This is a genomic window from Deinococcus malanensis, assembly GCF_014647655.1.
Classification (GTDB): Bacteria; Deinococcota; Deinococci; order Deinococcales; family Deinococcaceae; genus Deinococcus; species Deinococcus malanensis.
In genome coordinates this window covers 53,805-110,500 of record NZ_BMPP01000009.1, presented here as the reverse complement: position 1 = coordinate 110,500, position 56,696 = coordinate 53,805, and the positions used below count along the sequence as shown (strand labels likewise).

The window sequence follows — 56,696 nt, the reverse complement described above, 5'->3', positions numbered from 1 at the left end:
ATATTGTGCTGGCAGGAGCGGCGGGAAATTTTCCGGCACCGGTAGATGGCATTTCACCCAACGGCTTTAAAACCGTGGTGGACATCGACCTGCTGGGCACCTACAACACCATCAAAGCCTGCGCGCCGCACCTGCGAGCGCCCGGCGGCAACGTCCTGAGCATCAGTGCCTATGGCGTGCCAGTACCTCTGCAGGCGCACGTGGTGGCAGCCAAGGCCGGCGTGGACGCCCTGACCGAGACTCTGGCGGTGGAATGGGGCCTGCGCGGCATCCGCGTCAACGCAATTATTCCCGGTCCCATCGACGGCACTGAAGGGATGGCGCGCCTGGCTCCGGACGAGAAGACGCGTCAGAAGTTCATCGCGACCGTGCCACTGGGGCGTTTCGGATTGCCGCAGGACATTGCCAACGCAGCTCTGTTTCTGGTCAGCGACGCAGCCAGCTACGTAACCGGGGTAATCCTGCCGGTGGACGGCGGCCAGAACATGCTGGGTGGTGCGCCGCAGTACATGATGTACCAGCAGATGGGCCTAGCACAGCCGAAGCCCGAGAACACGCAATAAAAAAGCCGCCTCTCGGGCGGTGATAGACAAAAGATAGCGCTCTATGCGGTATGCGTCAAGGAGATGCGGAGCAAGATCACGAATTTATGGGCATGACGGGTATGGAATGAAGCACCGCGAATAGGGGTTGCCCTGAGCGACAGAACATGCGAAAGGGACGGTGCTTATGGGCCGCGAGCGATCTCACTTTACTGCCGCTGATCAACCCCCGGTCAACCTCTATTCGCGGTCAGTCACTTCTCAGGTTTGATCCAGCACGAGCAGTGGGGTTCCTCCACATTGCCGTTTAGCGGATGAGACTCATGTCGAGGGCGGCAGAAGTTTTGTAATTGTTCACACGATAGCCAGTGAGGTCACCCGCGAACACAAAGAGGTTGTAGAGGCCACTCGTCCGGTGGTCTGGCAATTCTAGCGTGTCAAAGAATTCGAAGTCGATTTCTGTACGCATAACAGCGCCATCGCCCTGTGTGGGACCAGTATTCACAATCCTAGAGAGCTCGTTGTCATGGTGGTTGTACGGCGGGAACAGTACATAAGTAGGCACAGCTCCCTGGGGAAACGGCGGATCAACTGTCATGACTAACGTCACCCGCTTGGTTTCCCCTGCCCGACCGCTCACGGAGGAAGGTTCAAAGCGCGCCTTGACAGTCAAGGGCAGGATAGTGAGGGTGATGGGCGCGCTCGCAACCACGAGGTAGGCAGGCAAGACCTGAATGAACGACCCAATACGCTTCCTTGACCAGTCGGAACCCTCTGCAACTCATTTCCATGGTGGCGCGCCCCCTACACTGCGTTATGCCTGACTCCTCCGATGACCATAGATCTGCCGAGCTCCTGGATGTGGCTGAAAACGCTTCATTTAATTCAGCCCGCAGGCACGTTGGTGCGGCAGGATTTATTCAGCGGAACGTGCTGGAACAGATCATCAGCGCGGGCAAGGAGCAGGTGAGTGTGACCCGTTCGCTGCAACAGGTCATTGCCGTCACCCTGACCCAATTGCGAGAACTCTCTGGAGGAGCGACTTCTCAGGAAGCACAGAAGCACATCGCGACCCTCCAGGGCATCATCATTTCTAGCCAGGAGCAGATCAAAACGGCCACCGAGCTACGCCAGGCAATTCAGCGCACACTTGAAGACGTACGGGGAACTCCACTCGAAGATGTCAGCGGTACGCTCCTGAACACCCTGAGTACCGTCGTCCGGCGGCAGATAGAGCAGCTTCAGGAACTCATTGCGACGGCGGTCAGTGAGGCCGATACGGCCGGACAGGTTGCCGAGCTCCAGCAGGTCAGTGCAGAGGCGCAGATCCGCCACACACAGGTGGAACATGAGCAGGAAGAACGAGAATTGGCCCAACTGGAAATTCTGGGGGGACAAGCACTGGAGCGGGTGCGAGAACTGGAAGAAAGTGGTCGAACTCATGAAGCCCAACGAGTTGAATTGGAAGAAAAGGCAGAAGATGCCGGTCTGCAGATTTCAGCCCTTGAAAGCGAGGAACGAGAGAATCGCGCGCAACTGGCCCTCCTGGAGAAGGAAGAAGTAGCCTCAATGAAAGCCCGGCAGGCGCTGGAAGCCCAGGTGGAGCGCAGTAGGGCACAGATGGATAGTCCCCTGGGCGCCTACAAGAGCGTGGTCTTCGGTGGATTGCATCGGATGGGCGGCAAGCAGCACATCGAGCGGTTCAACACCACCCTTGGTGCTCGCCTGACGCATCTACCGCGCCGTTTGCGGTCGTTCTGCCGTCGGCCGTTTTACCTGGAAACAGTCATCTGGCTCTTTATTCACCGCTACAACGCGTCATTATCCTGCATCCACCACCCAGGCCAGGAAAATGCAGCTTTTCCTGGCCTGCGCCAATCAAGCACCCAGACACAGCGCACTTTGGTCCGGCGTTCAGGGCCGCAGCCACGGCATCTGCAGGGCCGGCGGGAGGGTGGTTGATCAGGCGGCGCCGGTCACCAATGCTGCTTCCAGCGCTGCTCTGAAAGGAGCGCGGGCCAGCTGGCAGACGACGGCGTCCTTCATCAGAGAAGCGGCATGGTGTGGGTCATCGCTCAGCCCCCAGTTCAAAACGCCCGTAACACATTGAGCGACCTCACAACGCTGTGAGGCTTCGGATGCATGCTCCTGGATCCGGTCCTAAGTGCGATTCGTGAACCCGGCAGCGCTTACAGGCGCGTCAGGACCGGACATCCTCCGTCTGCCTGGAGACGTCAGGAGTTCTGGATGATGGTCCGTACACCAGTGTTCTGACCAGCCATTCCATGGGCCCTGTTCCGAAGTGACGCAGCCACCACGCACTGATGGGAAGCTGTAGCAGCCCAAGGGTAAGCGCCAGCGCCACGGACAGGGCGGCTCCAACCTGGCCGGACAGTCCTCCGGCGTACGGATAGAACAGCGTGGTCATCACCAGGCTCTGGGCCAGGTAGTTGCTCATGGCGACGCGGCCACTGGCGGCAAAGGCTCGCAACGGCCCCAGACGCCCGGCAACGGTCAGCAGGCCGATCAGACCCACGTATCCCAGGGCGCCGGCCAGGCCACCGGACATACGGACGGGAATGGCCAGGGCACCGGCCGCTTGGTCCCCCCGTGTGTTCAGATAGGCCAGCGCCAGCCCCAGCAGCAGGCCCAGCGGTATGCCCACGACAGCCAGCCGGCGCAGCAGCAGCACATGCTCGTGCGGGCGCAGCAACAGCCCGGTTCGCTGCGCCGCGGCACCCAGAAAAAACAGACACAGCAGCCAGGGGCCGTTGTACCAATTCCCATCGATCACGTTTGGCCAGAACTCTGTGGCACGCTCAGCCACCAGGGCCGCGTAGGAATGGCCCGCCGAGAGATCCGGCAGCCCGGCGAAGCGCGGACGCTCGGGACGTAAAAACGCTGCTAACGCGCTTGTCAGCCAGACCCACTGTCCCCAGGCTCCCAGCGCCACTCCCAGGGTCAGCAGCGCCCGTGCGGTCAGGCGTGCGGTGAACAGCAAAAAGCCGGCCAGCAGCGCGTAATTGCTGATGATATCGCCGTGCCACACCAGCACGAAATGCAGCGCACCAATCAGCAGCAGCAGCAGATGACGGCGCACGAAAATTCCGGCCCCCTGGCGCGCCAGCAGCCCGGCTGCGCCCCAGCCGAACAGCATGGCGAAGATGCTGATAAAGCGGCCGTTGGCCAGCACGTCGGTCACCACCTGCACCACGTTGTCGAGTCCATGCTGCTGCCACTCCAGGAACCCCGCGAAGTCCTGCATGTTCACGACCAGAATGCCCGTCAAAGCCATCCCACGCAGCACGTCCGGCAAAGCGGAGCGCTCCCGGACCGGACCATGTTCGGCGGGTACAGGCGCCACATCGGCCGGCAGGGAAGCGGTGGGGTCTGGCGCGGTCATGTCCCCAGGCTAGCGCAGGGGAGGGAAGGCGACGACCGACAATAAAAAAGCCGCCTCTCGGGCGGTGATAAAAAAAAGACCGTGATATGCACCCCGTGTCAACCGTTTGCGCCGGAAGGCCGGAAACCTGCTGTAGGCCAGCATAAATTGGCTGAGCAGTTTTCTGCGGATGTATACGCCATTCAGGCTCACACGACAGCCCGGGTGGCCGGGCGCTACGCTACAGGTATGTTCGGACGCCGCGTGCCGCCTCACATCGTCTTTGCCCTGAGTCTGCTGCTTGCGGTGCTGTGCGCGTGGTGGGCAGTCATGGCCTGGCGGTCGGGCAGCCTGATATGGGCTGGCGTGGCGGGTGTGCTGGCGGTCTGGCTTGCTGTAGACGCCGTGCGCTCGTATGGCTGGGCGCAGGAAAAGAAACGCCGGGAAGCCGAGAAGCGCCGTCAGAACCATCCTGACCTGAAATAAGGAGAACTGGTCTCCTTCAGGCGCGCCGCACCCAGAATCGCATGGGCTTGGGGGTTTCACGGCTCTCGTCCAGATCCTGCCAGCTGAGGGTGGTGGTCAGGTCGGGCCGTTCCGTGTACCCACGTGCCGCCCAGAAGGCATTCAGCGGCCGGTAGGCTGCGGGCCGCCGGGGGTGATTCCCGGGGCGCTGCACTGCGCAGAAGGTGGTCACCCCCAACCCCAGATCGCGGGCGTGGGCCTCACGGTGGTCGAAGAAGGCGTGACCCAGGCCGCGTCCCCGGTACTCCGGCAGCAGCACGCTCTCGCCGAGGTACAGGACATCTCCAGGGTCAAACTCAGGTGCCAGAAACGGTGCCTGAATTTCGGTGGTTTCCTGTACCAGGGGCAGGGCCGTGCTGGCACCCACCACCTCCGCGCCGTCGCACGCCACGACCACCAGGCTGCCCGGAGCATCCAGGTAGGTCTGGAGGTAACGCTCCTCGTAGCTGGCGCTGCCGGCATACAGGTAGGGAAAGTCATGAAAGACCTTCAGTCGTAGCCGGGCCAGGTCGGCAACAAACGGCTGCAGCTCCGGCCCCCGGACCGGGGTCAGGGTCAGGCTCAACCGCTGACCTGGCGGGTCCACTCGGCGAGGTTGTAATAGTTGGTCACCCGCGCGATCTTCCCGTCACGAATATCAAAAAAAGCGCCGACGGGCAGCACATAGCGTTGCCCGCGCGCTTCAGGGAGTCCGGCGTCGGTGCGCAGGTATTCGCCGTGAATCATGAATTCGGCCGCTGCTCGGGTGCCATCTGCGCTGGTCATCACGACCAGGCCCTGAACCTGCTCGCGGTAGTGGGCGTCCATGCGGGCCAGAAAAGCCCGGAAAGCCTCCACACCGGTCTGGGTTTCACCCTCGTTAATGTCGTGACGCACATCATCAGTCAGCAGGGCCAGCATGCCCTGGGCATCCGAGGCATTGAATGCGGCGTAGTAGCGCTGTATCAAAGCGGTAGGTTCATTCATGGGCCGCAGCATACTGAGCAGACCAGGGATATGAAACCGGGGCAAATCGCCTCCCAGACGCATGCTGACTTCACACGCACTTCATGAGCTTGAGGCTCAATAAGACCGTGGCGATCCCACCCATTGGAGGGATTTTCCGAACAGCGCTTCATCTTCTCTTTATGTCGCAGAGTTCTGCTAGTTTAGAAACACTTTAATTAACCCCATGCGTTGCCGGTGCGGAACGCTGTCCTACGAGGAGCTACTGCGTGAAATCAATGCGCTACATCATTACCCGACCGGACCTGCAGGAAGGCAGCCTGCGGCTTCTGAAATACCTTGAGGGCACGTTTCCGCAAAGTGGCCCGGCCCACTTCGTGGACGACCGTGGTCAGGAACATGCCGTGCAGGTGGACCGTGACCGGGGACGCATCTGGGGCCTGGGCGGCTTTTTTCATGCCCAGCACCTGGGTGTCAATGATGTGCTGCACCTGACCAACCTCGCGCCCGCGCGCTATCAGGTCGAAGCGGTGGTCAAGCCTCACGCGGCGCCGCTGCCTCCGCGCCCGCCCGTGTCTGCCGCGCCGGAAACACGGCGGGTCGTCGTGTCCACTTCTCCCCATGTGCGGGAGGTCCGTGTCCAGGAGATCCGCGCTGTGAACACGGCCCCTGTGCAGCCCCGACAGGAGTCGCAGGTTGTCGAGGCGCCGCCCCGCCAGGAAATCCAGTTGCGTGAAGCCCAGTCACGCCAGGAAAGCCAGGCCCGGGGAGAAGCGCAGCCGCGTCAGGAGGCCCTGCCGCGACCCGCCGCGGAGCCGGGTGCCGGGACCAGAGCGGGTTCCGAGCGGCCTGTCACCGCCGAGCGGGACCAGCCTGCAGGCCGTGTGCAGATTACCGAGCGGGTCCAGGCGGGCCCGGCACGTGAAGCCCGCTCAGTCGAGGCGCGCTCCCCGAACCGCGCCGGACCGGTGGGTGCTGCGCCAGTTTCTGCCACGCCCGCCATGGCCCGTCCGCTGGATGTGCGGTTTCCGGAGGCTGCAGCCCGCATCGTCCCGGCCTTCGTCCCGGTGCCGGATGAAGTCGGAGCACAGCTGGTAGAACTGGCCCGGCTGACCGGATACCGGCTTCAGGACACGGGTGCAGGGGTCTCCCGTCTGAGCGCCGAGCTCGGGGCCCACGGGTACAGCGTCCTGATTGCCCACAGTGAAGCGGCGCTGCAAAGCACTGCCTGGCAGGAAGACGCCGACTACCGTGTGCTACTGACCGATGAGGCGCAGCGTCCTGGCAACCAGGGCCGCCTGACCCGTGAAGCGCTGGTCGCCCTGATCGAGCATGCCCGACTGGCACCGCTGTCGCCGGTCGACCTGCGTGGCTACTGGAAGGCCGGCAGTGTGGATCTGGAATCTGCGGCCAGCGTGGCTGAGTTCGTCAGCGCTCACCTCGCCCAGCGTGGGGCCTTCAGCTTTGTGCTCCTGACCCTCGCGCAGCAGCCTGCGCACAGCGTGGTCAGTGTGCAGCGGCTGGCCGAACGACTGGGCAGCGGCGTGAACTACGCCGAACTGGGCAGCATCCTCGATACCCTGACCCGGCCGCCTTTCCTGGCGCTGACGCCGCTGCCGGCGGGGCAGTATCTGCTGCGTGTTGGTGTGCCGGAACTGCTGGGTGATCTGGCGGAATATGCTGAGGGTGTTCGCCGCCGGGTCCGTGTTCCGGCACGGGAACGCGAGCGCGAGATCGTACGCGCCTGAGCCCGCCTGAAGCGCATTCAGGCGCCCACCAGCACAGTCTGTGTCTCACCGCGCCCCTACACTGGCACGGTGACTGTGTTTTCTGACGTACCCGACCCCGAGGAGGCCGGCGACAGGGCTGCTCTACGCGCGGCGCTGCTGTCCTGGTTCGACACCTCGGGCCGTGACCTGCCGTGGCGGGCCGGTATGGAAGGAAAGAGGGACCCGTACCGGGTGTGGGTGTCCGAAATACTGCTGCAGCAGACCCAGGTGGCGCGGGGCCTGACTTACTACGACCGCTTTCTCAAGGCCTTTCCGACGGTGCAGGCCCTGGCCCAAGCGCCAGAGGGCGACGTGCTTAAGGCCTGGGAAGGTTGCGGCTATTACGCGCGCGCCCGCAATCTTCACCGCGCCGCCCGGCAGGTGGCGGCACAGGGCTTTCCTGACTCTTACGAGGGCTGGCGGGCGCTGCCTGGAGTCGGACCCTACACGGCGGCGGCGGTAGCCAGTCTCGCTTACGGCGAGGCGCGTGCCGTGAATGACGGCAATGTCCGCCGGGTCCTGGCCCGGCTGTACGCCCAGGCAGTGCCCAGCGAAGCATGGGTTCAGGCCCAGGCCGACACCCTGCTTGATTCCCAGCGGCCGGGCGCCTGGAACGAGGCGCTGATGGACCTGGGGGCGACGGTCTGTACGCCGCGGTCCCCACGGTGCGGCGCCTGTCCGGTCTCCGGGCACTGCCGTGCGTTTGCCCAGGGGCGCCCCGCCGCGTACCCCGCGCCCAAGGTGCGCGCAGCGGTGCAGGAGGTACAGGCGGTGGCGGTCCTGATCGGTGACCACATCCGCGCGGTGCTGGAACGCCGGACCGGTTCCCTCCTGGGGGGCCTGATGGGCCTGCCCATGGAAGTGGTCGGTCCTGGAGAAACCGCTGAGCAGGTGCTGCACAGGCTCTGTGAGCGCCTGCACGCCGGCCGGACTGTCCTGCTGGGTCAGGTGAGCCACACCATGACCCACCGCCGCATCACCCTGCAGGTCTACGCGGCTCAGGCTGCGTTGCCGGTGCAGTCCGTGGAGGACTCGGCCCTGTCGCGGCTGGACCACAAGGCGCTGGATCTGTATACCCGGCAGCAGACCTCACTGTTTACACCGGACTGAGGTCGTGCTGGCCTACACCGAACGGTGGAGGCCGACCCCGGCTGCTGCGCGCTACACTGGTCGGCGGTATGTCAGGAACGCCCGTCAAAGCCGCTGTCCGCACGCTGCAGAAGACCAGGAGTGCGGCGCGTGGCGCCCTGATGTGGGGCTACGAGCAGCGTCTGACCCGGGATGTCAAGGGTCACGGCAAACTGCCGCGCCACCTGGGACTGATTCTGGACGGCAACCGCCGCTTCGCGCGTGCAGCGGGACTGCAGCGCGAAATGGGCCATTCGTTTGGCGCAGAAAAAGCACATGAGGTGCTGCAGTGGTGCCTGGAGCTGGGAATTCCGGCCGCGACCATCTGGGTGCTGTCGACGGACAACACCAGCCGTGATCCCCAGGAACTGGCGCACATTCTCGGTTTGCTGGAAAAGGAAGCCCGTAACCTGGCCACTGACCCGCGGATTCACGCCAATCGGGTGCGGGTGCGGGCCATCGGGCAGCACGCTGATTTTCCGCTCCATGTCCTGATGGCCCTGCGTGAGCTGGAAGAAAAGACCGCTCACTACGACGGGATGCGGCTGAATATCGCCGTGGGCTATGGCGGACGCGAGGAGATCGTGGACGCGGTCAAGTCCTATCTGCAACGACAGGCGGCTTCCGGACGCGATCTGAGCGAGGTGGCCGTCAGCCTGAGTCCTGACGACATCAGTGCCCACCTGTATGCCGCAGATATCCCGGACCCGGATTTTATTATCCGGACCAGTGGGGAGATCCGCCTCTCGGGCTTTATGCTCTGGCAGAGCGTGTATTCGGAATATTACTTCTGCGATGTGTACTGGCCCGGGTTCCGGCGTGTGGATTTCCTGCGGGCGCTGAGGGACTTCCAGGGTCGCGACCGCCGCTTCGGAAAGTAAGAGAAGGATAAGGCCAACAGCGTCCGGGCCCTGGGGTGGTCGCAACGTTGGCCAGTACACCCATCGGGGGTCACATCAGGCCAGCGGCCTGCATGGAAGCTTCTTGCAAGCTCCGGTCAGGACAGAGAAAAGCTGTGCTTCACGGAGGCCAGCCATAACAACCGGCTGGCCGGGCTGCAGGCGGCACCGGAATTCACCATTATCCAAAAAATCTTAATGACTCATGTAAGCGGCATGTAAGACCCTTACACATACCTTCATGAAGCAAGGGAAAGGTGTAGGCACCTAAATGTGATTCACATATTTCCTCATTTCACTGCCCTTTCAAGGAGTCTCATGAAGCGTCACACCACCCCGGTTCTTCTAACCCTGCTGCTCGGCACCGCCATCGCGCAGGGCAGCAGCCCCCTGGACCTCAAACTGGCCCTGAATGTCGTCAAGTCCGTCACCGAGAACGGCAAAGTGGCCGAAAAGTTTCTGCCCGCGCAGGGCAATGTCCCGGGGGACGTGCTCAGCCAGGTGGTGACCGCCAGAAACGTCAGCAGCAAGGCCGTCAAAAACGTTCAGATTCCCCTGAATGTGCCCAAGGCAACATTCTACCTCGCTCCTGAGAAGGCCGTGGATACAGCCCGTACCGAATACAGCATCGACGGCGGCAGGACCTTCGCGCCGGCTCCCCTGAAACGAAAGGTGACCCTGACCGAGAACGGCAAGAGCGTGACCCGGGAAGTGGAAGTCAAGCCCAGCGAGTACCAGGCGGTCCGCTACACCATTCCCGAACTCAAGGCCGGGCAGGCGCTGAAGCTCGGCTACCGCGTTCAGGTCAAGTAACACCCTTTTCACGGTGCTCAGGCCCCAACTGGCCATGGCAACAGCACGGCAACCTTTCGTCAAGGAGAACCAATGAACGTCAATACCAAAGTCCTCGCCCTGGTGGCCGCCCTGGCCGCCGGAAGTGCCAGTGCCCAGACCACCAGCCCTCTTGAACGGACCAGCGCAACCAACGCGGGCACGGTCATCACCAACGTGGCTACCGCCACTTACGATGTTCCGAACAACGATGGCACCGCCGTGAGCACCACCACGACCTCCAACACCGTGAGCACCACGGTTGCAGAGAAAATGGGCTTCGACATTACCTACACCAACGGTGCTGACGCTGACGCGACCGATACCGCTGCCACAGCCATCAGCAGTTACCAGAAGCCCAATGTCGTTCCTGGCTCGACCGTCGTGTTCCCATACGTCGCGGTCAACAACGGCAATGCCAGTCAGAGCATCGCGTTGGAGTCCGCGACGACCAGCGGGGTGTCCAACGTTGTCTTCTTCGCCGCCAACCCCGACGGGAACAGTGACGGCCTGCTGAGCTCCACGGAACTGACAACCGCCAAAGGCATCACCGGCAATGTTCTGACCAGCGTCACGGTCGCGCCCAGTGGTGACGATCCTGCCACCACTGCGGTCGAGACCAACTCCGGGATGGTCACGTTCTACATGGCCTATGACGTGACTGGAAATGCCAGCGCTGTCGTCGGGGCGACCCCGATCGGCCGCGGCAAAGTCTGGGCCGACACCAGCAACGGCGGCACCGCGCCCGGGGAGAACGTCACCGTCACCGAGCAGAAGGATCCTGGCAGCCCGGCCTATGACGACCTGTGGTACCAGTACAGCAGCGCCACCATCATCGCGCCTAACCTGACCAACAACCCGCAGCCAGTCACCACCGAAGTCACGCCGCCCACCGGCACGGCCACCTCCGGCTACACCAGTGGTACCACCCTCATCACCGTCAGCGGTGACCAGCAGGTCGCCTATCCCAAATCCGACGGCATCTCCGACACTGCCAACGACAGCGTGACCTTTACCAACACCCTGACCAACGGCAGCGGTACCTCCGACACCGTCGCGCTGACGGTCGAGGCGAACACCACCACCTTCGTCAGTGGCGGCGTGACCTACACCGTCACCCAGACTGTGACCTCCACCGGCACGGCCGGTCAGTACACCGTCGTGCAGACGGTCAAGGACCCCAGCGGCGCCACCGTAAATATCACCGAAGTCACCGCCACCATTTCCACGCCTTCGCTGCTGGTCGGTGCCAACTCGAGCGCCAACTACACGGTCACGGTCAGCTACCCCGATCAGGACATGGCCAATCCCTACCCCATCCTCCTGAAGATTGGCGCCGACTCCGGGAACGACGTGGACACCACGCCGAATGACTTCACCTTCGATACCATCCTGGCACCCGCCATGATGTTTGGTGATACGTCGGGCAGCAGCAGCGACCTGGCTGTGGCTACCGGCACTGCTGACACCGTCAACAAGCTCGGCACTGCCGGCAATGCCGTGACCTTCCCCATGGATCTGGTGAATCCCGGTGAGTACGCCGACACCTACACGCTGTCCGGCTATACCGTTATTGCTCTTACCGACGGCACGAAGCAGGTTCTGGCGATCAACTACAGCGGCGTGGGCGTCACCCAGACCGGGACCGTCAGCGTCACCGACTCCGTGAGTGGCCTGAGCGCCATCATCCCCGTCTACACGACCGGTGCCGTCAGCGCGAACAGTGAGTTCGGCGTCACAGCCAGCGTTGCCCTGCCTATCAATGTGACCTCCACTGCCGGCACCAACTACGTGCTGAGCCAGACGGCCAAGGCACAGTACAGTGGCATCACCCTGACGGACACCAACGACAGCATCACGGTCGCCGCCGCCGGCAGCCTGGCCCTCGCCAAGTTCACGCAGGGCACCGCCACCCCCAACGAGCCGATCAACGGCATCACGGCGCCCAGGGGCTATACCTCTGCCAACACCAGCTACGCGCCTGGTGTGAACTACAGCTACCAGATCATCGCCAAGAACACCTACAACACCAGTGTCCGGAACTTCTCGCTGTCCGATACGCTGAGCAGCAACCTGAACTTCGTATCTGTCAGCGGCGCGGTCACCGGCAACGGCACGGCCACCACCGTCATCTACAGCACCGACGGCACCACCTGGAGCAATAGCGCTCCTGTCAGCGGCACCACCTTCTACGTCGCCGTGGATGATCCCAACACTGATGGCCTGCAAAAGGGCAGCCTGGCCCCCAATGCCCAGCTGACCATGACCGTCACCGTCAACATCAAATAAGCTGCTTTCCGGCGCACCTCTGCCTTTTGCAGGGTGCGCCGTTTTACAACATCAGACGACTTTTGAGATCCAGCACATTTGAGTGCCGTTACCTTCCCTCGCCAGGCGAACCGCCCTGATTCAAGGAGCCCACCCGTGAAACGCCTCCCCCGATTCCACACGCTGCTCCTGCTGGGCATCACCAGCCTGGCGGGGGCGCTGACGCCTTCCGGCACGGTCATCAGCAATCAGGTCAGGGCAGAGTTCATCTCACCGGTCACAGGTCAGCCCGAGTCCGTCCTTTCCAATTCTGTGCAGACGGTCGTCCAGAGTGTGTGCGCAGCCAGCGTCACGCCCGACGGCACAGCGGCGCAACCCGCGCGAGTCTTGACTCGCCTGCCAGGAGAAAGCGCGGTGTTTGCCTATACCCTGGTCAACGCGGGCAACGATTCGTTCACGTTCCCGGTGTCAGGGCGCGTCGAGGCGGGTGGTCAGACGACCACGCTGCGGGTCGTGCAGGATCTGAATGGCAATGACCGGTTCGATTCCGGGGAACCGGACGTGAGTGCCGCGACTCTGGCTGCGGACGCCAGCATAAAGCTGCTTCTGGTGACAGGGCCCCTCAGCGAAGGCAGCACGCTGGTGAATCTACTAAGCGGCTGTGCCGCCGGCTCCCGCGACGAGAACAACGTGAGCCGCGTCGATGTGGGCCCCCCACCAGCACTTGCGGTCAGCAAGACCTTTACGCCAGCATTGTTACGTCCTGGTGCAGAAACCACCGTGGATGTCGTCGTCACCAATACTGGGGCGGGAGAGAGCCGCGAGGTAATTCTCACCGACAGGCTCGCCGACCAGGCAGCAGCAGGCCTGACCTACGTGCCTGGAAGTGCCGGTGCGACCTCCGGTACCCTGGAATTTACCACCGACGGAACCACCTGGACAGCGCAGGAAACCGCGCCGGTCCGCGGCGTGCGGGTGCGCAAGGACAGCCTGAAGGCAGCCGAGACCCTCAGGCTGTCCTTGCGCATGCGCGCCGCTGAAGCAGCCACTGGCCGGGTGATTCCCAATACCGCCACTGCCCTGACCGGTGGGGTGGAAGTGAGCGGTACAGCGAGTGTGGATGTCCGTTACCTGCCCGCCGTGGCCATCGGCCCGCTGGGACAGCCCGAAGCGGAAGAAGGCAGCCAGGCCGATCAGCAGTCGCGTAATTTTGGGGTGGTGGGGCAGGCGGCGTGCTTTGACCACACCGCCAAGAACACCGGTGATGTGGCCGACCTGTACCGCGTCGAGGCGGCCTTCCCACAGGGCGCGGCGAAGGTAACGCTGCTGGGGGCCGACGGCCAGCCACTGGCCCAGCCGTTTGCCCTGCAACCTGGCCAGAGCACCACCGTGCGCGCCTGTTACGAGCCGCAGCAGGCCTCGCCGTTTTCGGCCCTGCTCACGATCAGGGGCGAGCGCGGCACCAGCAACGCGACCACCGACCGGCTTCAGAACGTCGAGGCAGGGCTGCCCGAGCTGCTCAAGAGCTACCGCGCGACCACGGTGGGCGATGACGGCAAGACCGTGGACGTGGCGCAAGGCCGCCCCGTGCGTGCCGGCGATACCGTCGCCTATATCCTCAGCGTGCGCAATCCCTACACCCGGCCCCTGACCGCTGTGACCGTGAGCGATGCGCTGCCCCCCCACGTGGACTTTGCCAGTGCGTCGGCGGGCGGCCAGAAGACAGGCGCGCCTGGACAGGAAACCGTCACCTGGGCGCTGGGCACCCTGGCGCCCGGCGAGATCCGCACGCTATCGCTCACCACGCGCGTCAGTTCCCGCGCGGTGGACGGTGAGGCCCTCAAGAACACCTTCGGCATGGTCACGGCCGAGTTCCCCGATTCCCTGAAAAGCAATGAGGTCGCGACCCCGGTCTGGCAGGCCCGGCTCTCGATCACCAAATCGGTCAGCAGCCGCGAGGCCACCTTCGGTGACCGTCTGGTCTACACCCTGACTATCACCAACCATTCGCAGACCACCGCCATCGTGGACGCAGTGATCGTGGACACCGCTTCCAAGGGACTGGAGTACGTTCCCGGGACCAGCACCCTGAACGGTGAGGCCCTGGAAGATCCGAACGTCGTGACCGGGCAGAACACTTGGACCTCCACCTGGACCCTCAAGCAGATTCCGGCCGGCGCCACGGTTACCGTGACCTACGTCTTGCGGGTGACCCCGGAGGCTTCCGGCGAACTCCTGAACGTGGTCCAGGCCATCGGCAGCGGAGCCGGGGGAACCGCGCTGGCCATCGCCAGCAACCGTGCCCAGGCAGTGACCCGCCTGAACCTGCTGCAGTTCGCCCCGCAGGCCGACATCCTGGGCGTGGTCTTCGTAGACCGCAACCGCAACGGCCTGTACGACGAGGCGCTGGACACGCCGGTTGCCCGTGCCCGCGTGCTGTTGGCCGGAGGCCGTGAGGCCCTGACCGACGAGCGTGGCCGCTACAGCTTCGGCAACGTGCGCATCGGGACCCACGCCTTGCGGCTGGACCCCAGCACCACGCCCTATCAGGCGCTGATCACCCACCAGGCCGGTGGTCTGAGCGGCACCAAGACCGTGCATGTGACGGGCCTGACCAGCGTCGACTTTCCCCTCGCACCGCCGGGAGGAGACATCAGTGTGCTGCGGCGCACCACCCTGAGCCTCGGGGACGTGAGGGTCGAGAAAACCGTGTTCACACGTCCTGGCGGCTACACCGTGCGGCTGAGGATCGTCACCCCCCGAAACCTGGAAGGCGTCACATTAACAGATCCACTTCCAGCCGGAGCCGTGCTGAAAGAAGGCCGCAATAACCTGAACGGTACCTTGAGTGCAGGTGAGACATTTCTCACTTATCACTTCGACTGGACCGGCGAGCCCCGCGCTGCCACCACTGATCCGGTGATGACCTGGAGGTACTGAAGCATGCGCACCAAGTTCAATACTTTCGCCGGCTCTCTGACGGCCCTCCTGGCTGTCGGTGCAGGGGCAGCCGCCCAGGAGGGCAGCACCAGCCTGCCGGTCACCAGCATCGGCGACGCGTTGATGTGGTCCGCCGGCGATCAGAACCTGAACCTGGATGTGCCGGTCGACAACCGGGTGCGCCTGGAACTGTACAGCCCGCGCCTGGACCCGGCCGACTACCGCAGCGACACTTACTACGGCGACGAATCCTACAACCTGAAGGTCAAGATGACCACCACCTTTACCCTGCTGCGCGCCGATGGTACCGCGGTGCTTTCCCGCACCTTCACCCCCGGCGCACAGGAATGGGTCACGCTGCTGGACCAGGACCTGCCGGCCGGGCGCTACGTGCTGCGCGCCTCCACCCAGGGTGCGGGAAAAAATACCTTTGCCGTGCGGCTGGCCGGAGTCAGCGCCGCCCTGAGCGCCGATCACCTGACCGTGAATGTGCATTCCCGCGACTGGGTTCCGGTCATCAATGTCACCACCGACGGGCAGGGCTATGCGCTGCGCATGTACGACGGCGACGGCCCCACCGAGCTCGAGGCCCGGCTGCGTGACGCCCGGGGCCGCACCTACCCCCTGACAGTCAGTGCCCAGCTGAGTCACACCGACCTGCCCATGCCCGCGCAGCCCGGCACTTACACGGTGGAGCTGCGTCAGGCGCCGGGTGCCCGGCAGTTCAGCAACGCGGTGGGCTTCAGCCTGTCGCGCCAGGGCGCCCCCCGCCCCATTGCAGTGGCCCAGGTGGACCAGACCGGGCAGCTGCGCCTCAGCGCCGAACTGCTGCTGCCGGGAAGCAGCGTCCCGACCCAGGCGGACCTGATGGTCGGTGGGCAGCCGGTGCAGGTCAGCGGTTCCCAGACCCGCACGACAGCCGCCGGCACCTTTCCGCTGACCGTGGCCGAGGTGCCCGGAGCCCAGGTCAGTGCGCCCTCCAGGGTGACCGTGCCGCGCGGCGGCGTGGGCGAGGCGCGCGTCCAGGTGCGCCCGCAGGTGAATCTCAGCCTGCAGAGCGACAAAACCGCCGTGTGCGTGGGCGACACGGTGACCCTGACCGCGCGCGCCACCACGGCCTTCACGGGTCTGCTGCCGCTGGACCTGCAACTGGTCCTGCCTGAAGGAATGCAGGTCCAGGGCCCCTCCTCGCTGAAGGGGGAGTTCAGCGTCGCCCGGCCCGGCGAGGTGCGCGTGACGGCGACCGCCAGCACCGCCGGGCCGCTGACCTTTACGGCCCGCCTGAATCCCTGGGAGCAGGCGAAGAGCGTGCAGGTCAATGTACTGCCGGCCTCTACCAGCCTGCAGCTGACGCGTGCGCCGCTGGCCGATACCACGGTCGGGGACACCGTGGAGGTGCAGCTACAGCTGACCAATACGGCGGCCCAGCCAGTTCCGTTTACCCTGCGCGACCAGCCCGGCGAGGGCCTGGAGCCCCTGGACCCCACCAGCTTTGAAGGCACCCTGCAGGCCGGTGAAACCCGCACCCTGGGCTACCGCGCGCGGGTCACGCACAGCGGCGCGGCGCGCCTGAATGCCACGCTGGACACGCCCGCGTGCCCCGCACCGCAGGTGGTAACCGGCACCCTGCTGGGCGTCAACCCACCTGCCCCGGAGCCCACCCCGGCCCCCACCGCCCCGGTCGCCCAGCGCAGCAGCGTGATTTCCATGCCGTTCGACGCGCCCGGCGGCTCTATTGATGTGGTCATCGCCCACACGCTGCCTGAAGGCGCTTCCCTGGTTCCCGGCAGCAGCCAGCTCGACGGTCAGGCCCTACCGGACCCCAGACGGGGCGCGGGCGGCACGCTGTACTGGGTGGTGCCCACCACGGTGGACCGGCGCGGCGTCACGCGCGGCACCGTGACCTATGAACTGCGGCATGCGCAGGCCCTGGGAGAGATGGCCGCCCCGGCCCTGCTGTCGCGCTTTCCTGGTGACCGCCACGAGCTGATTGCCGGGCGGGTGGACCTGAAGGACCTGTCGGCGGCTCAGGCACTGACCCAGAGCGCGCAGGCCGCCGAGAACGACGGCGCCATCAAACTGCCGCTGCAGGGAGCACAGATTCGTGTGCGTGACCGCGTCAGCATCGTGGTGGAAAGTCCGCTGGACCAGCCGCCCCCCACCCTGACGTTGGCCGGACGTGCGGTGAGCACCAGCCTGATAGGGCAGACCACCGAGGACCCCACAGGCAACGTGCGCCGCCTGACCTATGTGGGCGTGCCTCTAGAAGTTGGCCCGAATGTCATCGCCTGGGGCGACGAGACCGTCACTGTTTACCGGGTAGGCGACACGCGGCAGGTGGAAGTCAAGCCCGTACAGCTGATTGCTGACGGCAGCACCCCTCTGCGTCTTGTTATTCGCACCCTGGACGCTTTCGGCCACGTCACGCCACAGGCAAGCGTCGCCATACGCACCAACCTGGAAGTCCGTGGTCAACCCCGGAGCACCAGCGGGGGTTATGACGTTCGCCTGACCAACGGGGAGGGCGTGCTGGAACTGCAGCCGCAGGCCTCGCCGACCACCCTGAATCTGGACGTGCTGCAGGGCAATGACGTCAAACGTTACAGCTACGAGGTCAAACCCGGTGACCACCGTGTGGGGATCGGGGTGCTCAGCGCGACCATCGGCCTGGACGGCAACTTCAACCTGGGCGACGACCTGACCTGGCAGGCCCGCGCCACTTACGAGGGACCGCTAGCCAATGGCAAGCTGTACGTCGCGGCTGACAAGGAAGGGCTGCCGACTGAGCGCAACACCCTGAACCGGTATACCGGCTACGGCGACAGCAGCGTCGAGAGCGTGCCGCTGCAGGGCATCGATCCGGTGGCTTTTGCCTACGATCACCCGAGTTTCCGGGTGCAGTACCGGCGCTCCAGCCTGCCCGTCAGTGTACTGCCGGTGGGCGAACAGCTCACGGCCCTGACCGCCTACAGCAAGAGCAACCCCGCCGTGTCGGGCTTCGTGGCGCTGGTGCCCAGTGACCGCGTCAGCGGCGAGCGCCTGACCCCGCAGGGCAACCGGCTGCTGCGTCTGGCGCGCGGCAACATCAGCGAGGGCAGCGAAACCCTGGAAGTGGTGACCCTGGAACGCGGCAGCGGCAAGGAACTGCGGCGCACGCCTCTGACCCGCAACGCCGATTACCAGCTGGACCCGAGCACCGGGATCATCACCCTGGCCCGCGCCCTGGACGCCGTGGACGGCAGCCTCAACGACGTGGTCGTGCTCGCCTCCTACCGCCTGAACAGCGCCCTGGATCAGCGCGTCCTGGCCTACGGCGGCCAGGTTCAGTACAAGGCCCAGAATTTCACAGTGGGGGCCGCCGCCGTCAGCCTGGACCAGCGCGTCACCCTGGGCGCCCGGGCCACCTACGACAACGGCACCACCCGCGCCGACGGTCTGTTGGCCTATTCGGGCGGCCTGCAGGCCAGCGCCGACTTCGCCACCCGAGTGGGCCAGAGCAGCTTGAGCGCCAAGTTCCGTTACCAGGACGAGGGCTACGTCGGCCTGGCTCCCCAGACGCCGGGGCTGAGCGTGCGTGCCAGTCTGGCCGCGCCCATCACTTCCAACCTCAGCGCCGCGGTGGACGCCGAGTATCACGCACCGGCCGGGAAAGATGCCGAGAACGCGCGCGGGGGCAGCGTCACGGCGCGCGCCGATTACCGCCTGGCACCCTTCAGCATCGGCGGCGGTCTCAAGTATGCCTTCGGGGACGTCAGCGGTCTGGGCGCGGTGGTCAGCGCCGGCTATCACCGCGACCCGGTGGACGTGGACGTCGTGCATACCCAGCCGCTAAGCGGCAACCTGTCGCCGGAAACCAGCGTGAGCATGCGCTACAAGTTCAGCCCCGAGCTGTCGGTGGGCTTTACCGACAAGATCACCTGGGGAATCGGGCACAGCGCGGCCGTGACCCTGGACAGCATGGTGGGCAATGTCAACTACGCGGTCGCCTACGAGCTGCCGGGCGCCTCGGGACAGGGCAACCGCGCCCGCTTCGGGGTAAGCACCAGCCTGCCTGTGGCCGAGAACCTCACGGCCGGACTGCGGGCCAGCGCGACCTACAACGTCAACACTGCCCAGGTGGAGGCGGGGGCTGGTGCAGACCTGCACTACAAGACCGGCAGCATGACCGCCACCAGCGGCACCGACATCAACTACGGCGCCCAGGGTTTCGGTGTGGTGCTGCGCGGCGGGGTCAGCGGGCAGCTCACGCCCAACCTCAACCTGACGGCCGACGGGCTGATGGAGTTCGGTGCCGGCAAGAACGGTCAGCGCGCTGCTCTGGGCTTTGCCTACCGCGACCGCGATTTCAACAGCCTGGGAACGGTGCGGTACGTCAGCGGCACCCTGGCCGGCGGTCAGCCGGAGCTGAGCAGCAACCTCAGCGCCGAGTACCGCCAGAGCAACTACGCCATTCGCGGCGGGCTCGACACGCGCACCCTGCTGCTCGACCGCGCCAGCTTCACGGCCCAGGCGTCCCTGAGCGGCACGTACTACCTGACCGACCGCCTGGGCGTGGGCGCCTGGGGCCGCATGATCACCCAGCCGGCCACCGGCACCACCGAGTACGGCTACGGGCTGGAGGCCAGTGTGCGCGCCCTGCCCGGCACCTGGATCACGGCCGGCTACAACCCGCTGGGCTTCAGCGGTATTGGAAGCACCTACACCAAACAGGGCGCGTACCTGCGCCTAGACCTGACGCTGGACGAAACGCTGGGCGGGGAGAAGTGAGCATGCAGCAGACACACGTTTTCTGGAAATTGCTACTGACGGCGCTGGTCTGGCTGCTGGCCTTGCAGGGAGCGGCCGCGGCAACCCCGGTGCTGAACATCACTCCAATTACCTGGGATATCATTGGCTTAGACAGCAACGATGTTAGTGTTGGCCCCGATACGTTCCCCGTAGGTGCCCGTGTATGCAATGTCGGAAGTACGACTGCTACTGCCGTTAGTGCTCAATTTAACTTTAACAGCGCTAACTCGCTCATAAATACAATAGGACTGACTCAAGTCAAGCTGGATGACCTGCCACCAGGACCACCACCTGCCCACTTCAATACTCTTAGTCGCGTGCCCGACAACTGTCGAGATGCGTACTTTAATGTTGTTGTAGTGCGGTCTGTAGCTGCATATAACACTACCCGTAGATATCAGATCACATCAAGCGCCAGTGGAGTAAGTTCAATCAGCACGCCTGCAAACAGGCAGCTCTATGTTGAGAAGCTCGTTTCTCAAGCCCGCAACTACGTAAAAAGCTTTACAACCGTGTCACCCGCAACATCCAGTGTGAGCGTCGGCCAGGTGATGCAATTTCGGTTGGAAGCCAGTACAGCGACTCAAGGGTACGAGCAGCTGGAAAACTTTCCAGTTCTACCCAACTCGGTTTACCAGATATTAAATGTGTCCACCACATATAGTGCACCCGGCGGCTCAGTAAACAGCTCTGTCTATGCGGATGCTTGTACATGGGACAGCAATACCAGTAGTACTAGCTACCGGTCATGCCTGGGGAAAGGCAAGGTTGGAGGAGATGTTACTACCATCTATACCGTTCGCATTATTGGCGGTGACACATCAACCATCTATAACCTCATCTACGACTTCTCCGGAAGCAGTTATCATTACAATACTGATTACGGCAAAACCAACGGTTTGCGTATCACCGCCACGGTGCCTGACCTGACGCTCAGCAAGACGCATACCGGCGATTTCACGGTGGGTCAGCCGGGAAGCTTTACCTTTACGGTCAGGACGTCCGGCGCGGACGTCTACGGCACCACCACCATCCGGGACACGCTGCCCACCGGCCTCTCGCTGCCGGACGGTCCGGTGTCCATTTCCGGCACCAACGCCGGCAGCTGGCGGTGCTCCTCGCTGAGCAACGTCGTGACCTGCACCAGCACCAACATCGATGCGCCCGGCGTGCCCAACACTCCACTGTTCAAGGTGGGGGAGAGCAGCACCTTCACGATCAATGGGATTGTCGTCGGCCCGGCAGCTGTCCCTGGCGTGACCAACACGGCGACCGTCAGCAATCCCAATGAAAGCTCAGCCACCACCAGCAACAACAGCGCGTCCGATCCGGTGAAGGTGCTGGCACCGGACCTGGCCCTGTCCAAAACGGCCGCTGCCTATGCCACCCCCAGCCTGCCCGGAGACCCGGCCGCCACCACACCCTCTCCGGCGACCATCAAGGTCATCACCTACACGCTCAGGGTGACCAACAGCGGGACAGGGGTAAGCAGCGGCCCGGTAACTGTAACCGACACCCTGCCAGCAGGCCTGCTGGCGACGGCGATCGGTGGCGAGGGATGGACCTGTGCCGCTCTGCCTGCGCTCAGCTGTACCCGCAGCGACACACTGCCAGCCGGAAGCAGCTACCCCGACATCACCCTGACGGTGCAGGCGCCCTTCACCACGGAACTGGAAACCACTCCCAGTTTGCGAGATTTCACGAATGTCGCCGTGGTCAGCGGGGGCAATGATGTCAGCACGTCGAACAACCGGGGCTCGGCCAACGTCCGGATGGTCTACGCGAAGCTGGCCAAGCAGGTCAGGAACGTATCGACCGGCTCTGCGTTTGCGCTGACCAGCACCGGAGCTCCGGGGCAGCTCCTGGAGTACTGCATCGACTTTGTCAATTTCGGCGGGACCGCCCTGAACAACTTCAATGTGAAAGACCACGTGCCGGGAAACACCTCTGCACTGCTGACCGGCTACAACACAGATGCTGGCAGCATGGGCCGCGCTTACGGCATGCGCCTGACCCGCAATGGAACGGTGACCTACCTGACCAGCGCTGTGGATAGCCTGGACAGGGGCAGCCTGAGCACCTCCGGCGGCTCGTTCGGCGCGGGCGTCATGGACGCGATTCTGCCCACGGCGCTCGCCCTGAACGAGACGGGCAACGTGTGTTTCATGGCTGCCATCCGGTAACCCCTTCGAGAAGAGGGCAGCGGATGTGCTGCTCGGGTCTTGGAGCGCAGCACGCTTTTGCATGGCGAGGTCGCGTCTACACTGTGACCGTGCTTCCCGCCCGCTCTCCTTTCGCGCATCTGGAGGGCTTTCTACGTGACACCCTGGGTAGCGGCGCCACGCGCCTGTACGAGGAAGAGGCCCAGGCCGCGCAGACGCTGCCGGTCGGGTCTCTGGACTGGTCGCCGGGGGTGCAGCGTGGCTTCGGGTTTCCCAGCGTGTACTCGCATCAGGCGCAGACCTATGGGCTGATGAAGGAGGGGCGGAACGTCATCGTGACCACCCCGACAGCCAGCGGCAAGACCGGCGCTTTCTTTCCAGCGGTGTTCGACCGACTGGAACGTGCCCCCGAGGCCACGGCGCTGTTCGTCTACCCGCTTGTCGCCCTGGGTCAGGACCAGCGCGACAAGCTGAACACCTTCCGCGACCGCGGAGGCTTCGACTGGGAAATCGGCGCTTTTCAGGGGGCGGCCCAGGCCGGTGAGGTCTTCCGGGACGGCGTGCGGATGGTCACCGCCACGCCGGATAAGCTGCACTGGGCCCTGACCCAGCCGCGCATGCGCGCTTTCCTGTCGCGGCTGTCGTATCTGGTGCTGGACGAGGCGCACACCTACCGGGGCGGTTTTGGCTCGGAGGTGGCGGGCATGCTGCGGCGCCTGCTGCGGCTGGCCAGGGCGCTGGGCGCCAATCCCCAGGTGGTCCTGAGCACCGCGACCATCGGCAACCCGGCCGAGTTCGCGCGGGAACTGACCGGTGTGGACGCAGTGGAAGTCAGCCAGTCCGGCGCCGCGCGCCACGGGAAGCGCTACGTGCTTGCAGACCACCGTGGTCAGCCGCGCCGCTTCTGGAATGCCGTGATGGACGCCAGCAGCCGCTACAACGTCAAGGTGCTGGCCTTCTTCCGGGGCCGCTCCCGCGCCGCGCGGCTGTACGGCACCTACCGCGCGCAGCCGCAGTACGCCAGCCGCGCGCACCTGTACATGGCCGGCACCAGCGACCGCGAGGGCCGCCTGAGCGAATTTCGCCGCGCCGGAAGCGGTGTCATGTTTGCCACCAATGCCCTGGAGGCCGGCGTGGACATCGGGGACCTGGAAGTGGTGATCATCGATGGCTACCCGGGCAGCCGCATGGCCTTCCGGCAGATGGCGGGCCGCGCCGGGCGGGTGGCGCCGGGACTGGTGCTGTACCTGCCTGCCCTGAACGAGCAGGGGGTCCCGCAGCCGGCCGACGCCTTTTACAGCAACGCGGGCAATTTCCTGGAACTGCTGACCGGACCGATTGAAAAGGCGGTGGTGGAGGCCGAGAATCCCTACCTCTCGCCGCGTCACCAGTCCCGCGAGGCCGAGGAATTCCGTATGGCTGGCCTGCCAGTCCCCTACCCGGACACGCCCGGAACCCAGCAGCGTTACTGGAACCTGCGTGGTGAGGGCAGTGCCAAATTCGCGGTCGTGGAGCACGCCGAGTGGGAACGCCTGGGTGCGCGCAGCCTGGACGCGCCGCTGGAATCCCCCAGTCAGCATTACGCGCTGACCGAGAAACATGAAGGAGCGGTCTTCACCCTGGATGGCCAGGGATACAAGGTGACGCGCTGGGAGGCGCACCCGGCCGGCACCGCGATTATCGTGGAGAGATACGACGCGGCCAGCCTGTTTACCCGGGGTCTGTACAGCATCGAAGTCACGCCGCTGCGCATGGGGGCGTGGGAGAAACGCGGGCCACTGGCGTTCCGGCACGGCGAGGTGGTGATCCGCCGCCGCTACACCGGCTACCAGATGCGCCGGCAGGTCTTCGAGCGCGTCTGCGTGGGCTGCGACCGCGAGCCTGGCCCCACCGAGCGGACCTGCGTGAAATGCAGCGGGCGCATTCAGGACCGCATGCAGGACCACAAGCTCTCCGAGCACCTCTACGATCAGCCGGTCGAACTGCCCCCATTCCGCACCGGGGCCCTGGAGGTCGGGCTGGACGCCCGCGCCACCGAGCGTCCGGGGGCAGTGGCGCACACCATCAAGCACCTGCTGCAGAAGGTCACGCCCGAACGCATCGCGTGTGACGACAACGATCTGGCCGGGGCGTTCCGTGAAGGGCGTGACGACTATTTCTTCCTGTACGACGACTGGCTGGGTGGTCTGGGAGTATCCCGGCGCGCCTATGAGCAGTTCGATGCCCTGCTGCGGCGCGCACTGGACCTGACCGTCAAGACCTGCTGCAAGAATGCCGAAGGCTGCTACGAGTGCATCGCGGTCAGCCGGTGCTTCGCCCCGCATCTGGCCAGTGGCGAGCGCCGACCGACCGACAAGCACACCACGCGGCTGTTTCTGGAAACTCTGCTGGGCGTGCAGCCGGTGCCTGCCGAAATCGCCGGGGTGTCGGTCCTGCCGGACCAGGCTCCTGATCTGCCTCCTTCCTGGCCGCTCCAGGCACGTGAACTGCTGGACCTCCATGGCCTGTCGCTGCCGGAAGTCAGTGCCCGGCTGGGCATTCCCAGCCGCGAGCTGCAACGTGCGGTAACCGGCACCCAGCCGCTGCGCCTGCTGCATGCCCGCTTCGGCGAGGGCGTTTTTATGCAGGGCTTCCACCAGGGCGAACGGCGGGAAGTGCTGGTGTATTTCCCCGGCATCGGGCAAAAACGGCTGCTGCTTCAGCACGCCGGCCTCAAGGTGGTCGAGCCCCGTGAGGCGCAGCCCGCTGGTTGATGGGGTCAGTTGACCGGCCCGGTCCTGCCCCCATATACTTCTGAAGCTCGCGCCGCAGGACCCGCGCCAGCGCCATTTTACGGGGATATAGTGTAATGGCAGCACAACAGATTTTGGATCTGTTCGTCTAGGTTCGAATCCTGGTATCCCTGCCAGACGGTGGCCTTCCTTTCCGGGAAGGCCGCTTCTGCTTTCTGGTGCCATGTGCAAGGCAGGGCGTCTGAACGACCATTCAAAGAAGCAGCGGCAGAGCATGACGATGGCCTCTGGTCCCGCCGAGAATGGCGTAAGCCGCCAGCCTCTCATGAGTCCAAAAGCGAACTTCCTCACCTTCCGTCAGCCAGCCTTCACCGCACGTCAGGTGCCGGAGCCTACCGTATAGCTAGTGCACACGCCTGTTTTCGGCGCGTCGCTGGAGGAAGTCATGAAGAAGCCCGTTTTGCTGCTCGCCCTCACCGCTTCTGTGCTCGGCACCCTTGTCACTTCCGCTCTGGCTGCTCCCAAGCTCAGCGCCCAGAGCATCATTGTCAACCCGGTGCAGACCACCCTGCAGGCGCGCGTGTGGGTCAATCGTGATCCCAGCGGCGCACGTACGCCGGTCTACTATGTGGGAGACCGGATCACGCTGTACACCACCGTCGACGAGAACGCCTACGTGTACCTGTTCAACATCAACCCTGACGGCACCGCCGACCAGATTCTGCCCAATCGGATCAGCGGCAGTAACTACGTGCGTGCCGGTCAGACCCGCGCCTTCCCGGCGTCAGGGGACCAGTTCACCTTCGATGTGGCGGGGCCTGAAGGTCTGAACCGCGTGCTGGTCATTGCCAGCCGCCGGCCACTGAATCTAAGCGAACTCAGCACCTACCAGCAGGGCCAGAGCTTCGCCACGGTCAAGCCCACCACGGCGCCCGGCTTTGCCCAGGCGCTGAGCATCGTGGTCAATCCGATCACCCAGCCTGTGCCTCAGCAGGACTGGACCAGCGATACCGCGTCTTACACTGTCCGGTACTGAACGGCGCCGAGAGGGGAGGGCAGGCCATAAGCCTGCCCTCCCCTCAATTTTCACGTTCCCGGCTTTTCCCGCCTGGAGACCGTGCCCAGGAACAGGGCAACCACCTCACCCTTCTCGCCCCGGCGCACCTCCACCCGGTAGGTCGCCAGGGTGCGGCCTATCCGTTCCGGCGTAGCGACCGCCACCAGCTCATCGCCCAGCCTCGCGGCGCGAAAAAAGCTCAGGTGGGTCTCGACGGCCACCGCCTGGGCGCTGGCATTGCTGATCACGGCAAAGGCCTCATCCGCGAGGCTGAAAATCAGCCCGCCGTGCGCGGTGCCGTGCATGTTGAGCCCCTGCGCTTCCACCGTCAGTCTGACGCGGGTGAGGTTGGGGCCAGCCTCGAGCACCGTCATGCCCAGATGACTCGCGTAATCCATGCCGGCAGGGTAACGGGTTTGCTGCACAGGACCACGGTTGACGCCAGGAGCCGGGCCGGGTGTACGGCTCTGAAGACACAAGGCAGCTCCGTTCTGCCCGATGTGTCGTCCCAGTTCCTCACCAGGACTGAACCGGCGGCCTGGGGCTCCCTTCCAGTGGGCCCTGTGACCACTTTCACGCAGGTGCTGCGGCTGTCAGAGGTCATCGTCCGGGACTGTCGGGACTCCTATCCCGTACCCGGGGGCAACCCCCAGGAGCCGATTTATGGCGTCCTCGTCAAATGGCGGAGGGGAAGACACGTCTGTTCCTGGGGTCCCGACCTCTTTAAAGAACCGCTCCAGACCCGCAGGCACAATCCATGTCAGGAAGCGGGCCGGTTCAGTCCCGACATCGATGTGGGAATGAATCACGTCCCTGGGTAGATGGACAAACGATCCGACCTCCACGGTAAACCGCTGCTCGCCCACCCGGATGTCCAGCCTGCCTTCCAGCACCCGGAACGCCTCGTCTTCGCGGTGGTGAATGTGCGGAGGTGACCCACCGCCGGGTGGAACCACGGAATCTGTCAGGGCATAGAGGCCACCGGTCTGTTCGGCCGTGGCCTTGAAAGTCATCAGTTCGTCGGCCACCCAGAGTTTCCGGCCTTCGTCGGGGGCTCTGTGGGTAGCGCGCTGGTTGTCCTGTTCATTGGTCAGGCTCCTGTGCTGCGCGCGTTCGTGGGTGTCGTCCGGGTTCTGCTGCGGCTTTCAGGACATATTCCAGTCGGGGCAGGATTGGTGACCTTCGCCGGGAGAGGCAGCCGATCCTCCGCTGCACAGCGGCCTTTCGGACCGGGCCCTGTTACGCCTCCTGATCCATGGGGAAGACCAGGTCGTATTCCCTGCACATCCGGGCGACACTGTCGTAATCGACCTCAAGTCCGTACCGGACGTCCATGGCCGGCGCGCCGTCACCAACGAAACTGTCTGGGTCAGCGCCCATATCGGCAAACGCCTGCTCGAATCCGCCGGGCGAGATGATCTCCAGAACCCGGCAGGGCTCGTCCCCGGCATTCCAGAAGGTGTGCCACTGGTGCCGGGGCTTGAACACCAGGTCGCCGCGCTGCGCGTACACCACCTGATCGCCCAGAAGTGCGCCCATGCGGCCCTCAAGCACGTAGCTGTACTCATCCTCGTTGGAGTGGCGGTGCAGCGGGGCCGCCAGGGTACGCGGGGGAATCGGATGCTCGACCAGCGAAAAGCCGCCGCCGGACTCGTGGCCCCACACCATGAACCGGACGCCAAGCGCACCGAGATCGACAAAATGGCCGTCTGCCGGGCCGACGATCCGGGGTGCTGGTGAGGCATGCTCGCTGTGAGCCGGCTGGGTTTCCCTGTCAGGTTCATGCGCCATCGGGTGCCCTCCTTTGAATGTGGCCGTCGTTGCCTGGCGGCCCGGGTTATGTCGCGGGGTGGGTGTCGAAACGCTTCTGAATCTCTGCCACCACGCTTCGGTCAAGGGGCGTGCCTGGAGGAAATGCCCGCGCGAGTTCGGTGTAGTACTCCTCAAGTCCCCCGGGAGAATCCACAGCGAGCAGGCGGGCCGGCTGTGAGCCGGGGTTGCTGAACGTATGGGGCGTTCGGGCAGGCACGAAGACAAAACTTCCTGCTGGAAGCTGCTGAACCACTGCGCCGACCTGGACCTGAATGGATCCTTCCAGCACCTGCCAGGCGTGCTCAAACACGGAGTGGACATGAGGGGGCGGCCCCGAAAAGTCCGGTGGAAGGTGGTACTCCGTGACCGAATACCTTCCACCTGTCGCCTCGCTGCGAAGTTTGATGAGGATCAGCGTTCCAGCCGCCATAAAGCTTTCACCGCCTTCAGGCGGGTGCAGGATGACGTCGCTCATGCTTCATCTTGCCTGATGGTGGGGGGCCAGGGGAAGAAGAGCATGGCTGGGGTTGGGTCCCGCTTACAGCCCCACCATCTGGGCACTCTGGTCCCACAGCATCTGGGCCAGCACAGGGTTATCGGCGATGGGGTGCACCGCGCCGACCTTGCGGCGGTCGTAATACTGGCCCGACTGCCAGTCCACCCCCGGTGTGCCATTGGCCAGCCACAGCATCGTGTCGGTGCCCTGCTCCGGCGTGATCAGCAGGAGGCGGCGCAGCGGCGTGCGGTAGATCAGGCGCATCAGGCTGGACGATTCACTGGCGAAATTGGTGGCCACGGCGCCGGGGTGAAAGGCCGCCGTGCTGAGCCCCTGGGCGTGATAGCGCCGGTGCAATTCACGGGTAAACAGGATGTTGGCCAGTTTGGCGTTGCCGTAGGCCCGGTTGGGGTTGTAGCCCCGGGTAAGTTCCAGGTCCGTCAGGTCCAGCCTGGAAAACAGCCGGTTCGCGGCGCTGGAGGTGTTGAGCACCACGCGGCGGTCGGCGCTCCGCCGGTCCAGCAGCAGGTTCGTCAGCAGAAATGGGGCCAGATGATTGACCTGCAGCGTCTTTTCAAGGCCGTCGGGGGTGGTTTCGCGTGGTCCCATCACGCCTCCGGCATTGTTCATCAGGATGTCGATGCGCCCGTAGGTCTCCAAAGACGCAGCGAGGGCGCGAACATCGTCCAGCCGCGTGAAATCCGCCAGATGGTAGGGCGCCCTCAGCTCGGCAGCCAGTACCCGGGTCTTTTGAGGCGACCGTCCAACCAGCACGACGTGTTCCCCGCTGCGGACCAGCTGGCGCGCTGCCTGCGCACCGATGCCGTCGCTGGCGCCGGTAATGACGATGGTTCGGCCTGACATACGGGCCATCCTTGCATGGCCGGAGGTGGCGGTGGCCGCGTCCTGAAAGTGCGGCCGCGCTGGCGGGCACAACCCGTATCATCGCTGTTATGTCGCCTGAGTTGCCGCCGCTGGACTTGCCCTATGTCACCGAGTTCCTGCTGCGGTTGCTCAGTACCCCCAGCCCCACAGGCTTCACCGAAGGTGCCGTTCGGCTGATCGAAGACGAGCTGCGCCAGCTGGGGGTGACCGCCACCCGGACCAAGAAGGGGGCGCTGACCTGGGAGTTGCCTGGGACACAGCCTGACGCGCGGCATGTCAGTTTCAGCGGCCACGTGGACACGCTGGGGGCGATGGTCCGCGGCATCAAGGCCAATGGCCGCCTGGGCCTGTGGATGCTGGGCGGTTTCGACTGGACCACCATCGAGGGTGAGTACGTGCAGGTGCACACCCAGAGCGGGCGGGTGGTGACCGGCACGGTGGTCAACACCAAGCAGAGCACCCACGTGCACGGCCCGGCCCTGCGTGAGCTCAAGCGCGAGCAGGCCGTAATGGAAGTGCGTCTCGACGAGCAGGTCTTCAGTGCCCACGACACCCTGGCGCTGGGTGTGGGCATCGGGGACTACGTGAGCTTCGACCCGCGTGCGGTGCTGACTCCGGCCGGCTACTTGAAAAGCCGCCACCTGGACAACAAGGCGGCCGTGGCGCTGTTCCTGGGGGTGACCCGCGCACTGCTGGCCCAGCCGGCTCTGTGCACTGTGGCCTTCCACGTGACCACCTATGAGGAGGTCGGTCATGGTGCGGCCACCGGCATTCCGGCCCACACCGACGAGCTGATCGCGGTGGACATGGCTGTCATCGGCGACGGCCAGACCGGCAGCGAACACCACGTGACCCTGTGTGTGGCGGACGGCGGCGGCCCCTATGACCACGGCCTGAGCAACCGCCTGCGCAAGGTCGCCCGCGACGCCAGTATTGACTTGCGCACCGATATCTACACCTTCTACGCCAGCGACGGCACCGCCGCGTGGCGGGCCGGGGGAGACTACCCGGTGGCGCTGATCGGCCCCGGGGTGGACGCCAGCCACGCCTATGAGCGTATGCACACGGACTCGCTGAAAGCCACCGCTGCTCTGATGCTGGCGTACCTGAACAGCTGAACGAGTGGGCGCAGGACGCAGCAGGCCAGGGGTTTTCCCGGGGCTGCCTCTCTCAGGCTTCCGGGAAATCTGCTAAGGCGCCAGTGCGGCTACTCCTGACCTGCCGCTGACCTGGGCCGCACATGCGCCTGACGTCCCCCGCCCAGAGTCGGGAGGATGAAACTCACATGTGTGCGTCTAACGGCCCTGCTGGCCCTGGCCCTGAGCTCCGCGCAGGCGGCGACCCTGGTGGGATATGCCGAACTGAAAGCCGACACCTTCGCGGCCGGACCGGCCAGTGGCGCCTGGAACGCCGGGCTGCGCGGGGAAGCCCGCTTTCCGTCGCAGCCGGTGCAGGGCTTTTCTGGTGTGCAGCGGGACCCCTCGGGTCAGGGCTTCCTGTTCCTGAGTGACAACGGCTTCGGCGCCCGGAACAATTCGGCCGACTATCTGTTGCGGCTGCACCGTGTGGCCCTGACACCAGCCACCACTGCCAGGCGGGCCGGACAGGTCAGCGTGGGCAGCTTTATCGAACTGCGCGATCCCGACCGCAAGGTGCCGTGGCAGATCGTGAACGAGGCCAGCCCCGAGCGGCGGCTGACCGGCGCCGACTTCGACGTGGAGGGCTTTGCCATTGCGCCGGACGGGACCCTGTGGGTGGGCGACGAGTTCGGGCCCTACCTGCTGCACTTCTCGGCGGATGGCCGGCTGCTTGAAGCGCCCATCGGCACCCCCAATCTTGCCGGCCTGCCCACCCTGCGCGGGCAAAGTCCCGTGGTGGTCGCCCACCGGGGCAGCTCCGGCACCCGCCCCGAGCACACCCTGGAAGCCTACCGGATCGCCATTGAGGCCGGCGCAGACTTTATCGAGCCGGACCTGGTGGTCACCAGAGACGGCGTGCTGGTCGCCCGCCACGAACCGGTGATCGCGGTGCTGTCGGCAGACGGCAGGGTGACGGAGGCCACCGCCGACGTCGCCACGCGGCCTGAATTCAAGGACCGGGCGCGCGTCAAGAAGCTCGACGGCAAGGACGTGTACGGCTACTGGGCCGAGGATTTCACCCTGGCTGAACTCAAGACGCTGCGCGCCGTGGAGCGCCTGCCGCAGCTGCGGGGCCGGGCCTATGACGGCCGCTTCGAGATTCCCACGCTGGCGGAGATCATCGCGCTGGTCCGCGACGTCGAGGCGCGCACCGGCCGCAAGGTGGGCCTCTATCCCGAGACCAAGCACCCCACCTTCGTCACCCAGGCTGCCGGAATGAACATCAGCCAGCTGCTGATCGATACCCTCAAAAAGGAGAACTTCACCGACCCGGCGCGGGTATTTATCCAGTCGTTCGAGGTGGGCAACCTGAAGGAGCTCAGGACCCGGATCATGCCGGCTGCCGGGGTAAACCTGCCGCTGGTGCAGCTGATCAGTAGCCCCGACGAGGCTCCCTACGACTGGACAGCCGCAGGCGACAAACGCACCTACGGCGCCCTGACCTCCGACGTGGCCCTGAAGGAGATCGCAGGGTACGCGGCAGGAGTCGGCCCGTATAAGCGCTGGATCATCGATGACCAGGGGCGCACCACCGACTTCGTGTCGCGGGCGCACGATGCCGGGCTGCTGGTGCACCCCTGGACCTTCCGCAACGAGCCGACCTACCTGCTGCCGGACTATCAGAATGACCCGGAGGCCGAGATGCGTCAGGCGCTGCGTGCTGGCGTAGACGGCTTTTTTACCGACTTTCCCGCCACTGGTGCCCGGGTGGTGGGTCAGTACACGGTCCCCGAGGTCCGCAGCCCCCAGCATCATGCCTATGCGCAGGGTGTGAGCAGCGGCGCCGCGAACCTGCCCGGCAGCGGCGGCTTCGAGGGCCTGAACCTCAGCCCCGATGGACAGGGCCTGTACGCTCTGCTGGAAAAGACCGTCGCGGGGGACCTGCCCGGTCAGCTGCGGCTGATGCGCTTTGACCTGGGCCGCCGCCAGTGGACCCTGGCCGGCCGCTATGCGCTGGAACCGGCCGGGGAGGCCATCGGCGACCTCGCACCCGTCAACGACCACGAATATCTGGTGCTGGAGCGGGACAATGCCAGCGGCGAGGCGGCGAAACACAAGCGGGTCTATCTGTTCAACCTGCGCGAGAAGAACCCGGACGGCACCTTCAAAAAGACCCTGATCGCGGACCTGATGAACCTCCGCGACCCCCAGAAGCTGGCCCCAAGCACCACCGGCGGCGTGTTCTCCTTTCCCTACGTGACCATCGAGAACCTGCTGGTGCTGGACGCCCGGACCATCCTGGTGGCCAACGACAACAATTTCCCGGCCACGGGTGGGAGGGGACGCGAGGTCAGGGACGTCAGCGAGTTCCTGTGGATCGGGCTCGACGCGCCGCTGAAGTTCGCAGCAGGTGCAGGGCACCGCTCTGCTGTGCGGAAGTGAAGGGCTGGCCCCCATGCCCGCATAAGGGGCAGCGACGGGCCGCCCTGTCTGCTTCAGTCTTCCGGCATCCCTTCCTGCGCGGCCTGCCACGCCGCGTAGGAGACCCGGTCGATCTGGAACGTGTCGCGGGTGTGGGCGTAGGTGCCGCGTCCGCCCATGCGGCCCACCAAGTCCAGCGCCGCCGTATCCACATAAAAGCGCGCGGCGTCCTGCACAGCGTCCGACCGCAGCGTCAGCCCCAGCACCTCTCCCAGGATGATGCGGGTGCGGCCGATCAGCACCGTCTGGACCTCACGGCATTCCAGGGCGGCAGGTGCGCCCCGAACCCTGGGAACCCGCACCTGCACGCCGCTTTCGAGCTGTATGCCCAGCGCCCGGGTCTCGTCCATGCCGGGCGGAAAATCCGTGGCCGTGGCGTTCATCAGCCCGGCCTGGGCGGCGCTGACGAGGTTAACCGTGAATTCACCGCCGGCGCCGATGTTGCGCGCGGTGTCCTTGGGTCCTCCCTCGGGGCGGTCTCCGGGCGCAAAGGCCACCACCGGCGGGTCTGATCCCATCAGACCGAAAAAGGAATAGGGCGCCAGATTCACGTGTCCGTCGGCTCCCAGCGTGCCTACCCAGGCAATCGGGCGCGGCACCACCGTGGAGATCAGCAGCTTGTAGCGGTCGGCGGCCTTCAGGGCTGTCAGGTCGAAGTGCCGGGTGGGCGGCGTTTCCTCAGGGGTGAGCGGCAGGGCAGACACGGCCCAGCCTAACGCTCTAGCATGACTGCCATGAAAGGGCCCTACCGCGAGGCGTACGCGACCCTGTCCCGGATCGCGGCAGAACTGGAGACCGGCGAGGCGGACCTGGACCGCGTGCTGCCGCTGCTGGAGGAAGCCCGGGAGGCCTACGCGGTATGCCGTGACCGCATCGAGGCCGTCCGGGCGGTGCTGGCTGGCGAGTGGGCCGAGGTCCGGGACCATTCGGGCTCAGCGGAAGACCCGGAAGCGGACGAGGATGAAGCTGACGATGACCTGTACTGAAAAAGTACGAAGCAGAGTGGTCTGCCGCATGTCTTCCTGATCGGGCGCGTATTCTGACCGCATGAGTGACGCCGACCGTCCCGGCAGCCCTGTTCCCGCCGTGCCAGGGACCCCACCGCGCACCGAAGGGCCACCTCCTATCAATCCTGCCGTTTACCGGCTGGTCGTGGGGGTTATGAATCTGCCGGTGCTGCTCAGCGGCATGCATCTGGAAGTGCACGGCACCGAGCATGTGCCGCCCCCCGGTACACCCCTGGTCATCGCCTCCAACCACCGTTCGGCGCTGGACCCCTTTCTGGTCGCGCGTGCGCTGCCGCCAGGACGGTTCGTGCAGTTCATGGCCAAGCAGGAACTGTTTCTGCCGGTTATCGGGGCCATTATCCGCGCCGGGGGCAGCTTCCCAGTGGACCGCAGCAGCAACGACGTGCAGGCCATCCGCACCGCGCTGCGCATCCTGGCGGCCAACGGCACAGTGGGCATTTTTCCGGAAGGCACACGCGGCGGCAGTGGCGGCGAACTGCACGGCGGCGTCGCCCTGATTGCCGCCAAGGGCCGCGCCCCGATCCTGCCCGCTGGAATCAGCCGGAGCGGCAAACGCTGGGTGATCCGCTTCGGGTCGCCCATTTCGCCCAAGGGCGGCATCAAGGCCGTCACGCGGGAACTGGGCACCGTGCTCGCGGAGTTGGCCCGTCCGGTCTGAGAATTGCAGGCAAGGGGTATACTCGGGGGTGACGGATGCCCGGGGAAGCGGGTGAAGACCCAGCGGGTCCATTCCTGCACTGTCGCGCAACGGTAAACGCTGGCCACTTCGGGCTGGCGCAGAGTCCGAACACCGGCGTCGTTCGTGTCTTTCGGGTGTGGCCTGTGTGGGTCTCCCGGCGGGCACGTGGCTTAACCTCCCGCGGAAGGAGGGACCGCCCCCGCCGCTTCATGCGCGGCCCGGACGCGTCCATAAGTTCCGCCCCCGATCCGGGGCGGTTTTTTCTGCGGGCGGCCTTCCCTTCTGGAGGACCCCCATGAATAAAGTGCTGATCCTGACCCTGAGTGGCCTCGCCCTGTCGTCCCAGGCGGCCGCCACCCGGTACCCCCTGACCCTGACTGACGACCTGAACCGCAAGGTCACCATCGGGGCCGAGCCCATGCGCATCGTGAGCGTGCTGCCCAGCACCACCGAAACGCTGTGCGCGCTTGGGGTGTGCAACCGCCTGGTAGGCGTGGACACCTTCAGCGACTACCCGCAGCAGGTCACCCGACTGCCCAAGGTGGGCGGCCTGTACGACCCGAACATTGAGGCCATCGTGGCGCTCAAGCCGGACCTGGTGGTGGTCAGCAAGTACGGCAAGCTGGAAGGTCCGCTGACCCAGGCCGGAATCACAGTGGTTGCTGTGAACCCCGAAACCTACGAGGAAGTGTTCAGCAAGACCCTGACCCTGGGCCGGATCGTCAACCGAGAGGCGGCAGCCAAGGCGCTGGTCACGCAGATGAGGCGTGATATCGCCCGGGTAGAGATCCTGACGAAGAATGCCGTGCGCAAGCCCACCACCTACCTGGAAATTGACCCCACCCCCTACAGTGTGGGTCCCAACTCGTTTATGGGCGTGCTGCTGACCAAGGCTGGCGCGCGCAACATCATTCCGGCCAGCATGGGCGACTTTCCCAAGGTGGACCCGGAATTTATCGTGAAGCAAAACCCGCAGCTGATCCTGGGGACTGGCCTGAAGGACCTGGGCAAGCGTCCGGGCTGGAACAGCATCGCTGCAGTCAGGACCGGGCGGGTCGTGGAGATTCCGGCTGCCCTGAACACCATGCTGGGCCGTCCCGGACCCCGACTGGCCGAGGCCCTGCGTGGACTGGCCCGCATCATTCACCCGCAACTCGTCAAGTAAGCCGGTGAGGGCCGCGGCAATTCAGTCCTCGTCGCGGCTGCGCCTGCTGCCGCGCACCCTGGCGCTGGTGGTGGCGCTGCTGCTGGCGGTGGTGCTCGGCACTGCACTGGGCAGCGTCTCTATTCCTCCGGTGGAGGTGCTGGGCGCGCTGTGGCGTGGGCTGAGTGGGCAGGAGTTGCAGGGCAACGACGTGATCGTGTGGCAGATCCGCCTGCCGCGGGTGGTCATGGCCGTGGTAGTGGGCGCCGCGCTTTCGGTGTGCGGGGGGGCGTTCCAGGGCGTGTTCCGCAACCCGCTGGCCGACCCTTATCTGCTGGGGGTGGCCAGCGGCTCTGCCCTGGGCGCCACCATTGCCATCGTGGCGGGCTGGCCGCGCACGACCATTCCGCTGGTGGCCCTGGCCCTGGCTCTGCTGGCGGTCAGTGTCACGCTGACTCTGGCGCGCGAGGGCCGGCGCTTTCCCCCTACCCGGCTGATTCTGGCCGGCGTGGTGGTGGGCAGCGTGCTGAGCGCCACCACCACCTTCCTGATCCTGCGCGGCGAGGACCGTGCCCGGCAGGTGCTGGCCTACACCCTGGGGGACCTGGGCTTCAGCGGCTGGCGCGACGTGGCGACCGTGCTGCCCTACGCTGCGGTGGGCTGCGGCGTGCTGCTGCTGCTGTCCAGAGCGCTGGACACCCTGCAGCTTGGTGACCTGACGGCCCGCAGCCTGGGCGTGCCGGTCGAGCGGCTGCGTCTGCTGGTGGTGGTCGCGGCCAGCGTGGCCACCGCCGGAGCGGTGGCGTATGTCGGGATCATCGGCTTCGTGGGCCTGATCGTGCCGCACGTGGTCCGGCTGGCCTGGGGCGCGGGGCACCGTGTCCTGCTGCCGGTCTCGGCCCTGATGGGCGCGGTGCTGCTGGTGCTGGCCGATCTGCTGGCCCGCACCAGCATCCTGTCGCAGGTCGGCATCGTGACCACGCTGCTGGGCGGGCCGTTTTTCCTGTACCTGCTGCGCCGGGGCCAGCATGACTAGCAGCCACCTGCTGCAGGCAGTGAACCTGCATGTGCGCGCCGGCAGCTTCCCGGCGGTGCGGGGGGTCAGCGCAGACTTCAAGCCTGGGCAATTCACGGCTGTCATCGGGCCTAATGGTGCGGGCAAAAGTACCCTGCTGCGGGCCCTGCTAGGCCTCAGCACTCCCGATTCCGGAGAGGTGCGGCTGGATGGCCAGCCGCTGCGTCACTGGACCCGTGCCGAGCGGTCAGCGGCCCTGGCCTATCTGGCGCAGGGGGAGGCCATTCCTGAAAGCGCCCGCGTGCGTGATGTGGTGGCCCTGGGGCGCGGAACCGGCAGCTGGAAATGGGGCCTGGTTCCCACCCGCCCCTGGACGGAGAAGGACGAGGAGGCCGTACTGGGTGCTCTGAACCGCACCGACACCCGCCGCTTTGAGCACCGCAAGGTGTCCGAGCTCTCCGGTGGGGAACGCCAGCGGGTCAGTCTGGCGCGTGCGCTGGCGGCCCATCCCCGGTATCTGCTGCTCGATGAACCCACCAACCACCTGGACCTGGCTTATGCCCTGGACGTGATCCGCTATGTTCGCTGTGAAGTCGCGGGCGGACTGGGGGTCGTCGCGGTGCTGCACGATCTGAACCTCGCTGCCCGCGCCGACCGGCTGGTGCTGCTGCATCTGGGACAGGTGCTGGCTGCCGGCCGGCCCGACGAGGTGCTGACCCCAGAGCACCTGCAAGTGGTGTATGGCGTGCGCGTCACCGTGACCCGCTCTGCCGGCCGTCTGGTCGTTATTCCTGAAGACTGAGACTCACAGAAGCTGGACTGCTCATCTCTGGGACTCTCCAGGCAAGCCCACTCATATCCCCGATCTTCCGAGGAGTTTTCTGTATGCCCCCGAAGTACTATCCCACCCGTGGTCACCTGCTGGTCTGTCAGGGAAATAGCTGTCAGGCAAGAGGATCTTCGCTGCTGTATCAGGCACTGTGGAAACACCTGGAGCGCGAGGCCCTGTCGTACTACAAGCAGGGCGGCAGTGTACGCCTGACTACCAGCGGCTGCCTGGGCGCGTGCAGCTACGGCCCGACCCTGTGCGTGTATCGCCAGCGCCCTGAAGGGCTGGAGGAAGGCTGGTACGCCGCCATGGAATTTCCGCTGGCCAGCCGGATTGCTCAGGCGGTCCACGAGGACGCGCCGCTCCCGGTTGAACACCGGTACGGCCCGGCACTGATCGCCGGGCCTGAAGCAGACTGATCCCGGTCCTGGCGCCTCAGCCGCGCACGACTTCCAGAATCTTGTCGCCGTACTTGCGCAGCCGCTCCGGGCCCATGCCCTTGACGGCCCTGAGGTCCGCCTCAGTGTAGGGAATACGCCGGGCGATCTCGGCCAGGGTGGCGTTGCTGGCAATGATGAAGCGGCTGATCTCCTGACGTTTGGCCTCAGCATTGCGCCATTCACGCAGCCGCGCGTAGACGGCGGCCTGTTCGTCGGTCAGGTCGGCGCTGGGATCTTCCTTGCCCTTGGGCAGGTCCGGAGCCAGCAGGGTGGCGGGTGAGGCTGGTTCAGCAATGTCGGCCTCAACTGCGGTGGCCTCAACCGTAGCTGCCGGGCCGGTGGTCCCTGAAGCGTCACCGTCATCCGTGCCGCTGTCCGCAGTGCCTGGCGCCGGTTCCTGGGGCGCGGTGTCGTTCTGGTCGCCGGACATTTCGTCGGCGGCGGCCAGATGCTCCGGCTGGTGCAGCACGTCCGGCAGCACCGGCAGGTTGGGGGCGTCGGGTCCCGAGCTCACCGGAGTCGGCAGTGTCACCTGCGGGTGCGGAGGCTGACCACTGAACACGATTTCAGGCTCCCAGGTTTCCTCGGCTGCCGGGAACGTCACGGCCGGCTGGACAGGAGCCGTGTCGGCTGCGGCCTGCGGGGCTTCGAAGGTGAAGCGCTCGGGCTCGGCAGGCCTGTCGGGCCCCGCCTGGGACGGCTGGTCCCCGCGTGAGAAGCGGCCAGGGCGGTCTCCACCACGCCGGAATGCGTCGCGTCGTCCTCCATCACGACCCCCGTCGCGGCGGCCCTCAAAGCGGTGGTCGCGGCGGTCCTCGCGGCGGCCTTCGTCCCGGCGCGTCACATCACGCCGCTGGTCATCCCGGCGCCCGTCGTCCCGGCGGCCCTCCTCGGCACGGGCGACTTCCGGGTGGGCCGGCTCACGCTGTTCGGGCTGGCGGAATTCTGCCGCCCCGTGCAGCAGGGCCAGGGCAACCTCAGCTTCCTGAAGTCCGGGAGTGAGCAGCACACCGCCCGGAACGCTGCGGGCGGCTGCCAGCACACCCCCCAGAGCCTGCGGGGTGTCGGAGGCGGCGTCGGGTGCCAGCAGCAGAGCGGTGGGACCGGCTCCCTGTACCGCGCCGCCCAGGCGCTCGGAGAGGGTCGCGGTGGTGCGCGCCGCGCGGGCCAGCCGCAGCGGCAGGGTGGCCACGTCTCGCAGGACCAGCGCCACACTCAGGTCGCTGGGCGGGGCGCCGACTGCCTCGGGGGCGCGGCCCGTGCCGAACAGCACGGCCAGTGGGGCGTCCGCGTGGCCGCTGAGCGTGACACTGTCGCGGTACACCACCAGATCGGCTCCGGCTGTAAACCAGCTGCTTCCGGGCGCCAGGGTCGCGTCGACCACGACCCTGACACCCGCCCGGCGGGCACGCTCCAGGGTCTCGGCGTCTGGTTCGAGCAGCCACACTGCGCGGGCGCCGCGCCACTCGGCGTCCAGGCCCGCCACAGCCAGTCCGGCCCCAGCCAGCGCTTCACGGTTCGCGCGCACCCGGGAATCCACCCGCAGGGTTCCGCCACCCAGAAGGCTGGCCAGCTGCCGCGACAGGGCCTCTTCACCGGAGAGCAGCAGGCCCCAGTCCGCACCTTCCAGGGCCGCGAGAGCCCCGGTCAGGCGCGCGTGCGGGTCACCCCGCTCGGCGTGCAGGAGCACCAGGCGTGCGTCGGGTCGGGTCGAGCGGGAATCGGTCATCCTCCTATTTTGCCGCATGAGGCCCCTGGCTGGTCCGGGAACCGCGCGCCGGCCCCTGGCGTATACCCCGGTATGCGAACAATTGCCCTGACGGCCCTTCTTCTTTCCGCCCCTGCCGTTGCTCAGGGAAATGCGCCGGCCACGGTACCGGTCAGTACGGTGCCGGCCAGTACGCCGGCCGCCATGGGCACCGGGCTCCGGATCACCGCGCCGGTCGGTACGACGGTGGAGTTGCAGATCACGACCGAGTCCCGCATGAGCATGGGGAAAGTGGAGGTCACGGCCGTGCCGGGGCGGCAGGTACCGGCAGCAAAACTGCAGGCCATGCAGCAGGAGATGAGCCGCGGCATGGGCCAGACAAATGTGCCAGCCATAGCCGGCAAGCTGTTCGTAAGGGTGGCGGCCCGGGCCGCGGACGGCTCGGTCACTCTGCTGACCAGCATGATCCAGAGCATTCCCGGCGAAAAGGCTCCACTGACCCTGCGCATGACGCAGCAGGTCGCGCCCAGCGGCATCGTCACCAGCCTGAGCATGGACTCGGACCACCCCATGATGAAGGCCATGCTGGCTGGATTCACCTCCGAAAAGCTCAGGCAGTTCGCCAGCCAGAGTGGAGCGGACCACACCGGAATTTACGGCCGGCCGCTGGTCAAGGGCGCCGTGCATACGCAGACGGCGACCGTGGACCTACAGGAGATCATGAGCGCGGTTCTGCAGGGTATCGCCGGCCAGGACCCCGAGGTGGCCGCTGCACTGCGTGACATCAAGACCAGTCCCCTGAAAACGACGACGACGACCACCTACGCGGGGGTCAATGCGCAGGGCCTGCACACCTTCACGGTCTCGGGCCGGTCCGACGGCTACCGGATGAGCCTGGGCGGGAAGGGTGGGATGCCAGCCATGACCATGGAACTGGTCAATGTTCAGACCTCGGGCAGCAGCGCCTACCGCCCGGACGGACTGCCGGGCCCCATGACCCAGCAGTCCAGCATGCAGATGGTCATGACCATGCAGATGGACGACGTGATCTTGAAAATGCCCATGACGATGACGCAGACCGTCACTGCCCGCCCACGCTGACCGGGCGGAGGGGCAACTGTTCTCCTGATCCACAGGAACCAGCAGCACAGCCCCGGCATTACAAACGCCCCTCGCCTTTCACGCCATGCTGAGGAGCACGGAGGTTGCAGCTTATGGCGCGGATTACGCGGTACAGCAAGTTCGAGGGGGAACTGGATCAGCTCGAAAGCAGTGAGCTGATGCAGATGATTCAGGAAGCGCTGCTGGGGCAGGGCATGAACGACCCCTACGACCCCGACCCCAACGCGCGCCCCAGCATGGATGATCTGTTCGACGCGATTCTGGAGGCGCTGGCCGAGCGCAACATGATCCCCGAAGACCAGCTGCTTGAGGCCATGCAGTCGGATGACGTGCGTGAGACCCAGCTGGGCCAGCAGATTCAGCGCCTGATGGACAGGTTGCAGCAGGACGGGTTTATCCGCAAGGAATTTGACGACGCTGACGGTCAGGGGGGTGCTGGTGAGGGCGGCGAGGCCACTTTCCAGCTGACCGACAAGAGCATCGACTTCCTGGGGTACAAGAGCCTGCGCGACCTGATGGGCGGCCTGGGCCGCAGCAGTGCTGGTGCCCACGACACCCGTGAGTACGCCTCGGGCGTCGAGATGAGCGGAGAGCTCAAAAGCTACGAGTTCGGGGACACCATGAACCTGGACACCACCGCCACGCTGGGCAACGTGATTTCCAAGGGTTTCGATCAGCTGGAGGAATCGGACCTGGTGATCCGGCAGGCCGAGTACAACTCCTCGGCAGCGACCGTGGTCATGCTGGATTGCTCGCACTCCATGATCCTGTACGGCGAGGACCGCTTCACCCCGGCCAAGCAGGTGGCCCTGGCCCTGGCGCACCTGATTCGCACGCAGTACCCTGGCGACACCCTGAAATTCGTGCTGTTTCACGACAGTGCCGAGGAAGTGCCGGTGGGTAAGCTGGCACAGGCGCAGATCGGCCCGTACCACACCAATACGGCCGGTGGCCTGAGGCTGGCGCAGCAGCTCCTGAAGCGCGAGAACAAGGACATGAAGCAGATCGTGATGATCACCGACGGCAAACCCTCGGCCCTCACGCTGCCGGATGGGCGCATCTACAAGAACGCCTATGGCCTGGACCCCTACGTGCTTGGTGCCACCCTGCGCGAGGTCGCCAACTGCCGTCGCAGCGGAATTCAGGTCAACACCTTCATGCTGGCGCGCGACCCGGAACTGGTGGGTTTCGTGCGCCGTGTCTCGGAGATGACCCGTGGCAAGGCCTACTTCACCACGCCGCAGAACATCGGCCAGTACGTGCTGATGGACTTTGTGACCAACAAGACCAAGATGGTGAACTAGCGGCAGCAGGGAAGGGGAGGCGCACTGGTGCGCCTCCCCTTCTTTATGCCTGCCCTGCTCAGCCCATCTTGACGTACATCGGCGGCTTGATGCCGATCATGCGGGCCATCATCCAGACCTGTCCCTTGTGGTGGGCCTCGTGACTGACCATGGCGTCAAGCAACGCTGCTGCCGGCATCTCGCGGCCCCCGAAGGCGACCACACGGCGTCCCAGATCGTCTGGGCTCATAGCGCGGATGGCGCTGGCGACCTGCTCGCCGGTGGTTTCCAGACGGCCCCGGGCCTCCTGCAGTGTGGCGCTGCCCGCCACAGCACCCGGCGTTTCGCCGGCAACCATGGACAGCAGGCGCTGACAGCTGCCCGACAGGTGGTCAGCCAGACCGATAAAGGTCATGCCGCCCTCCCAGGCGCTGAAGGTGCCCTGATCCTCGGGCAACTGGGCGTACAGGTCCATCAGGGCGCCGCGGTGCATCAGGAAGTTGCGGGCGTAGATCTCGGCAGGATTCATGGTCATGCTGTCAGCATAGTCCTCTGGCCGGCTGATTTATGGAGGAGAGACCGGTCGCCTGCGCAGTTCGTCGCGGATTTCGGCCAGCAGTTTCTCCTCGTTGCTGGGCTCAGTGGCAGCTGGCTTCTCTTCCTGTTTGAAGCGTTCCATCAGGCGGTTGACGGGTGTGATCACAAAAAAGTAGATCACGGCGCCGGTGATCATAAAATTCACCAGGGCCGTGAGAAAGAGACCGTATTTAAAGACGCTGCCGTTGATGACGAAGCTGAGCCTGTCAAAGTTCGGAATCCCGCCGAAGATGCCGATGACCGGCATAATGACGCCGTCTGTAAAGGACTTGACCACGCCGTTGAAGGCCGCGCCGATAATGACGCCCACCGCGAGGTCAATCAGGTTGCCGCGCATCAGGAATTTCTGAAACCCACTCAGCATGTCCCGGAGTGTTCCACCCCAGGAAACACGGTGCAACCGTTGGCCGCGCCGTGCTCTGACAGGAACTTCGAGAACCGCTGCGGCCTGGGCTCAGGCCTGCCCGCGCTGCTCCTTGACGGCGTGGGCACTCATGCCCCACTGGTGCCCGCTGGTGTCCACGCCCTGCAGGATCACTCGGCCCAGTTCGCCCAGCGTGGCGCCGCCGGCGCGCACGTCCATCCGGAATTCATTTCGCAACTCGGTCAGGCTGGTGTCGTCCAGCATCAGCTCGGTGCCGTAACGCAGGGTGGTCGGCGGCACGATCAGCAGGTCCGCCTCTCCGGGTTTGACTGCGTGGCGAAAGCAGCGGCCAGTCAGCAGGCCGGCCACAGTCGTGACCTTGCCGAAGGTCCTGTTTTCCACAGCGCGGACCTCCAGCGTCAGGCCCTCAATGGCGCGCAGGGGTTCCACGGCGCGGTCCAGGGACTCGGCAAACAGCAGCCCCGTGCTCAGGATCACCTTGCGCGGTTGGGGCAGGGAAGCGGGGAGCTCCGGCAGGCCCTCGGTCAGGAAGTCGCGGATCATGCCCACGCCGTTTTCCAGCATGGGAAAGCCCTCGTACTCTTCCTCGGTCGGCAGCGGTTCACCGGCCAGCAGGTACAGCTCGTCACTGGGAAACACGAAGCGGGTGCCGCGTTCGGCCAGAAACTGCCGGCGCCAGACGTTGAGGCGCCTGAGGGTGTCCTGCGCTTCCTCGCGGGTGAAGGTACGCACGTCCGGCAGGTTGGTGCGGTGCCCGGTCAGGCCGATGGGTACCACCGCCGCCGAGATCACGTTGGGGCGGCTCGAGAGGTACTCGACCGTGTCATCCAGATGCTCGCGGTCGTTGCGCCCCGGCACCAGCACGATCTGGGTGTACAGGTCGATGCTCTCCAGGCGCTCGATCATGCCGCGGATCTGCACGGCCTGAGGGTCTTTGACCTTCAGTTTCCACCACTTCATCATGTCCTGGCGCAGGTCCTGATTGGCGGTGTGCACCGACACGTACAGCGGGGAGAGGTTCTCGTCCAGAATCCGGTTGATGTCCCCCTCGGTCAGGTTGGTCAGGGTGACGAAGGAGCCGTACAGGAATGACAGACGGTAGTCGTCGTCCATGATGTACAGGCTCTTGCGAAAGCCCCGCGGCATCTGGTGCACGTAGCAGAAGTCGCACTTGTTGGCACACTTCTTGATGCCGTCGAACAGCACTTCCTCGAACTCCAGCCCGGGGTCTTCCCACTCCACCGTGAAGGTAAAGGTGTCGTCCAGACTGGGCGGCGCGCTGAGCAGCAGGCGGTGGTGGTCCTGCGCGGTGCCGGGCACGCCGGTCATCACGCGGGGGGCCTCGTGGGGCCGGGCGATCTCCAGGGTAGCCTGTCCCTGGGTCAGCAGATGACGGTAGGCCAGCACGTCCGTCACGGCCTGACCGTTAACGCGCAGCAGCACGTCCCCCGGACGCACACCCGCCCGCTCGGCCGGGCTGCCGGTTTCCACGGCCTTGATCGGCGCAGGATAGGTCTGGTCGTGTAGTGCTTCGGCTGCCGTCATGTCATCTCACCCCTTTTCGGGACGACTCTGCAGGCCCCGAACAAACGTAACACTCTACCGGGCAGCGTCACGCCAGGATGTGACGTGTGTCGCGGTTGCGCGGCTGGCAGCAAAAGGGACCACGAGCAGGTGTCGTGGCCCGGGGCAGCTGAAATTTCAGGACGAGGGAATCTGGCGCAGCAGGTTGACGGTCTCGATCATGGCCAGGGTCGCTTCAGCTCCTTTGTTGCCGGCCTTAATCCCTGCCCGGTTCAGGGCCTGCTCGACCGTGTCGGTGGTCAGCACGCCAAAGGCGACCGGCACACCGGTGTGCAGCGAGGTGTTCAGGATGCCGTTGGCCGCGCCGCCCGCCACGAAATCGTAGTGGTCGGTGTCGCCCTTGATCACAGCCCCCAGGCAGATGATGGCGTCATAGCGGCCCGACTCGGCCAGTTTGCGGGCGATCAGCGGAACCTCGTAGGCGCCGGGGGAAAGATAGTGGTCCAGGTTCTCGCTTCGGCCACCATGCTGCACAAAGGCGAGCTCGGCGCCTTCGACCAGCCGGTCCACGATCAGGTGGTTCCAGCGGGTCGAGATGATGGCGAATTTCAGGTCGGTGGCCAGCAGATGGGCTTCGATTCGGTTCATGGGAAACTCCGGGATGGGGAAGCAGGTGCTTTCGGGAAACTCAGGCAGCGGTCAGCCGGGGACCGTGGAGCTGTCACGGTCCCCGGCTGCTGCTTAGTCGCCGCTGCCGTCGGTGCCGATGTGCCCGAGACGGGTGGCCTTGGTGCTGAGATAGGCGTCGTTGTGGACGTTGCGGCCCGCATGCAGTGGTACGCGCTCGATGACCTCCAGCCCAAAGCCTCCCAGAGAGTGCAGCTTGCGCGGATTGTTGGTCAGCACGCGCAGGCGCCGCGCACCCAGGAGGTGCAGCATCTGCGCGCCGATCCCGAAGTCCCGGGCGTCGGCGGGGAACCCCAGCTGCAGGTTGGCGTCCACCGTGTCGGCTCCGCCGTCCTGCAGGTGGTAGGCGCGGATCTTGTTGAGCAGGCCGATGCCACGTCCCTCCTGACGCAGGTAGACCAGCACCCCACGGCCTTCCTCGGCGATGGCCTGCATGGCTGCGTCACGCTGGGGGCCGCAGTCGCAGCGCAGCGAGTGAAAGCCGTCGCCGGTCAGGCACTCGCTGTGTACCCGCACCAGCAGAGGCTCCGGCGTGACCTCTCCCATCACCAGAGCAACGTGCTCGGCACCACTCAGGGAGTCCTGGAAGCCCAGGATGCGGAACTGGCCATATTCGGTAGGCAAATCTGCCTCGGCCACCAGCTGCATAAAGGGATCGTGCTCCATGCGGTAGGCGATCAGCGCCTCGATGCTGCCCACCTTCAGGCTGTGTTTCTCGGCAAACTCCAGTAGTTCGGGTAGGCGGCTCATCTCGCCGGAGTCGTTCATGATCTCGCAGATCACGCCAGCCGGGGCGTACCCGGCCAGCCGCGCCAGATCACAGCCGGCCTCGGTGTGACCGGCCCGGCGCAGCACCCCACCCGGACGCGCCACCAGCGGAAAGATATGCCCGGGGCGGCGGAACTCTTCGGGGCGGGCGTCCGGGTTGACCAGCGCGGCAATGGTCGCGGCGCGGTCAAAGGCGCTGATGCCGGTGGAGTTGGTCACGTGATCCACACTGACCGTGAAGGCCGTGCCGTTGGGGTCGCTGCCCTGACCGAAGCTGCCGGCACCGACCATGGGAGCCAGGTTCAGGGCCGTGGCCCGCTCGGGTGGGAGGGTCACGCAGATCAGCCCGCGGCCCTCGCGCGCCATGAAGTTGACCCATTCGGGCGTGGCGGCCTCGGCCGGCATCAGCAGGTCGCCTTCGTTCTCGCGGCTCTCGTCGTCCACCACGACCACCGGGCGTCCGGCGCGCAATTCAGCCAGCAGTTCAGGAATGGAAGCCAGGGTCATGCGCCCACCTCCGCCGTGCCCTGCGCGTCCGGCTTCCAGTCGCGCATGCGCAACAGCCGTTCCAGGTATTTGGCCATCTGGTCGGCCTCCAGGTTCACCTTCGTGCCCACCTTCCAGGTGTGCAGGGAAGTCACAGCCAGCGTGTGCGGCACCAGCCACAGGGTGAACTCGTCGGCGCGCAGGTCGGCGCGGCTGCCGGCCGGACCGCCCACGTCCACCACCGTCAGGCTCACGCCGTCCACCGTCACGCTGCCCTTGGGCACCAGGAAACGGGCCAGCTCAGCCGGGGCCTGCACCGTCATGGTGTAGGCCCCGGGCTGGGCGTCGATCTGCAGAATTTCTCCCACGCCGTCCACATGGCCGCTGACCACGTGACCACCAAAGCGCGCGCCGGCCGTCATGGCGCGCTCCAGGTTCACCACGTCCCCCTCCTGCCAGTGGGGGGCGGTTTTGGCCAGGGTCTCGTGGCTCAGGTCCACGGTAAAGCCGGTCCCGTCCCACTCTGTGACGGTCAAGCAGGTTCCGTTCACTGCGATGCTCTCGCCCAGGGCCACGTCGTTCCACATCTGTGCGGGCGCTACGGTAACGGTCAGATTGCCTTCCTGTTCGGTGGCGCGCGTCACGCGGCCCACCTGCTCGATTATTCCGGTAAACATCAGTTGGCTCCTCCCGCGTTCAGGCGGGGAATGTCGTTCAGCAGGCCCCGGACCAGGAGATCCGCGCCCAGAGGTTCGAAGGTGACGTCGCGCAGGACCTGAGCCTCACGCATGGGCCGCAGCGGCCCTGTCAGCGGATTCAGACCAGCGCCCAGCAGCTTGGGAGCCACAAAGGCGCGTACTTCGTCCACCAGCCCGGCGTTCAGCAGGCTGCCGGCCAGGGTGGGGCCGCCCTCGACGAACAGCGTTGAGAAATTCAGGCGGCCCAGTTCGGTCAGGGCCTCACGGGGTTGCGCGGCATAGATCACCTGGGCTCCGGCCGCCTCATGCGTGCTCAGGTCCATCCCGGGCGCCGTGACGACCACGGTACCGGGACGGATCACTCGCGCGCTGGCCGACGTGCGGCCCTGACCGTCGAAGACCACCGGGCGCGGGTCGCGGCCACCCTCCACGCCGCGGGTGGTCAGCAGCGGGTCGTCGGTCGTGACCGTTCCGCTGCCGACCGCAATTCCGTCTACCTCGTTGCGCCACGCCATGACCCGGGCACGCGAGGCCAGGCCGGTGACCAGACCGTTGGCCTCACTCCGGCCGCTGGTGTCCAGCGCGGCCACCTTGCCGTCCAGGGTCATGGCGTATTTGTAGATCACCCAGGGGCGCCCCCGCATCACCAGGCTGCGGAAGCCCGCCTGCTGGTGCACGGCCTGTTCTTCAGCCACGCCCACGGTCACGTCGATTCCCGCCGCACGCAGGCGCGAGGCCCCCTGACCCCCCACGCGGGGGTTGGGGTCCAGGGCCGCGATGACCACCCGGGCCACGCCAGCGGCGATCAGCGCGTCTACGCAGGGGGGCGTCCGGCCAAAATGGCTGCACGGTTCCAGGGTCACGTAGGCAGTTGCGCCGCGTGCCTGCTCGCCCGCCTCCCGCAGCGCAAAGACCTCTGCGTGCGGCTCGCCCGCCCTGGGGTGAAAGCCGCGGCCCATCACCTGCCCGCCCTGCACGATCACGCACCCTACCGGGGGGTTGGGCGTGGTACGGCCCACGCCGCGTGCGGCCTCACTGAGGGCCAGTCTCATGTATTCCGCGTCAGGCGGATGCTCTGTATACATACTTCGACGTCGCCCGCCGGGGTGGCAGGCAGAACGTGTCCTCCTTCTCTCATCCGGACTGAGCTGATCAGCAAACGCCTGGGTGGCCGGAGGCGCAGGGACGGCCCTTCGCCTGTCTTGCCGTATTCCACGCGTCTCTGGTCGCAGCGTCACCGTCGGCCCCGGAATCTCACCGGGTCGGGCCCACGCGTGGTGCGGTTTGCGCGGGCTTCGCGGGCTGAGGTGAGTGTGGACATGGGTTTAGGCATGTTCCAAAGGCACCATCACCGCCGGTGGGGAATCTCACCCCGCCCCGAAGGAAGCTGGCCCCCCGCGTCACGGCGGGCCGCAAGCAGATTAGTGCATCTGAAGCCAGGCAACGGCGGACTTGTTCAGGTTCCGGGGACTATTCCAGCAGAGCCGCCAGCCCACGGGAGGCCACGTCGCGTACGCTGAACGACAGAAGCGACGTCAGTTCAGTGATCTCCGGATTGACCTCGATGACCACGCCGCCGCTGCGCAGGGTCTCGAAAGCCAGGCCGGCGGCCGGATACACCACGCCGCTGGTGCCCACGACCAGCGCCACCTCGGCACTGGCAAAAGCCTCTGCTGCCGTTTCCAGGGCATCTTCAGGCAGGAACTCACCGAACCACACAATGTTGGGACGCATGCGGTGACCGTTGGGAGACACAGGGGGCGTTTCCAGCGTGTCCGGGTCGGGCAGCGCAAATACCTCTCCGGTGACCTCATCCCGGGCACTGAGCAGGTTGCCGTGCAGTTCCACCAGCCGACGGCTGCCGGCGCGGGCGTGCAGGCCGTCCACATTCTGGGTGGCCAGCAGAAACCCTTCCCCTTTGAGCTCTTCAAGCTGGGCCAGCAGGCGGTGAGCACCGTTGGGCTCGGCCCGCAGCACGTCGCGGTAGCGTCCGGCGTACCACTCCCAGACGGTGTCTGGATCCTGCCGGTAGGCGTCCGGGCTGGCCAGGTCCTCGGGGCGAAAGCGCGCCCAGTGGCCGGTCTGGGCATCGCGGAAGGTGGGAATACCGCTCTCGGCACTCACGCCGGCTCCGGTCAGCACGGCGACACGCCGGGCGGCGCGCAGGGCGGATCGGGCGGCTTCAAGGTTCATGGCGCCAGGGTAACAGTCTGGCCCATCAGGGAAAGGTGAGGAATTCCGGTGGGACGGCCTCTGTCAGCCAGACGCCATTGTCGCTCCGGTAAAAGCTGTGTCCGGCGTCGTGCATGGTTCCCGACTGCACTGTCAGGATTACCGGGGTACCGCGCCGGGCGCCGACCTGCCGGGCCGTTTCCGGGTCGCGCGACAGGTGCACGTGATGGCGCTGCATAGGCCGCAGTCCCTCCCGGCGGATGGCGTCCAGTGCGGCGGGATGGGTGCCGTGGTACAGCCTCGCCGGCGGCACCGCCAGCGGCAGGCGCAGGTCCACCTCGACGCTGTGGCCCTGGTTGGCGCGGATGCGCTCGCCATCCAGCGTGAAGCGCTGCTTGTTGTTGGTCGCCACCACCCGCTCAACCTGCTCCCGGGTGACCTTCAGGTGCGCCAGCACCGGCGCAAGTGGCGCCCAGCCTCCCGGTTCCAGGGTCAATCCGGCCTTCTGCGGGGCGTGGCGCAGCAGGTACGACAGCCGGCGCGAGAGCTGCTCGTCGTTCATGGCGTGTCCTGAGGGGACGGCCGTTTACAGCCGCCGCGCAAAATAGTCCGCCATCAGCCGGTAGCTGCGGGTCTTGCCGGCAATGTCACCCGCGCCGTGCCCCTCGTCGTCAAACTCCACGTACTCGAAGTCCTGCCCCTCCTGCCGGCCCTGGGCCAGCAGCGCGTCGCGGAAGCCGCGCGCCTGGTTGATCGGGCACCGCGGGTCGTTGGTGCCGTGCATCATGAACATGTGGGCCTTGAGCTGGGCTGCGTGGGTCACGGCGCTGCGGTCACGCCACAGCTCGGCGTTCTCCTCGGGGTCACCCATCATGGTGCGGAAGTAGTAGCCCAGCTGAGGCATCACCCGGCTGTTGTCCTCGTGCAACTGGCGCAGGTCGCTGATGCCCACGATGGGAACGCTGACCTTGAAGAGGTCCGGTTTCTTCACCGCCGCGAGGTAGCTCATGTAGCCACCGAAGCTGCCCCCGAAAATGCCCAGCCGCGCCGGGTCCACCTCAGGTAAGGTCCCCAGGTACTCGGCCCCCGCCGCCACGTCCTCCAGATCACGCCCGCCCCAGTCGCGCAGGTTGGCGTCGCGCCACGCCACGCCGTACCCGGTGCTGCCGCGAATGTTGGGCGAGAGCACCACGTAGCCCCTGTCGGCCAGGAACTGCGCCTGGGCGTCGAAGCCCCGGAAGAACTGCGCGGTCGGTCCGCCGTGCACGTGAACCAGCGCCGGGAGTTTCTGCCCGGGTGCAGCGTCATGCGGCCGGTACAGGATGGCCGGAACCTCCAGGCCGTCGGTGGTGGGGTAGCGGACGTACTCGCCAGCCACGAAGTCGGCCGGGTCGAGCTCACCGTAATCGGCCGGAATCAGCACGTCGTAGCGATCGTGCTCCAGGTCATAAAGCAGCACCTCCGAACGGGTCGTGGTGGTCGTGAACTGCAGCAGCAGCTTCGTGCCGCCCAGCGCGAAGTCTGTGCCGGCGGCAACGCCCGCGGGCAGCTTCAGCGTGCGCTCGTGTCCGGTCCGGGTGTCGTACAGCACCGGCGTCAGGGTGCTGTCTACGTTGCGCAGGGCACTCAGCCAGCGGCCGTCCGGCGAGAAGCGGCCGGGCATTTCCTCGATCCGGTCATTCTCGGAAGTCAGCCACTGGACCTCTCCGGTGTCCACGGTCAGCAGGCCCACGCGCCCGCTGCCGCTCGCGTCGCTGCTGACTGCCACGCGCTGGCCGTCGGGATGCCAGTGGCCCACACTGTCACGGCTGCCCTCCCGCACGCGGAAGATGCGGCGCAGGCCGCTGCCGTCGGCGTTCAGCACATAGCCGTCGGTGTTGCGCAGGTCAGGGCTCTCGTTGGTGGTCAGGGTCAGGCGCGTGCCGTCGGGACTGAACGCCGACGCCATGGTGGTGTTCGGTTGCTGCGTCAGTGCCGTCCAGGCCGAGTCTTCAGGTGCCGCCGGGTCATAGACATGCACGTTCATCATGCCGCCGCGTGTGCTGTTCACCAGCAGGCGCCCGTCCGGATGGACATCCACTGCGTAGTCCATGCTCTGGGGATCGTGCTGCAGTGCCCGCACTTGTCCGGAGGCTACGTCCAGCTCAAAGAGGGCCTGACGCTCATTGCCGTTCTCGTCGCGGCTGAAGTACAGGTGGGTGTCGTCGTGCCCCCACACGAAGCCCGACCGCACCGCTTTGGGCGCTTCGCCATTGGTCAGCTGACGACTCTCGCCGCTGCGCAGGTCCTGGACATACAGCTCAAACCGCCCAGTCCAGTCGGCGTAGAAAGCGACGTGGTTCCCGGCGTGCGACACCTGGAGGGCCGTCACGGTGGGCAGGGCGGCCAGCGCTTCGAGCGGAATACGTTCTGTCATGCCGCAGTCTAGGAGAAGGGCGGTGGGGCGCGCCTCATGGAAATGGCGGATACGTCAGGACCGTCCAGGGGGCTACCTGAATCCGCCGCCCCTTTCAGTTGAACGGCATCTGCAGGCGCTGTAGGGCCAGATCTGTCCTACGCTGGGGCGCCGCCACCTTTCTTGCTGCGCGCCCCCTCAGCCCAGATGTAGCGCGCGGCCAGAGTGCGGTACGGCGCCCACCGGGCCAGCACCTCCGCGGCCGGCTGGTCAGGGTGGCGCCTTTCCAGATGCTGGCGCAGGGCAAGGTCCCCCATGCTGAACACGTTGGGCCGCGCCAGCGCGAACATCAGGAACATCTCCACCGTCCAGCGCCCGATGCCGGGCAGCGGCACCAGCTCGCGGATAATTTCCTCGTCCGGCAGACTGCTCAGATGACCAAAGTCCACCTCTCCGCTGTGGGCTGCCTGTGCTATGGCCTGAATGGTCCGCACCTTGGCCCAGGACAGGCCCACGGCGCGCAGGTCATCCCCGGTGGTTGCCAGAATACTGGGTGCGCTGAGGTCACCAAGCTGCTCCACAAGCCTGGTATAGATCCGGTCGGCGGCCTTCACGCTCAGCTGCTGGCCGGTCACGTTGCGCACTAGCGTTCCGAAAGGGTCGGGGGTAGGGGAGAACACCGGCAGGTCACCGTTCAGGGCGATCAACTCCGCCATGACCGGCTCGTTGGACAGATGGGCCAGGGCGTCGGCGTGATGGGTCAGCGGAACATCCGGCAGGGTCGGTTCAGACAGCATGATGCCATTCAAGCGCATGGCGGGGCCGGGATGCCTGGGGAAAGGAGCGTATGGAAACGCCGCCAGGGGCCAGGTTGTGTCCGCAAGGCAGGAGGACAGAAGGTCCTTGCTGTGTTCTCTTGGATAGAGAGACCTGCATGAAGACCCTACCTGCCCTGGCTGCCCTCACCTTCCTTTCGTCAGCCCTGGCGACGCCGCTGTCCCTGAAGCAGGTTGTGGTTCAAGGCGGCGGCTACATCCAGGCGACTGGCCCCGACAGCTTTTTAATTACCCATCTGAATTCAGTTCCCTTCGAGTACAGCCTGACGACACGTGGGGTCGCCCTCACGCCTATCCGCGATATCAGGTTGCAGGCGCGCCGCACGACGTTCACTGATCTGGAGCTTTCGCAAGTCGCTAAGGTTTTGGGAACGGTTGCCCGGCAATGCCTGGGCAGTACACCCGGCGACGTGCAGGCCCTCAGTTTATGGCTGAAGGACAACACTGCCGTATCGGGACCAAGAATGCAGGTCATCGGCACACTGAAGGCGGAGTTCTCCCGTCAATTGAACATGAACACTTTCGAGAACCTGTTGACCATCAGCCTCAGCCGCATGCAGGAAGGTGGGCCGAGTCCTTGCACCCACGAGTTTAAGCCAGGGCCTCGTCTCATCTGAACGCCCGGCCGGACCCGGTAGAGGTCGTTCGTACTGGCTTTTCCCATAGTGCTCGGCGAGTACTGTTCCCCCTGGGCGACGTGCCCTAGCGGCCGACCTGACGCGCCCGCTCCACCAGCGTGCGGGTATAGGTGTTGAGCGGAAATTCTTCCATCTCGTCCAGAGAGACCCAGGCCCATTCCTCGATTTCCTCGTTGGGCGTCACGTCGTGCGAGGAAACGCTGGCAAAGTAATCGACCAGCAGCAGGTGTGCGGGGCGCCAGAACTCGTCGCTGAGCACTGCTTCCTGGGTCTGCGCATAGAGCAGGTCTGACACGTCCAGGCCCACTTCCTCGCGCAGTTCCCGCTCTACGGCGTCTACCAGGGTTTCACCGTATTCCACCTTGCCACCAGGAACGCCCCACAGGCCCCGCCACTTGGTGGTCCGCACGATCAGCACCCGCCCGTCCGGCCCCCACACCAGTGCTCCGACACACACCACAGGCCTGTTCATGGGAGACAGGGTAGCGGGCTTCCTGTCCGAGACGGCGTCCTGTTCAGGCCAGGCAGGTAATGGCCCATCATTTCTGTACCAGTTCTCATGCTGCCACGGCCGGGCGCCCGCGTGTATTCACCAGCACCACTCCGGCCACCGCGATCAGTCCGCCCACCACTGACAAGGGTGAAGGCAGCTCGCCCAGCCACAGCCAGGCGATCAGGATGGCCAACACGGGTGAAACGTAGAGGAAGGAACTGGTCACGCCGGCGCCTACCCGCGCCAGCGCGAAGGTCCAGGTCAGGTAGGCCAGCGCCGCTGGAAACAGCCCGATATAGATCACGGCCAGATGCGCGTTCAGTGGCGCACGGGTCAGCCCGGTGCCGAAGCCCGGCAGAAAGATCAGCATGGGAATGGTGCCCAGAATCAGGCTCCAGACTGTGAAGTGCAGCGGGTTCATCCGGGCCAGCAGGGGCTTTTGGAAGACAAAATACACGCTGGTAAACAGCGCCGCCGCCAGGATCAGCAGGGCGCCGCGGGTGAACTCCATGCTCTCGCCGCGCCCCAGCACGATCAGCGCCACTCCCGAGAGGCTGACCAGCGTGCCCAGCCAGCCCAGGCGGTTGAGCCGCTCACCGGAAAAGCGGGTGGCAAGCAGCGCCGTGATCACCGGTCCGGCCGCGATGATCAGGCTCGCGGTGCCGGCGGGCACACTGACCTCGCCGTAGTTGAGGCACACGTGGTACAGCGTGATGCCAAAGAGGCTAAGCCAGCCGATCCGTAGCAGGTCGGGCCAGCTGGGAAGGGGGATGCGTGCCACCACCGCGTAAACCGCCAGCGCGAGGCTGGCCACCAGAAAGCGGTACAGCGTGAGGTGACCGGGCGTGAAGGCCTCCAGACCCGCACGGATGCCAGCGAACGACGACGCCCAGAACACGATGGTGACAAAAATAGCCAGCAGCGACAGGGAATCGAGTCGGCCCACCTGCGGTGGACGGGAAGTCAACGGGCAACGCTCCAGGCGCAGGGGGCCAGCTTCATGGCGGTCAGGTTAGCGTGCAGGAATGGTCTCCGGCAGGCGCAAGCGTAAGCGGGGCCACAAGGCCTCCACATCCGCTCTGCGCTGTCCGCGCCGCAGGATGGCGGGAGTTGTGGCCCCCTATGGACAGATGCGGGGGCCAGTCACAGGAGGCCAGCACATGGGAGAAGGCAATCCCCGCAGCACATCTAATCCCCCCGTTACCCTGGAGACGGACAAGGCAAGTGCCACCTCCAGCCGCGGGGCCAACACCAACCTGGACCCCAATCTGGAAGGTGGGCCGACCACGGCGGCCGATCAGGCTGCCACGCAGGAGATCACCAGCCAGGACGCGCAGCCCGGCGGCATGCCCGACGGCATCCTGAACCAGAGCGATCCGGCCAAGCAGATGGACAACAGCGGCCTGCTGCGTCCCAGCGCCGAGGGGCAGGACGCGGCGATCATGGGCGGCAGTGGCCACGCGCGCAACGAGCACGACGACTGACCTCATTTCCCTTGAGCTGCACGTGGCTGCAGCTGGGGTTTAATTCGGCTTGGCCCAGGCTTCACCCGCTTCATGAGGGCCGCCACCTACACTGACTCACGTAACGGAGGAACCACCATGACAAACAGCAACAGTGGCACGAACGGCACCGCAGGCATGGACCAGACCCGCATGATCAGCGGCGCAGCAGGTGGAGCCCTGCTCCTGATGGGCCTCAAGAAGCGCGGCGTCCTGGGCCTGACCCTGGCCGGTGTGGGCGGATACCTGGCCTACCGCGCTGCCACCGGCCAGGATCCCGTGATGGCCGCAGCCGGCCTGAGCGGCAACGCCACGGCCGCCAAACCTATTTTTGTGGAGCACAGCGTGGTGATCGACCGGCCCGCCCAACTGGTGTACGCCTACTGGCGCAAGCTGGAAAACCTCCCGCAGATCATGAGCCACCTCGAAAGCGTGACTGTGCTCGACGAGAAGCGCAGCCGCTGGGTGGCCAAGGCGCCGCTGGGCACCCACGTCGAGTGGGAAGCCGAGATCGTCAATGACAAGCCCGGCGAGCGTATCGGCTGGCACAGCCTGCCCGGCGCCACCGTGGACAATGCCGGCAGCGTGCAGTTTGAAAGCCTCCCCGGCGGCGGCACCCGCGTGCACGTGGCCCTGAGTTACCGTCCGCCCGCCGGCGCCCTGGGAGCGGCCGTTGCCAAGCTGTTCGGTGAGGAGCCCAGCCAGCAGATCGCCGAGGACCTCCAGAACTTCAAGGCGACCTTCGAGGGCACAAATCCCAAAGTTTGAGGGATAACAAACCTGAATTGCAGCAAAGAGAGGCCCCACACGCGTGTGGGGCCTCTCTTTGATCCAGACAGGAATTACCAGTTGAGGATGTAGTTCGTAAACGGCGCGCCGCTCTTCTCGACCTTCAGTTCGTTGGCGTTGTACAGCGTCCAGCCGGGCTTGAGGTTCATCAGATCCGTACCGCTCTTGCTGCCGGTGCCTTCCTTGCTGTAAATGAAGGCCTTGCCAGTCGAGGCGGTGCGCACCTCGTTGTCGGCGCTGTCATAGCGGTTGTTCCCGTTGGCGTCCACGTAGGCCAGCAGTTCGTAGGCGCCGTTTGCTGGAGATTCGGGAAGGCTCACAGCGTAAGCACGCTTTTCCGGATTGAAGGTAGGGATATTGATCTGGTCGGCCACCGGCGCCTGATAACCGGCCACGGTCATGCCGCGGAAGGCCAGGCGGATCTTGCCAGAGGGCTGGGTGCCGTTAATGTTGCCGGAGACGTCGGCATTGGGAATACCCAGGGTGCTGCAGGACGCCAGTGTCAGGGGCACGATCAGCAGGGAGAGAACTTTTTTCATACGGCCCACCTTAGATGCGCCTCATTTAATCCCGATGAGCTACAGGTCGTGAATCTTACGCGGTCCTCATGAGGCTCCGGACATGTTCTCATCAGCCGGTTCATCTGGGTCTCCGGCCTCGACCACGGTCATGGAGCGCAGCGTCTGACCCTGATGCCAGCCATACTGGGGATCTCGCAGACCCAGTGCAGCCGCCACCGCCTCAGCGGCGCTGCGGT

52 protein-coding genes and 1 tRNA gene (2 of these 53 cut by a window edge) are annotated in these 56,696 nt (G+C 65.5%); 27 read left to right on the top strand and 26 right to left on the bottom strand.

Annotated features, from left to right (window positions below; all coding sequences use genetic code 11):
* Positions 1-563, top strand: the 3' portion of a protein-coding gene (locus IEY49_RS11910) for an SDR family oxidoreductase (RefSeq protein ID WP_189008767.1). It extends 292 nt beyond the left edge of the window; 563 of the gene's 855 nt are visible here — the last part of the coding sequence; its start codon lies off the left edge, out of view; its stop codon occupies positions 561-563.
* 286 nt (positions 564-849) lie between these two features.
* Here IEY49_RS11910 and IEY49_RS11905 read toward each other — a convergent pair whose 3' ends face one another.
* Positions 850-1,269 (bottom strand): hypothetical protein, encoded by a 420-nt coding sequence (locus IEY49_RS11905; RefSeq protein ID WP_189008764.1) that lies wholly within the window; start codon positions 1,267-1,269, stop codon positions 850-852.
* Positions 1,270-1,358: 89 nt separating this feature from the next.
* On the opposite strand from IEY49_RS11905, the gene IEY49_RS11900 reads away from it, so the two are divergent.
* The gene (locus IEY49_RS11900; protein WP_189008761.1) at positions 1,359-2,504 is read left to right on the top strand and encodes a coiled-coil domain-containing protein; all 1,146 of its coding nucleotides are present in this window, start codon (positions 1,359-1,361) and stop codon (positions 2,502-2,504) included.
* Between the two features lie 238 nt (positions 2,505-2,742).
* On the opposite strand, the gene IEY49_RS11895 is transcribed toward IEY49_RS11900, so the two are convergent.
* Entirely contained in the window at positions 2,743-3,945 is a 1,203-nt protein-coding gene (locus IEY49_RS11895) for a DUF418 domain-containing protein (protein WP_189008758.1), read from the bottom strand.
* A 228-nt stretch (positions 3,946-4,173) separates the two neighbouring features.
* Here IEY49_RS11895 and IEY49_RS11890 point away from each other — a divergent pair, with 228 nt between their 5' ends.
* The gene (locus tag IEY49_RS11890; RefSeq protein ID WP_189008755.1) at positions 4,174-4,410 is read left to right on the top strand and encodes a hypothetical protein; all 237 of its coding nucleotides are present in this window, start codon (positions 4,174-4,176) and stop codon (positions 4,408-4,410) included.
* A gap of 16 nt (positions 4,411-4,426) precedes the next feature.
* Here the strand turns inward: IEY49_RS11890 and IEY49_RS11885 are convergent, their stop codons facing one another.
* Together IEY49_RS11885 and IEY49_RS11880 are read right to left on the bottom strand one after the other, a co-directional pair.
* A complete protein-coding gene (locus IEY49_RS11885) occupies positions 4,427-5,035 on the bottom strand; it encodes a GNAT family N-acetyltransferase (RefSeq protein ID WP_373291908.1) in 609 nt (202 codons plus the stop codon).
* A complete protein-coding gene (locus tag IEY49_RS11880) occupies positions 5,011-5,415 on the bottom strand; it encodes a ketosteroid isomerase-related protein (RefSeq protein WP_189008753.1) in 405 nt (134 codons plus the stop codon). The genes IEY49_RS11885 and IEY49_RS11880 overlap by 25 nt, the downstream gene beginning before the upstream one ends.
* Positions 5,416-5,672: 257 nt before the next feature.
* On the opposite strand from IEY49_RS11880, the gene IEY49_RS11875 reads away from it, so the two are divergent.
* The 11 genes from IEY49_RS11875 (at position 5,673) to IEY49_RS11825 (ending at position 25,947) form a co-directional block, all read left to right on the top strand.
* Positions 5,673-7,142, top strand: coding sequence for a hypothetical protein (locus IEY49_RS11875; protein WP_189008981.1), 1,470 nt, complete (start codon positions 5,673-5,675; stop codon positions 7,140-7,142).
* A 69-nt stretch (positions 7,143-7,211) separates the two neighbouring features.
* Positions 7,212-8,273 (top strand): A/G-specific adenine glycosylase, encoded by a 1,062-nt coding sequence (gene mutY / locus IEY49_RS11870; protein WP_373291907.1) that lies wholly within the window; start codon positions 7,212-7,214, stop codon positions 8,271-8,273.
* Positions 8,274-8,341: 68 nt separating this feature from the next.
* A complete protein-coding gene (locus IEY49_RS11865; protein ID WP_189008750.1) occupies positions 8,342-9,172 on the top strand; it encodes an isoprenyl transferase in 831 nt (276 codons plus the stop codon).
* A 336-nt stretch (positions 9,173-9,508) separates the two neighbouring features.
* Positions 9,509-10,003: a hypothetical protein gene (locus IEY49_RS11860; RefSeq protein ID WP_189008747.1), complete on the top strand. Its 495-nt coding sequence runs from the start codon at positions 9,509-9,511 to the stop codon at positions 10,001-10,003.
* A 72-nt stretch (positions 10,004-10,075) separates the two neighbouring features.
* Positions 10,076-12,310, top strand: a complete 2,235-nt coding sequence (locus IEY49_RS11855) for a beta strand repeat-containing protein (RefSeq protein ID WP_189008744.1) — start codon at positions 10,076-10,078, stop codon at positions 12,308-12,310.
* Positions 12,311-12,445: 135 nt separating this feature from the next.
* Positions 12,446-15,229 (top strand): isopeptide-forming domain-containing fimbrial protein, encoded by a 2,784-nt coding sequence (locus IEY49_RS11850; protein WP_189008742.1) that lies wholly within the window; start codon positions 12,446-12,448, stop codon positions 15,227-15,229.
* Between the two features lie 3 nt (positions 15,230-15,232).
* Positions 15,233-19,996 (top strand): DUF11 domain-containing protein, encoded by a 4,764-nt coding sequence (locus IEY49_RS11845; protein WP_189008739.1) that lies wholly within the window; start codon positions 15,233-15,235, stop codon positions 19,994-19,996.
* Between the two features lie 938 nt (positions 19,997-20,934).
* Positions 20,935-22,200 carry a DUF11 domain-containing protein gene (locus tag IEY49_RS11840; RefSeq protein WP_189008736.1) on the top strand — a complete coding sequence of 422 codons (1,266 nt, stop codon included), beginning with the start codon at positions 20,935-20,937 and terminating at the stop codon, positions 22,198-22,200.
* A gap of 89 nt (positions 22,201-22,289) precedes the next feature.
* Positions 22,290-24,932 carry a DEAD/DEAH box helicase gene (locus tag IEY49_RS11835; protein WP_189008733.1) on the top strand — a complete coding sequence of 881 codons (2,643 nt, stop codon included), beginning with the start codon at positions 22,290-22,292 and terminating at the stop codon, positions 24,930-24,932.
* Between the two features lie 81 nt (positions 24,933-25,013).
* Positions 25,014-25,087 (top strand) — tRNA-Gln (locus IEY49_RS11830).
* A 269-nt stretch (positions 25,088-25,356) separates the two neighbouring features.
* Positions 25,357-25,947 (top strand): DUF4384 domain-containing protein, encoded by a 591-nt coding sequence (locus tag IEY49_RS11825; protein WP_189008730.1) that lies wholly within the window; start codon positions 25,357-25,359, stop codon positions 25,945-25,947.
* Between the two features lie 50 nt (positions 25,948-25,997).
* Here IEY49_RS11825 and paaI read toward each other — a convergent pair whose 3' ends face one another.
* The 5 genes from paaI to IEY49_RS11800 all read right to left on the bottom strand — a co-directional run bounded on the left by paaI (position 25,998) and on the right by IEY49_RS11800 (position 29,140).
* The gene (paaI, locus tag IEY49_RS11820) at positions 25,998-26,366 is read right to left on the bottom strand and encodes a hydroxyphenylacetyl-CoA thioesterase PaaI (RefSeq protein ID WP_189008727.1); all 369 of its coding nucleotides are present in this window, start codon (positions 26,364-26,366) and stop codon (positions 25,998-26,000) included.
* Between the two features lie 195 nt (positions 26,367-26,561).
* Positions 26,562-26,996, bottom strand: coding sequence for a cupin domain-containing protein (locus IEY49_RS11815; protein ID WP_189008724.1), 435 nt, complete (start codon positions 26,994-26,996; stop codon positions 26,562-26,564).
* Positions 26,997-27,207: 211 nt separating this feature from the next.
* Complete coding sequence (locus tag IEY49_RS11810; RefSeq protein ID WP_229780761.1) at positions 27,208-27,759, bottom strand: cupin domain-containing protein; 552 nt, start codon at positions 27,757-27,759, stop codon at positions 27,208-27,210.
* A gap of 46 nt (positions 27,760-27,805) precedes the next feature.
* Positions 27,806-28,255, bottom strand: a complete 450-nt coding sequence (locus IEY49_RS11805) for a cupin domain-containing protein (protein WP_189008721.1) — start codon at positions 28,253-28,255, stop codon at positions 27,806-27,808.
* 63 nt (positions 28,256-28,318) lie between these two features.
* The gene (locus tag IEY49_RS11800) at positions 28,319-29,140 is read right to left on the bottom strand and encodes an SDR family NAD(P)-dependent oxidoreductase (protein ID WP_189008717.1); all 822 of its coding nucleotides are present in this window, start codon (positions 29,138-29,140) and stop codon (positions 28,319-28,321) included.
* An 89-nt stretch (positions 29,141-29,229) separates the two neighbouring features.
* On the opposite strand from IEY49_RS11800, the gene IEY49_RS11795 reads away from it, so the two are divergent.
* Together IEY49_RS11795 and IEY49_RS11790 are read left to right on the top strand one after the other, a co-directional pair.
* The gene (locus IEY49_RS11795; RefSeq protein WP_189008714.1) at positions 29,230-30,279 is read left to right on the top strand and encodes a M42 family metallopeptidase; all 1,050 of its coding nucleotides are present in this window, start codon (positions 29,230-29,232) and stop codon (positions 30,277-30,279) included.
* A 156-nt stretch (positions 30,280-30,435) separates the two neighbouring features.
* Positions 30,436-32,682 carry an esterase-like activity of phytase family protein gene (locus IEY49_RS11790; RefSeq protein WP_189008711.1) on the top strand — a complete coding sequence of 749 codons (2,247 nt, stop codon included), beginning with the start codon at positions 30,436-30,438 and terminating at the stop codon, positions 32,680-32,682.
* A gap of 53 nt (positions 32,683-32,735) precedes the next feature.
* Here IEY49_RS11790 and IEY49_RS11785 read toward each other — a convergent pair whose 3' ends face one another.
* Positions 32,736-33,425 (bottom strand): flavin reductase family protein, encoded by a 690-nt coding sequence (locus IEY49_RS11785; protein WP_189008708.1) that lies wholly within the window; start codon positions 33,423-33,425, stop codon positions 32,736-32,738.
* A gap of 21 nt (positions 33,426-33,446) precedes the next feature.
* Here IEY49_RS11785 and xseB point away from each other — a divergent pair, with 21 nt between their 5' ends.
* From xseB to IEY49_RS11755, 6 genes are all read left to right on the top strand, one after another.
* A complete protein-coding gene (xseB, locus tag IEY49_RS11780) occupies positions 33,447-33,707 on the top strand; it encodes an exodeoxyribonuclease VII small subunit (RefSeq protein ID WP_189008705.1) in 261 nt (86 codons plus the stop codon).
* Positions 33,708-33,768: 61 nt separating this feature from the next.
* Positions 33,769-34,407: a lysophospholipid acyltransferase family protein gene (locus tag IEY49_RS11775; protein WP_189008702.1), complete on the top strand. Its 639-nt coding sequence runs from the start codon at positions 33,769-33,771 to the stop codon at positions 34,405-34,407.
* A 316-nt stretch (positions 34,408-34,723) separates the two neighbouring features.
* Positions 34,724-35,593, top strand: a complete 870-nt coding sequence (locus tag IEY49_RS11770) for an ABC transporter substrate-binding protein (protein WP_189008700.1) — start codon at positions 34,724-34,726, stop codon at positions 35,591-35,593.
* Between the two features lie 4 nt (positions 35,594-35,597).
* Positions 35,598-36,608, top strand: a complete 1,011-nt coding sequence (locus tag IEY49_RS11765) for a FecCD family ABC transporter permease (RefSeq protein WP_189008697.1) — start codon at positions 35,598-35,600, stop codon at positions 36,606-36,608.
* Positions 36,601-37,389: an ABC transporter ATP-binding protein gene (locus IEY49_RS11760; protein WP_189008694.1), complete on the top strand. Its 789-nt coding sequence runs from the start codon at positions 36,601-36,603 to the stop codon at positions 37,387-37,389. The genes IEY49_RS11765 and IEY49_RS11760 overlap by 8 nt, the downstream gene beginning before the upstream one ends.
* A gap of 83 nt (positions 37,390-37,472) precedes the next feature.
* Complete coding sequence (locus IEY49_RS11755) at positions 37,473-37,835, top strand: (2Fe-2S) ferredoxin domain-containing protein (RefSeq protein ID WP_189008691.1); 363 nt, start codon at positions 37,473-37,475, stop codon at positions 37,833-37,835.
* A gap of 16 nt (positions 37,836-37,851) precedes the next feature.
* Here IEY49_RS11755 and IEY49_RS11750 read toward each other — a convergent pair whose 3' ends face one another.
* Positions 37,852-39,585 (bottom strand): HRDC domain-containing protein, encoded by a 1,734-nt coding sequence (locus IEY49_RS11750; protein WP_189008688.1) that lies wholly within the window; start codon positions 39,583-39,585, stop codon positions 37,852-37,854.
* Between the two features lie 72 nt (positions 39,586-39,657).
* Here IEY49_RS11750 and IEY49_RS11745 point away from each other — a divergent pair, with 72 nt between their 5' ends.
* Both IEY49_RS11745 and IEY49_RS11740 read left to right on the top strand, forming a co-directional pair.
* Positions 39,658-40,665 carry a hypothetical protein gene (locus IEY49_RS11745; RefSeq protein WP_189008685.1) on the top strand — a complete coding sequence of 336 codons (1,008 nt, stop codon included), beginning with the start codon at positions 39,658-39,660 and terminating at the stop codon, positions 40,663-40,665.
* Positions 40,666-40,778: 113 nt separating this feature from the next.
* Positions 40,779-41,990: a vWA domain-containing protein gene (locus tag IEY49_RS11740; protein ID WP_189008683.1), complete on the top strand. Its 1,212-nt coding sequence runs from the start codon at positions 40,779-40,781 to the stop codon at positions 41,988-41,990.
* A gap of 58 nt (positions 41,991-42,048) precedes the next feature.
* Here the strand turns inward: IEY49_RS11740 and IEY49_RS11735 are convergent, their stop codons facing one another.
* From IEY49_RS11735 to IEY49_RS11685, 11 genes are all read right to left on the bottom strand, one after another.
* Complete coding sequence (locus IEY49_RS11735) at positions 42,049-42,504, bottom strand: DinB family protein (RefSeq protein WP_189008680.1); 456 nt, start codon at positions 42,502-42,504, stop codon at positions 42,049-42,051.
* A gap of 30 nt (positions 42,505-42,534) precedes the next feature.
* Complete coding sequence (mscL, locus tag IEY49_RS11730) at positions 42,535-42,930, bottom strand: large conductance mechanosensitive channel protein MscL (RefSeq protein WP_189008677.1); 396 nt, start codon at positions 42,928-42,930, stop codon at positions 42,535-42,537.
* A gap of 90 nt (positions 42,931-43,020) precedes the next feature.
* Positions 43,021-44,496, bottom strand: coding sequence for a DUF512 domain-containing protein (locus IEY49_RS11725; RefSeq protein ID WP_189008675.1), 1,476 nt, complete (start codon positions 44,494-44,496; stop codon positions 43,021-43,023).
* A 156-nt stretch (positions 44,497-44,652) separates the two neighbouring features.
* Complete coding sequence (gene ribH, locus IEY49_RS11720; RefSeq protein WP_189008672.1) at positions 44,653-45,123, bottom strand: 6,7-dimethyl-8-ribityllumazine synthase; 471 nt, start codon at positions 45,121-45,123, stop codon at positions 44,653-44,655.
* 93 nt (positions 45,124-45,216) lie between these two features.
* Positions 45,217-46,437, bottom strand: a complete 1,221-nt coding sequence (locus tag IEY49_RS11715) for a bifunctional 3,4-dihydroxy-2-butanone-4-phosphate synthase/GTP cyclohydrolase II (RefSeq protein WP_189008669.1) — start codon at positions 46,435-46,437, stop codon at positions 45,217-45,219.
* A complete protein-coding gene (locus IEY49_RS11710) occupies positions 46,434-47,093 on the bottom strand; it encodes a riboflavin synthase (RefSeq protein WP_189008666.1) in 660 nt (219 codons plus the stop codon). The genes IEY49_RS11715 and IEY49_RS11710 overlap by 4 nt, the downstream gene beginning before the upstream one ends.
* Positions 47,093-48,199, bottom strand: a complete 1,107-nt coding sequence (gene ribD, locus IEY49_RS11705) for a bifunctional diaminohydroxyphosphoribosylaminopyrimidine deaminase/5-amino-6-(5-phosphoribosylamino)uracil reductase RibD (RefSeq protein ID WP_189008663.1) — start codon at positions 48,197-48,199, stop codon at positions 47,093-47,095. Before ribD ends, IEY49_RS11710 begins: the two co-directional genes overlap by 1 nt.
* A gap of 385 nt (positions 48,200-48,584) precedes the next feature.
* Complete coding sequence (locus tag IEY49_RS11700; RefSeq protein WP_189008660.1) at positions 48,585-49,307, bottom strand: SIR2 family NAD-dependent protein deacylase; 723 nt, start codon at positions 49,305-49,307, stop codon at positions 48,585-48,587.
* Positions 49,308-49,332: 25 nt separating this feature from the next.
* Positions 49,333-49,848, bottom strand: a complete 516-nt coding sequence (locus IEY49_RS11695; RefSeq protein WP_189008657.1) for an RNA 2'-phosphotransferase — start codon at positions 49,846-49,848, stop codon at positions 49,333-49,335.
* A gap of 24 nt (positions 49,849-49,872) precedes the next feature.
* The gene (locus tag IEY49_RS11690; RefSeq protein ID WP_189008654.1) at positions 49,873-51,702 is read right to left on the bottom strand and encodes a S9 family peptidase; all 1,830 of its coding nucleotides are present in this window, start codon (positions 51,700-51,702) and stop codon (positions 49,873-49,875) included.
* Positions 51,703-51,839: 137 nt separating this feature from the next.
* Entirely contained in the window at positions 51,840-52,478 is a 639-nt protein-coding gene (locus tag IEY49_RS11685; RefSeq protein ID WP_229780760.1) for a DNA-3-methyladenine glycosylase family protein, read from the bottom strand.
* Positions 52,479-52,528: 50 nt separating this feature from the next.
* Between IEY49_RS11685 and IEY49_RS11680 the strand changes: the two genes are divergently transcribed.
* Positions 52,529-53,134 (top strand): hypothetical protein, encoded by a 606-nt coding sequence (locus tag IEY49_RS11680; RefSeq protein WP_229780759.1) that lies wholly within the window; start codon positions 52,529-52,531, stop codon positions 53,132-53,134.
* Between the two features lie 85 nt (positions 53,135-53,219).
* Here the strand turns inward: IEY49_RS11680 and IEY49_RS11675 are convergent, their stop codons facing one another.
* Positions 53,220-53,627 (bottom strand): NUDIX domain-containing protein, encoded by a 408-nt coding sequence (locus IEY49_RS11675; protein WP_189008644.1) that lies wholly within the window; start codon positions 53,625-53,627, stop codon positions 53,220-53,222.
* A gap of 85 nt (positions 53,628-53,712) precedes the next feature.
* A complete protein-coding gene (locus IEY49_RS11670; protein ID WP_189008641.1) occupies positions 53,713-54,615 on the bottom strand; it encodes a DMT family transporter in 903 nt (300 codons plus the stop codon).
* A 193-nt stretch (positions 54,616-54,808) separates the two neighbouring features.
* On the opposite strand from IEY49_RS11670, the gene IEY49_RS11665 reads away from it, so the two are divergent.
* Both IEY49_RS11665 and IEY49_RS11660 read left to right on the top strand, forming a co-directional pair.
* Positions 54,809-55,132 (top strand): hypothetical protein, encoded by a 324-nt coding sequence (locus IEY49_RS11665; protein ID WP_229780758.1) that lies wholly within the window; start codon positions 54,809-54,811, stop codon positions 55,130-55,132.
* 117 nt (positions 55,133-55,249) lie between these two features.
* Positions 55,250-55,918 carry an SRPBCC family protein gene (locus IEY49_RS11660; RefSeq protein WP_189008638.1) on the top strand — a complete coding sequence of 223 codons (669 nt, stop codon included), beginning with the start codon at positions 55,250-55,252 and terminating at the stop codon, positions 55,916-55,918.
* Between the two features lie 74 nt (positions 55,919-55,992).
* On the opposite strand, the gene IEY49_RS11655 is transcribed toward IEY49_RS11660, so the two are convergent.
* The gene (locus IEY49_RS11655; protein WP_229780757.1) at positions 55,993-56,478 is read right to left on the bottom strand and encodes a hypothetical protein; all 486 of its coding nucleotides are present in this window, start codon (positions 56,476-56,478) and stop codon (positions 55,993-55,995) included.
* Between the two features lie 66 nt (positions 56,479-56,544).
* A protein-coding gene (locus IEY49_RS11650; protein ID WP_189008632.1) for a hypothetical protein crosses the window boundary here: on the bottom strand, positions 56,545-56,696 show its end. 169 nt of this gene lie beyond the right edge of the window; the window shows 152 of its 321 coding nt (coding positions 170-321); the start codon falls outside the window, past its right edge; its stop codon occupies positions 56,545-56,547.

Excerpts from the sequence above, each read along its gene's own strand:
- IEY49_RS11900 (WP_189008761.1), top strand. The coding sequence starts at position 1,359 with ATGCCTGACTCCTCCGATGACCATAGATCTGCCGAGCTCCTGGATGTG.
- IEY49_RS11895 (WP_189008758.1), bottom strand. The coding sequence starts at position 3,945 with ATGACCGCGCCAGACCCCACCGCTTCCCTGCCGGCCGATGTGGCGCCT.
- IEY49_RS11890 (WP_189008755.1), top strand. The coding sequence starts at position 4,174 with ATGTTCGGACGCCGCGTGCCGCCTCACATCGTCTTTGCCCTGAGTCTG.
- IEY49_RS11880 (WP_189008753.1), bottom strand. The coding sequence starts at position 5,415 with ATGAATGAACCTACCGCTTTGATACAGCGCTACTACGCCGCATTCAAT.
- IEY49_RS11875 (WP_189008981.1), top strand. The coding sequence starts at position 5,673 with ATGCGCTACATCATTACCCGACCGGACCTGCAGGAAGGCAGCCTGCGG.
- IEY49_RS11865 (WP_189008750.1), top strand. The coding sequence starts at position 8,342 with ATGTCAGGAACGCCCGTCAAAGCCGCTGTCCGCACGCTGCAGAAGACC.
- IEY49_RS11860 (WP_189008747.1), top strand. The coding sequence starts at position 9,509 with ATGAAGCGTCACACCACCCCGGTTCTTCTAACCCTGCTGCTCGGCACC.
- IEY49_RS11855 (WP_189008744.1), top strand. The coding sequence starts at position 10,076 with ATGAACGTCAATACCAAAGTCCTCGCCCTGGTGGCCGCCCTGGCCGCC.
- IEY49_RS11845 (WP_189008739.1), top strand. The coding sequence starts at position 15,233 with ATGCGCACCAAGTTCAATACTTTCGCCGGCTCTCTGACGGCCCTCCTG.
- IEY49_RS11825 (WP_189008730.1), top strand. The coding sequence starts at position 25,357 with ATGAAGAAGCCCGTTTTGCTGCTCGCCCTCACCGCTTCTGTGCTCGGC.
- paaI (WP_189008727.1), bottom strand. The coding sequence starts at position 26,366 with ATGGATTACGCGAGTCATCTGGGCATGACGGTGCTCGAGGCTGGCCCC.
- IEY49_RS11810 (WP_229780761.1), bottom strand. The coding sequence starts at position 27,759 with ATGGCGCATGAACCTGACAGGGAAACCCAGCCGGCTCACAGCGAGCAT.
- IEY49_RS11805 (WP_189008721.1), bottom strand. The coding sequence starts at position 28,255 with ATGAGCGACGTCATCCTGCACCCGCCTGAAGGCGGTGAAAGCTTTATG.
- IEY49_RS11800 (WP_189008717.1), bottom strand. The coding sequence starts at position 29,140 with ATGTCAGGCCGAACCATCGTCATTACCGGCGCCAGCGACGGCATCGGT.
- IEY49_RS11795 (WP_189008714.1), top strand. The coding sequence starts at position 29,230 with ATGTCGCCTGAGTTGCCGCCGCTGGACTTGCCCTATGTCACCGAGTTC.
- IEY49_RS11790 (WP_189008711.1), top strand. The coding sequence starts at position 30,436 with ATGAAACTCACATGTGTGCGTCTAACGGCCCTGCTGGCCCTGGCCCTG.
- xseB (WP_189008705.1), top strand. The coding sequence starts at position 33,447 with ATGACTGCCATGAAAGGGCCCTACCGCGAGGCGTACGCGACCCTGTCC.
- IEY49_RS11775 (WP_189008702.1), top strand. The coding sequence starts at position 33,769 with ATGAGTGACGCCGACCGTCCCGGCAGCCCTGTTCCCGCCGTGCCAGGG.
- IEY49_RS11770 (WP_189008700.1), top strand. The coding sequence starts at position 34,724 with ATGAATAAAGTGCTGATCCTGACCCTGAGTGGCCTCGCCCTGTCGTCC.
- IEY49_RS11760 (WP_189008694.1), top strand. The coding sequence starts at position 36,601 with ATGACTAGCAGCCACCTGCTGCAGGCAGTGAACCTGCATGTGCGCGCC.
- IEY49_RS11755 (WP_189008691.1), top strand. The coding sequence starts at position 37,473 with ATGCCCCCGAAGTACTATCCCACCCGTGGTCACCTGCTGGTCTGTCAG.
- IEY49_RS11750 (WP_189008688.1), bottom strand. The coding sequence starts at position 39,585 with ATGACCGATTCCCGCTCGACCCGACCCGACGCACGCCTGGTGCTCCTG.
- IEY49_RS11745 (WP_189008685.1), top strand. The coding sequence starts at position 39,658 with ATGCGAACAATTGCCCTGACGGCCCTTCTTCTTTCCGCCCCTGCCGTT.
- IEY49_RS11740 (WP_189008683.1), top strand. The coding sequence starts at position 40,779 with ATGGCGCGGATTACGCGGTACAGCAAGTTCGAGGGGGAACTGGATCAG.
- IEY49_RS11735 (WP_189008680.1), bottom strand. The coding sequence starts at position 42,504 with ATGACCATGAATCCTGCCGAGATCTACGCCCGCAACTTCCTGATGCAC.
- mscL (WP_189008677.1), bottom strand. The coding sequence starts at position 42,930 with ATGCTGAGTGGGTTTCAGAAATTCCTGATGCGCGGCAACCTGATTGAC.
- IEY49_RS11725 (WP_189008675.1), bottom strand. The coding sequence starts at position 44,496 with ATGACGGCAGCCGAAGCACTACACGACCAGACCTATCCTGCGCCGATC.
- ribH (WP_189008672.1), bottom strand. The coding sequence starts at position 45,123 with ATGAACCGAATCGAAGCCCATCTGCTGGCCACCGACCTGAAATTCGCC.
- IEY49_RS11715 (WP_189008669.1), bottom strand. The coding sequence starts at position 46,437 with ATGACCCTGGCTTCCATTCCTGAACTGCTGGCTGAATTGCGCGCCGGA.
- IEY49_RS11710 (WP_189008666.1), bottom strand. The coding sequence starts at position 47,093 with ATGTTTACCGGAATAATCGAGCAGGTGGGCCGCGTGACGCGCGCCACC.
- ribD (WP_189008663.1), bottom strand. The coding sequence starts at position 48,199 with ATGTATACAGAGCATCCGCCTGACGCGGAATACATGAGACTGGCCCTC.
- IEY49_RS11700 (WP_189008660.1), bottom strand. The coding sequence starts at position 49,307 with ATGAACCTTGAAGCCGCCCGATCCGCCCTGCGCGCCGCCCGGCGTGTC.
- IEY49_RS11695 (WP_189008657.1), bottom strand. The coding sequence starts at position 49,848 with ATGAACGACGAGCAGCTCTCGCGCCGGCTGTCGTACCTGCTGCGCCAC.
- IEY49_RS11690 (WP_189008654.1), bottom strand. The coding sequence starts at position 51,702 with ATGACAGAACGTATTCCGCTCGAAGCGCTGGCCGCCCTGCCCACCGTG.
- IEY49_RS11685 (WP_229780760.1), bottom strand. The coding sequence starts at position 52,478 with ATGCTGTCTGAACCGACCCTGCCGGATGTTCCGCTGACCCATCACGCC.
- IEY49_RS11680 (WP_229780759.1), top strand. The coding sequence starts at position 52,529 with ATGGAAACGCCGCCAGGGGCCAGGTTGTGTCCGCAAGGCAGGAGGACA.
- IEY49_RS11675 (WP_189008644.1), bottom strand. The coding sequence starts at position 53,627 with ATGAACAGGCCTGTGGTGTGTGTCGGAGCACTGGTGTGGGGGCCGGAC.
- IEY49_RS11665 (WP_229780758.1), top strand. The coding sequence starts at position 54,809 with ATGGGAGAAGGCAATCCCCGCAGCACATCTAATCCCCCCGTTACCCTG.
- IEY49_RS11660 (WP_189008638.1), top strand. The coding sequence starts at position 55,250 with ATGACAAACAGCAACAGTGGCACGAACGGCACCGCAGGCATGGACCAG.
- IEY49_RS11655 (WP_229780757.1), bottom strand. The coding sequence starts at position 56,478 with ATGAAAAAAGTTCTCTCCCTGCTGATCGTGCCCCTGACACTGGCGTCC.